The sequence below is a fragment of the Streptomyces sp. NPDC006197 genome (assembly GCF_040613865.1).
Taxonomy (GTDB): Bacteria; Actinomycetota; Actinomycetes; order Streptomycetales; family Streptomycetaceae; genus Streptomyces.
The window spans coordinates 1-42,788 of record NZ_JBEXSZ010000067.1; the positions used below are offsets into that span (position 1 = coordinate 1).

General features: G+C 72.1%; 48 protein-coding genes and 2 pseudogenes. 26 read left to right on the forward strand and 24 right to left on the reverse strand.

All coding sequences use genetic code 11. The features are described from left to right. Both ABZ318_RS21330 and ABZ318_RS21335 read left to right on the forward strand, forming a co-directional pair. The coding region (locus tag ABZ318_RS21330; protein ID WP_356904052.1) for a carboxyl transferase domain-containing protein at positions 1-249 on the forward strand (249 nt) is incomplete at its 5' end. A 55-nt stretch (positions 250-304) separates the two neighbouring features. Next, the gene (locus tag ABZ318_RS21335; RefSeq protein WP_356904101.1) at positions 305-556 is read left to right on the forward strand and encodes a TetR family transcriptional regulator; all 252 of its coding nucleotides are present in this window, start codon (positions 305-307) and stop codon (positions 554-556) included. A 96-nt stretch (positions 557-652) separates the two neighbouring features. Here ABZ318_RS21335 and ABZ318_RS21340 read toward each other — a convergent pair. Continuing rightward, a pseudogene (locus ABZ318_RS21340) lies at positions 653-1,012 on the reverse strand (ABC transporter permease); the annotation flags it as partial. Between the two features lie 318 nt (positions 1,013-1,330). After that, positions 1,331-1,891 (reverse strand): DUF6463 family protein, encoded by a 561-nt coding sequence (locus ABZ318_RS21345; RefSeq protein ID WP_356904053.1) that lies wholly within the window; start codon positions 1,889-1,891, stop codon positions 1,331-1,333. On the opposite strand from ABZ318_RS21345, the gene ABZ318_RS21350 reads away from it, so the two are divergent. Together ABZ318_RS21350 and ABZ318_RS21355 are read left to right on the forward strand one after the other, a co-directional pair. After that, on the forward strand, positions 1,779-2,363 hold the full coding sequence (locus tag ABZ318_RS21350) for a TetR/AcrR family transcriptional regulator (protein ID WP_356904054.1): 585 nt from the start codon (positions 1,779-1,781) through the stop codon (positions 2,361-2,363). The two genes, ABZ318_RS21345 and ABZ318_RS21350, sit on opposite strands and share 113 nt — an antisense overlap. A gap of 203 nt (positions 2,364-2,566) precedes the next feature. Next, positions 2,567-2,695, forward strand: a complete 129-nt coding sequence (locus ABZ318_RS21355; RefSeq protein WP_356904055.1) for a hypothetical protein — start codon at positions 2,567-2,569, stop codon at positions 2,693-2,695. 83 nt (positions 2,696-2,778) lie between these two features. On the opposite strand, the gene ABZ318_RS21360 is transcribed toward ABZ318_RS21355, so the two are convergent. Next, on the reverse strand, positions 2,779-4,053 hold the full coding sequence (locus tag ABZ318_RS21360; protein ID WP_356904056.1) for a M23 family metallopeptidase: 1,275 nt from the start codon (positions 4,051-4,053) through the stop codon (positions 2,779-2,781). 552 nt (positions 4,054-4,605) lie between these two features. Between ABZ318_RS21360 and ABZ318_RS21365 the strand changes: the two genes are divergently transcribed. From ABZ318_RS21365 to ABZ318_RS21375, 3 genes are all read left to right on the forward strand, one after another. Next, complete coding sequence (locus ABZ318_RS21365; RefSeq protein WP_356904057.1) at positions 4,606-4,953, forward strand: transcriptional regulator; 348 nt, start codon at positions 4,606-4,608, stop codon at positions 4,951-4,953. Beyond that, complete coding sequence (locus ABZ318_RS21370; protein WP_356904058.1) at positions 4,950-5,621, forward strand: nucleotidyl transferase AbiEii/AbiGii toxin family protein; 672 nt, start codon at positions 4,950-4,952, stop codon at positions 5,619-5,621. The genes ABZ318_RS21365 and ABZ318_RS21370 overlap by 4 nt, the downstream gene beginning before the upstream one ends. 412 nt (positions 5,622-6,033) lie before the next feature. Further along, on the forward strand, positions 6,034-8,010 hold the full coding sequence (locus ABZ318_RS21375; protein WP_356904059.1) for a hypothetical protein: 1,977 nt from the start codon (positions 6,034-6,036) through the stop codon (positions 8,008-8,010). 153 nt (positions 8,011-8,163) lie between these two features. Here the strand turns inward: ABZ318_RS21375 and ABZ318_RS21380 are convergent, their stop codons facing one another. Continuing rightward, on the reverse strand, positions 8,164-8,514 hold the full coding sequence (locus ABZ318_RS21380) for a hypothetical protein (RefSeq protein ID WP_356904060.1): 351 nt from the start codon (positions 8,512-8,514) through the stop codon (positions 8,164-8,166). A 474-nt stretch (positions 8,515-8,988) separates the two neighbouring features. Then, positions 8,989-9,516, reverse strand: a complete 528-nt coding sequence (locus ABZ318_RS21385; protein ID WP_356904061.1) for a MarR family winged helix-turn-helix transcriptional regulator — start codon at positions 9,514-9,516, stop codon at positions 8,989-8,991. A 237-nt stretch (positions 9,517-9,753) separates the two neighbouring features. Here ABZ318_RS21385 and ABZ318_RS21390 point away from each other — a divergent pair, with 237 nt between their 5' ends. Continuing rightward, positions 9,754-10,614, forward strand: coding sequence for a haloalkane dehalogenase (locus tag ABZ318_RS21390; protein WP_356904062.1), 861 nt, complete (start codon positions 9,754-9,756; stop codon positions 10,612-10,614). 181 nt (positions 10,615-10,795) lie between these two features. On the opposite strand, the gene ABZ318_RS21395 is transcribed toward ABZ318_RS21390, so the two are convergent. The 3 genes from ABZ318_RS21395 to ABZ318_RS21405 all read right to left on the reverse strand — a co-directional run bounded on the left by ABZ318_RS21395 (position 10,796) and on the right by ABZ318_RS21405 (position 12,893). Continuing rightward, positions 10,796-11,008 (reverse strand): DUF4287 domain-containing protein, encoded by a 213-nt coding sequence (locus ABZ318_RS21395; protein ID WP_356904063.1) that lies wholly within the window; start codon positions 11,006-11,008, stop codon positions 10,796-10,798. A gap of 68 nt (positions 11,009-11,076) precedes the next feature. After that, the gene (locus ABZ318_RS21400; RefSeq protein ID WP_356904064.1) at positions 11,077-11,745 is read right to left on the reverse strand and encodes a DUF998 domain-containing protein; all 669 of its coding nucleotides are present in this window, start codon (positions 11,743-11,745) and stop codon (positions 11,077-11,079) included. Positions 11,746-11,936: 191 nt separating this feature from the next. Continuing rightward, positions 11,937-12,893, reverse strand: coding sequence for a DUF4331 family protein (locus tag ABZ318_RS21405; RefSeq protein WP_356904065.1), 957 nt, complete (start codon positions 12,891-12,893; stop codon positions 11,937-11,939). A gap of 307 nt (positions 12,894-13,200) precedes the next feature. On the opposite strand from ABZ318_RS21405, the gene ABZ318_RS21410 reads away from it, so the two are divergent. Genes ABZ318_RS21410 through ABZ318_RS21420 form a run of 3 tightly spaced genes read left to right on the forward strand, consistent with a single transcriptional unit; the run spans position 13,201 to position 17,268 of the window. Beyond that, complete coding sequence (locus tag ABZ318_RS21410; protein ID WP_356904066.1) at positions 13,201-15,435, forward strand: MMPL family transporter; 2,235 nt, start codon at positions 13,201-13,203, stop codon at positions 15,433-15,435. 5 nt (positions 15,436-15,440) lie between these two features. Beyond that, positions 15,441-16,622, forward strand: a complete 1,182-nt coding sequence (locus ABZ318_RS21415; RefSeq protein ID WP_356904067.1) for a sensor histidine kinase — start codon at positions 15,441-15,443, stop codon at positions 16,620-16,622. 1 nt (position 16,623) lies between these two features. Continuing rightward, positions 16,624-17,268 (forward strand): response regulator transcription factor, encoded by a 645-nt coding sequence (locus tag ABZ318_RS21420; protein WP_356904068.1) that lies wholly within the window; start codon positions 16,624-16,626, stop codon positions 17,266-17,268. A gap of 163 nt (positions 17,269-17,431) precedes the next feature. Here ABZ318_RS21420 and ABZ318_RS21425 read toward each other — a convergent pair whose 3' ends face one another. Beyond that, positions 17,432-17,647: a DUF6243 family protein gene (locus tag ABZ318_RS21425; protein WP_356904069.1), complete on the reverse strand. Its 216-nt coding sequence runs from the start codon at positions 17,645-17,647 to the stop codon at positions 17,432-17,434. Positions 17,648-18,182: 535 nt separating this feature from the next. Here ABZ318_RS21425 and ABZ318_RS21430 point away from each other — a divergent pair. From ABZ318_RS21430 to ABZ318_RS21450, 5 genes are all read left to right on the forward strand, one after another. Beyond that, on the forward strand, positions 18,183-18,386 hold the full coding sequence (locus tag ABZ318_RS21430; protein ID WP_033202321.1) for a cold-shock protein: 204 nt from the start codon (positions 18,183-18,185) through the stop codon (positions 18,384-18,386). Between the two features lie 254 nt (positions 18,387-18,640). Beyond that, positions 18,641-20,152, forward strand: a complete 1,512-nt coding sequence (locus ABZ318_RS21435; protein WP_356904071.1) for a DEAD/DEAH box helicase — start codon at positions 18,641-18,643, stop codon at positions 20,150-20,152. A gap of 114 nt (positions 20,153-20,266) precedes the next feature. Then, complete coding sequence (locus tag ABZ318_RS21440) at positions 20,267-20,545, forward strand: CBS domain-containing protein (RefSeq protein ID WP_356904072.1); 279 nt, start codon at positions 20,267-20,269, stop codon at positions 20,543-20,545. Between the two features lie 109 nt (positions 20,546-20,654). Continuing rightward, a complete protein-coding gene (locus tag ABZ318_RS21445) occupies positions 20,655-20,972 on the forward strand; it encodes an SCO5918 family protein (RefSeq protein ID WP_356904074.1) in 318 nt (105 codons plus the stop codon). A gap of 729 nt (positions 20,973-21,701) precedes the next feature. After that, positions 21,702-22,043 (forward strand): MerR family transcriptional regulator, encoded by a 342-nt coding sequence (locus ABZ318_RS21450; protein ID WP_356904075.1) that lies wholly within the window; start codon positions 21,702-21,704, stop codon positions 22,041-22,043. A 188-nt stretch (positions 22,044-22,231) separates the two neighbouring features. Here ABZ318_RS21450 and ABZ318_RS21455 read toward each other — a convergent pair whose 3' ends face one another. Continuing rightward, entirely contained in the window at positions 22,232-22,648 is a 417-nt protein-coding gene (locus ABZ318_RS21455; protein ID WP_356904076.1) for an aldo/keto reductase, read from the reverse strand. Between the two features lie 233 nt (positions 22,649-22,881). On the opposite strand from ABZ318_RS21455, the gene ABZ318_RS21460 reads away from it, so the two are divergent. After that, complete coding sequence (locus ABZ318_RS21460) at positions 22,882-23,067, forward strand: hypothetical protein (RefSeq protein WP_356904077.1); 186 nt, start codon at positions 22,882-22,884, stop codon at positions 23,065-23,067. A gap of 67 nt (positions 23,068-23,134) precedes the next feature. Further along, complete coding sequence (locus tag ABZ318_RS21465; protein ID WP_356904079.1) at positions 23,135-23,656, forward strand: hypothetical protein; 522 nt, start codon at positions 23,135-23,137, stop codon at positions 23,654-23,656. Positions 23,657-23,805: 149 nt separating this feature from the next. Here ABZ318_RS21465 and ABZ318_RS21470 read toward each other — a convergent pair whose 3' ends face one another. Both ABZ318_RS21470 and ABZ318_RS21475 read right to left on the reverse strand, forming a co-directional pair. Then, positions 23,806-24,579: a GNAT family N-acetyltransferase gene (locus ABZ318_RS21470; RefSeq protein ID WP_356904080.1), complete on the reverse strand. Its 774-nt coding sequence runs from the start codon at positions 24,577-24,579 to the stop codon at positions 23,806-23,808. Positions 24,580-24,814: 235 nt separating this feature from the next. Beyond that, on the reverse strand, positions 24,815-26,191 hold the full coding sequence (locus tag ABZ318_RS21475; RefSeq protein ID WP_356904081.1) for an NAD(P)-binding domain-containing protein: 1,377 nt from the start codon (positions 26,189-26,191) through the stop codon (positions 24,815-24,817). A 149-nt stretch (positions 26,192-26,340) separates the two neighbouring features. On the opposite strand from ABZ318_RS21475, the gene ABZ318_RS21480 reads away from it, so the two are divergent. After that, positions 26,341-26,703 (forward strand): metalloregulator ArsR/SmtB family transcription factor, encoded by a 363-nt coding sequence (locus ABZ318_RS21480; RefSeq protein WP_356904082.1) that lies wholly within the window; start codon positions 26,341-26,343, stop codon positions 26,701-26,703. Continuing rightward, the gene (locus ABZ318_RS21485) at positions 26,700-27,200 is read left to right on the forward strand and encodes an N-acetyltransferase family protein (protein ID WP_356904083.1); all 501 of its coding nucleotides are present in this window, start codon (positions 26,700-26,702) and stop codon (positions 27,198-27,200) included. The genes ABZ318_RS21480 and ABZ318_RS21485 overlap by 4 nt, the downstream gene beginning before the upstream one ends. A 135-nt stretch (positions 27,201-27,335) precedes the next feature. On the opposite strand, the gene ABZ318_RS21490 is transcribed toward ABZ318_RS21485, so the two are convergent. After that, a complete protein-coding gene (locus ABZ318_RS21490) occupies positions 27,336-28,097 on the reverse strand; it encodes an MIP/aquaporin family protein (protein ID WP_356904084.1) in 762 nt (253 codons plus the stop codon). 28 nt (positions 28,098-28,125) lie between these two features. Then, positions 28,126-28,440, reverse strand: a complete 315-nt coding sequence (locus ABZ318_RS21495; protein ID WP_356904085.1) for a metalloregulator ArsR/SmtB family transcription factor — start codon at positions 28,438-28,440, stop codon at positions 28,126-28,128. 74 nt (positions 28,441-28,514) lie between these two features. Here ABZ318_RS21495 and ABZ318_RS21500 point away from each other — a divergent pair, with 74 nt between their 5' ends. Further along, on the forward strand, positions 28,515-28,931 hold the full coding sequence (locus ABZ318_RS21500) for an arsenate reductase ArsC (RefSeq protein WP_356904086.1): 417 nt from the start codon (positions 28,515-28,517) through the stop codon (positions 28,929-28,931). A 183-nt stretch (positions 28,932-29,114) separates the two neighbouring features. Here the strand turns inward: ABZ318_RS21500 and ABZ318_RS21505 are convergent, their stop codons facing one another. Beyond that, entirely contained in the window at positions 29,115-29,918 is an 804-nt protein-coding gene (locus ABZ318_RS21505; RefSeq protein WP_356904087.1) for a PLAT/LH2 domain-containing protein, read from the reverse strand. 277 nt (positions 29,919-30,195) lie between these two features. Beyond that, positions 30,196-31,101, reverse strand: coding sequence for a LysR family transcriptional regulator (locus tag ABZ318_RS21510; RefSeq protein ID WP_356904089.1), 906 nt, complete (start codon positions 31,099-31,101; stop codon positions 30,196-30,198). Positions 31,102-31,264: 163 nt separating this feature from the next. On the opposite strand from ABZ318_RS21510, the gene ABZ318_RS21515 reads away from it, so the two are divergent. Then, entirely contained in the window at positions 31,265-32,359 is a 1,095-nt protein-coding gene (locus ABZ318_RS21515; RefSeq protein WP_356904090.1) for an alkene reductase, read from the forward strand. Positions 32,360-32,425: 66 nt separating this feature from the next. On the opposite strand, the gene ABZ318_RS21520 is transcribed toward ABZ318_RS21515, so the two are convergent. The 4 genes and pseudogenes from ABZ318_RS21520 to ABZ318_RS21535 all read right to left on the reverse strand — a co-directional run bounded on the left by ABZ318_RS21520 (position 32,426) and on the right by ABZ318_RS21535 (position 35,116). Next, positions 32,426-32,872, reverse strand: coding sequence for a DUF1801 domain-containing protein (locus ABZ318_RS21520; protein ID WP_356904091.1), 447 nt, complete (start codon positions 32,870-32,872; stop codon positions 32,426-32,428). A gap of 100 nt (positions 32,873-32,972) precedes the next feature. Continuing rightward, positions 32,973-33,203, reverse strand: a pseudogene (locus ABZ318_RS21525) (AraC family transcriptional regulator); the annotation flags it as partial. Between the two features lie 27 nt (positions 33,204-33,230). After that, positions 33,231-33,641 carry a VOC family protein gene (locus ABZ318_RS21530; protein WP_356904092.1) on the reverse strand — a complete coding sequence of 137 codons (411 nt, stop codon included), beginning with the start codon at positions 33,639-33,641 and terminating at the stop codon, positions 33,231-33,233. An 80-nt stretch (positions 33,642-33,721) separates the two neighbouring features. Further along, on the reverse strand, positions 33,722-35,116 hold the full coding sequence (locus tag ABZ318_RS21535; protein ID WP_356904093.1) for a glutamate decarboxylase: 1,395 nt from the start codon (positions 35,114-35,116) through the stop codon (positions 33,722-33,724). Between the two features lie 183 nt (positions 35,117-35,299). Between ABZ318_RS21535 and ABZ318_RS21540 the strand changes: the two genes are divergently transcribed. Beyond that, positions 35,300-36,112 carry a class I SAM-dependent methyltransferase gene (locus ABZ318_RS21540; protein ID WP_356904094.1) on the forward strand — a complete coding sequence of 271 codons (813 nt, stop codon included), beginning with the start codon at positions 35,300-35,302 and terminating at the stop codon, positions 36,110-36,112. Between the two features lie 9 nt (positions 36,113-36,121). Here ABZ318_RS21540 and ABZ318_RS21545 read toward each other — a convergent pair whose 3' ends face one another. Both ABZ318_RS21545 and ABZ318_RS21550 read right to left on the reverse strand, forming a co-directional pair. Then, positions 36,122-36,493 carry a hypothetical protein gene (locus ABZ318_RS21545; protein ID WP_356904095.1) on the reverse strand — a complete coding sequence of 124 codons (372 nt, stop codon included), beginning with the start codon at positions 36,491-36,493 and terminating at the stop codon, positions 36,122-36,124. Positions 36,494-36,615: 122 nt separating this feature from the next. Then, complete coding sequence (locus tag ABZ318_RS21550) at positions 36,616-37,230, reverse strand: MBL fold metallo-hydrolase (protein WP_356904096.1); 615 nt, start codon at positions 37,228-37,230, stop codon at positions 36,616-36,618. Positions 37,231-37,369: 139 nt separating this feature from the next. On the opposite strand from ABZ318_RS21550, the gene ABZ318_RS21555 reads away from it, so the two are divergent. Both ABZ318_RS21555 and ABZ318_RS21560 read left to right on the forward strand, forming a co-directional pair. Continuing rightward, positions 37,370-38,278 (forward strand): helix-turn-helix domain-containing protein, encoded by a 909-nt coding sequence (locus tag ABZ318_RS21555; protein WP_356904102.1) that lies wholly within the window; start codon positions 37,370-37,372, stop codon positions 38,276-38,278. Positions 38,279-38,348: 70 nt separating this feature from the next. After that, positions 38,349-39,308, forward strand: a complete 960-nt coding sequence (locus ABZ318_RS21560) for a D-2-hydroxyacid dehydrogenase family protein (RefSeq protein WP_356904097.1) — start codon at positions 38,349-38,351, stop codon at positions 39,306-39,308. Here the strand turns inward: ABZ318_RS21560 and ABZ318_RS21565 are convergent. Together ABZ318_RS21565 and ABZ318_RS21570 are read right to left on the reverse strand one after the other, a co-directional pair. Beyond that, positions 39,305-39,661 carry a GntR family transcriptional regulator gene (locus ABZ318_RS21565; protein WP_356904098.1) on the reverse strand — a complete coding sequence of 119 codons (357 nt, stop codon included), beginning with the start codon at positions 39,659-39,661 and terminating at the stop codon, positions 39,305-39,307. The genes ABZ318_RS21560 and ABZ318_RS21565 overlap by 4 nt on opposite strands. Before the next feature lie 2 nt (positions 39,662-39,663). Beyond that, positions 39,664-40,632 (reverse strand): DUF1648 domain-containing protein, encoded by a 969-nt coding sequence (locus ABZ318_RS21570; RefSeq protein ID WP_356904099.1) that lies wholly within the window; start codon positions 40,630-40,632, stop codon positions 39,664-39,666. Between the two features lie 307 nt (positions 40,633-40,939). Between ABZ318_RS21570 and abc-f the strand changes: the two genes are divergently transcribed. Beyond that, positions 40,940-42,667 carry a ribosomal protection-like ABC-F family protein gene (gene abc-f, locus ABZ318_RS21575; RefSeq protein WP_356904100.1) on the forward strand — a complete coding sequence of 576 codons (1,728 nt, stop codon included), beginning with the start codon at positions 40,940-40,942 and terminating at the stop codon, positions 42,665-42,667. Positions 42,668-42,788: the final 121 nt, after the last annotated feature.

Below are 42,788 nucleotides of genomic sequence, written 5' to 3' on the forward strand. Positions count from 1 at the left end.
GAGGGCGCCGCCAACGTCATCTTCCGCAAGCAGATCGCCGAGGCCGAGGACCCCGACGCCATGCGGGCCCGCATGGTCAAGGAGTACAAGGCCGAACTGATGCACCCCTACTACGCGGCCGAACGCGGTCTGGTCGACGACGTCATCGACCCCGCCGACACCCGCCAGGTACTCATCAGGTCCCTCGCGATGCTCCGCACCAAGCACGCCGACCTGCCGTCCCGCAAGCACGGCAATCCCCCGCAGTGACGGAGCACCCTCGACGGCCGGGCGGCAACGCGCGATACGCACCCGGGAAGCCCTGATCCGATCCGCGGCCGAGAGCTTCGCCCGCGAGGGCTTCGCGGTCGTGTCGCTCACCGGGATCAGTACACGGTCAGGGGTGAGCAACGACGCGCTGCACTTCCACTTCGCCGGCAAGACAGCCTTGGCGGAGGCCGCCGAGGAGGCCGCGCCGGCCCGGCTGCAGGCGATGGCGGGCGAGAAGTCACCGGGCGCCCCGAGCCGGCTGCAGCACCTCGTGGAACGTGTCCTGCGTGGGCCGGTTCTCCGCTGAGACGTGCCCGCATTCTTCGATTCCCGTCATCCGCTCGTGAACGAAGCCCCAGGTCAGAGACCTGGGGCTTCGTCGCCGTCGAGGGCCCTGCGGGCCTTATTCGGTGCGCAGGGCCGTGGTCGTGCGGGTCCTGGCGGCCCAGCCGGCGGGCAGGAGCGCGCCCAGGGCGGCGATGAGCAGGCCGCCGAGTGCGAGCGGGAGCAGTTCGGCCCCGTGGTAGACGGCGATGACGGAGTCGGGAAGGCGGAGCCCCACGCTGTCGCCCATCGCGGGGATGATCCGGCCGTGCAGGGCCACGCCGAGCGGCACGCCCAGCGCGCCCGCGACGAGTCCGGTCACGGCCACTGAGGTCAGGACCATCGCGATGGTCTGCCGAGGGGTCATGCCCAGCGCCTTGTGGACGCCGATCTCCCGGACGCGCTCGCGCGTGTCGAGCAGGACGCCGTTCAGCACGCCGCATCCTCCGGGCCCCCCGCCCGTCAGGCGTGGCGGGCGAACGCGACGAGCATCGCGAGCGCGGAGACCGGCAACGGCAGGCTCCCCGCCGGTTTGGTGTCGGAGCCGTACAAGCAGCACGATCGTGGGGGTCAACAGCTCGCCGCCGGCAACGCCCATGATCGCGGCGACCACGACGGTGCCGAACCCGGCCACCACCTGGACCGGGGCGGGCAGGGCGGTGATCACGACGACCAGGCTCATCGCCTTGTTGAGGATGACGGCCGACAGGGCCGCGCGGGGAGGGCCCGAAGATCGTCCCCGCCTGTCGGCGTGCTGTCAGGGCGTGCGCCGCGCGAGGACGAGCAGCACGGCCGGTACGAGGCCGAGCACGAAGCCGGAGGGTCCCAGGATCCAAGCGCTCACGAGGACCCACACACCCAGGGTCCAGCCCGCGTAGCGCGGGATCTCCTGGCCGGTGCGCGCCATCCGCACGGTGAGGAGTCCCAGCAGGAGCAGCGGCACGGCGAGACTGCCCGGGAGGGCCCAGAAGTCGGCCCGTGAGGCGACGACGGCGGGGTCCGTCATGTCGGCACCGCGCAGCTCGCCGCTGAGCCAGTCCCCCCATCTCGACCGCGTGGTGACGGCGAACAGGACGATGTGCGCGGTACCGATGGCGCTCATGCTGCGCCCAGCCCAGGTGTTCAGGGTGCGGGCGCGGGTCCCGCCCGCCGACATGGTTACGATACCGCTAGTTCCGATACTCATAGTTCCGTATGATGCTCGCATGAAGCCCTCGAAGCAACCCACCGGCCGGCCACGGGAGTCCCGCGTGGACGACGCGATCCGAGACGCGGTACGCGAGCTGGTCCGGGAGGGGGGATACGCGGCGCTGACCATGGACGCCGTGGCCGCCAAGGCACGCGTGGGCAAGGCGGCCATCTACCGCCGCCACGCCTCGCGCAGCGAGCTGGTCTTCTCCGCGCTCGTCCACGGGCGCGAAACCGAACCACTGCCGGACACCGGATCGCTCCACGGGGACCTCACCGCGCTCGCGGACCTGATCCTGCGACTCTTCCGCGACCCGGCGGTCACCCCCGCCCTCCCCGGCCTGCTCGCGGAAATCAAACAACAGCCGGACATCGCCGCACGCTTCCGGGACACTTTCATCGCCGGCGAGCGGGCCGAGGTGACAAGGCTGCTCGACCGCGCCCTCGCGCGCGGCGAACTGACCTCGCCCGCCGACCCCGCACTCGTCCACGCCGCCGTACTCGGCTCCTGTTTCGCCTGGGTGTTCCTCCTGGACGAGCCCCCTACGCCCTCCCTCGCCCCCCGCGTCGCCGCGCTGGCGGCCGCCGCCGCCGACGCTTAGGCGCCGATCTCCTTTGGCGTTGGCGACGGCCGTGACGACTTCGGCGGGGTAGCCGGCGCGGTTGTGGGGGGTGCCGCCGTATTCGTCGGTGCGCCGGTCGGGGACAGGCACGGCCATCTGCCGGACGGAGGGGCCGACGAGGCCGTCCATGGAGATGACAGAGGGGCAAGGACGCGCCGGCCGGGGTGGGTGGCGCGCCCGACGTGCACGAGCTGGACGACGACGTGATCCGGCAGCACGACGGGGCAACCGCCGCATCAACACCCTGCGACCCTGCGCCGGAAGAGCTCGACCAGCGATTCCCCGGCCTGCTCGACATGGTCCTCTCTTGAACGAAGGCCCTGGTCGCTGACCAGGGCCTTCGTCGTCGTCCGGACCCCTCCGGGCGGTACGCGCCGGGGTGGGCCGGGAGCGGTCAGAACTCCAGCACCTCGCGGTCGAGCGGATACCGCGCACGGTGGGGTCCGTCGTACGGCGAGGGCGTGATCGGGAGGACGCCGGTCGGCTGGGTGCCCAGGTTGTCGTCCCAGAGGCGGGGTTCGACCTGTCCGACGACGCGGAACTTCCGGAAGGTGAACGGGGGGCTGTCGGTCGGGAAGAACTCGGGCGTGGTCATCACCTGGAAGTGCAGGTGCGGCGTGGTCGAGTTGCCGCTGTTGCCGATCAGCCCGAGGACCCGGCCGGGTTCGACGTGGTCGCCTTCCCGGACCCTGAGCGAGCCGGGCGCCAGGTGGGCGTAGAGCAGGTAGCGGCCGGGCGCGACCTCCACGGTGACGTGGTTGCCGACGGTCTCCTCGATGGGCGGGACCGGCGGCGTGACGGGCGGCGTGTTGTCCGGGATCCCGTCCTGGACCTCCACCACCCTGCCACCGGCCGCCGCCACAACCGGCTGCCGGTAGCTCAGGTAGCTGGTGAGCCGCGCGGGGTCGCCTTCCCAGGTCTGTCCCCGGTCGCCGACCTTGTACCAGTCGATCGCGAAGCGCTGCGGTACGTAGAAGCGGCCGTTGATCGGGCCGAGGCCGCGGCGGTGGTGGGTGTTGCCGCAGCACGACTCGCTGGAGTACCAGGTGCCGGGGCGGACCGGCGCGTCCAGGTTCAGCGGTGCGGTGCGGACGGTCCGGGTGATCTGGACCGTCTCCTCGAACGGGGAGGAGCCGGAGGCGGTGAGGACGGCTCCCGAGAGGTGGTGTTCGAGGGCCTTGGGCACCCACTGACCGCGGTCGAGGACCAGGTCGAGCCAGATAACCCACTGCTGGGAGCCCGGGATGACGGTCGGCGTCGGTCCGGGGGGCGCCGGCGTGTACCCGTCCGCACCCGGCAGGGGGTCGCCCACCGGGTTGGCGGCATCGGCCAGCGCCTGCCCGCTCAGCGAGCCCACCACCCGGTGCGTGCGGGCGTCCCGGACCTCGACGCGGTCCAGCCGCACCCGGGCGCTGCGGGGCAGTGCGTTCGTGGTGAGCAGTTCGTACGAGAGGTGCGTCTTGCCGTCCGTGGCGTCGAACGGCGCCGGTTTGGTCATCACGGCCGCCGTCAACGGCGTGAACTGGGGGGCCGGCGCCGGCGTGGCCGGGCCGGTCCCGTACCCGGGGGCCGTCGAAGCCGTCAGCATGCCGACCGCGAGCACGGCGGCGGCGAGCCCGCGACGTAGCGGGCCGCGGCCGGTGCGGTTGCGAGGGTGGCGCTCTGCCATGGTGCTCTTCCAGTCGTCGGTTCCGGGACCGCGAAGGGCACCGGTACGCCCCGCGCCGAGGCGCAGGCCCATGTAATCCGGCCGAGGGACGCTCCCGGCGGACGGCGCAGGAGTCGGGCTCCGAACTACACCCGTCCAGCCGCACCGGGCCGCCGAGCGGGGGCCGGCACGTACCCCATCCGCGCCCTCCAGGGCGGTGAACAGCGGTCACCACGGGCGTAAGCAGAACCTCCCGGAAGGACCCGCGAAGAGGAATGTCCGCAGGTCATAGGCCATATGGACGACCAAAGCGGCGGTGATTCCCCGGCTTGTGGCGCGGGCTCGGTTCCCGTCATCCGCCCTTGAACGAAGCCCCAGGTCAGCGACCTGGGGCTTCCGGTTTGCCCAGACCCCTGCCGACGTGGCGCACCACGTTCGCCCCACCTGGGCCCAGCCCATCGTGATCTTCCACCGTGCGGTCTCCAGGAGCCCTGTGGATCACGCGGTCGAATCGGATGCGTCGCTGCACAGGTTCCCCCCGGCCGGTCCGGCCGGGTACGGAATAATCAAGGCATGGCAGCCACGCCCAGCGTCTCCGAGGTCCGCCGCGCCAGATTCGCCCGACGGCTTCCCGTCGATCTCTCAGAGCTCGGCGGCCCCGCTCACGGTCACGTCGGCCTTCCGCTGCACCTCGCGTGGTCCGGCCTGTCCCGGTTCGACCTGGACCAACCTCGGTTGCGGATGAGCTGTTATCGGATCGTCCTGGCCGAGGGGCAGCACGATGACCTGGTCCGCTACTTGAACCGAGAGTTGCTCGTCTCCATGTGGCCCGTCCTTCGCACACTGATCAGCCGGGACATTCGCGACGTCTGGGAGAGCGCCTTCGACGAACTGGGGTCCAGCGACCGGGCGGCTGCGTGAATCTCACGGACCTGCACCGCCGTCTCCTCGCGGACGTCCTCGCGGCCGGCGATGTCTACCCGCTCGTACTCACCGGCGGCTACGCCGTCCAAGCGCACGGACTGGTCAACCGAGTCAGCCAGGACCTCGACGTCGCCACCGAGAACTCGGAGCCGATGGAGAGCATTGCCACCACCGTACGCACTGAGCTCGAACATCGCGGTTGGGCAGTCCGGGCGCTAGAGACCGATCCGCTGTCCGCACGGTTGATCGTCACCGACCCCACCTCCGGCGAGGAGTGCGAGGTCGATCTCCTCAAGGAAGTTCTCTGGCGTCCGCCGGTCACGACCGAGCACGGCCTGGTGCTGTCCCTGGAAGACGTGGTCGGGACCAAGGTCCGTGCACTGGCCGACCGTGGCCTGGCCCGCGACCTGATCGACGTCCGAGCCGCGTCCGGCCGTTGGAGTCACACAGAGCTTGAGGAGCTCGGCCGCCGCCACGCCCGCGGCACCTTCGACCTCACTGATCTCCAGTCCAGGCTTGCGGGAGCCGACTGGATCGACGACACCGAGTTCGCCGCGTACGGACTCGACGAGCAAAGCATCGGCGAACTGCGTCAGTGGGCACAGGCATGGGCTGACGACATCGCCGAGCGCCTTCTTGAACTGGAAGAACCACCCGAAGACTGACCCGCTTGGTTCTGGAACCCGACCCAGCGGCACCCGGCAGACGTCCACGGACCGCGGGAACTCCCCATTGACGAGCCCAGGAACGCGTGCCACAACGTGCCAGTAAGGGCGGTGAACAGCGGTCATCAGAGGTTCGCCCGAGGCGGCCGGGGCAGACCCGTCAACAGACGTTCTCGCAGGTCAGGTGCCGTACTCCCGCCCAAGTGCCGGACGATTCCCCAGCTTGTGGCGCGAGTTCGATTCCCGTCATCCGCTCATGAGAGAAGGCCCAGGTCAGCGACCTGGGCCTTCGTCGTTGTCTCGACCTCCTCAGCTCCTCCGCGCCCCGCTCGCCGGACTGCCTCCGCTCCCCCGGTGCAGGCTGGGGGACGGGCCGAGCAGCGTGGTCGGCTGGGCCGGTAGGGTCGCGCGCATGTGGGCGGGAGTAGACGCGGTCGACTGGTCTGAGCTGAAGCACAACTACGGTTCTGCCGAGGAGATACCGGTACTGCTCCGCCGGTGCGCCGGCCCGGATTCGGACGATGCCGAAGACGCCTCGTCCGAGTTGCTCAACCTGCTGTTTCATCAGGGCGGTTGGATCTGTTCCGCCGCATCGGCCGCACTACCCTTCATGCTGCGCCTGGCAGCGACACCACAAGTACCGAGCCGCTGCGCGATGCTGGAACTGGTGGCGATGCTGGCAGCGGAAGCCGGGCGAGTCGAAGCCCGGTTCCTCGATCCGGGTTGGGCATCGGCGTGGGAGCGGGCTCTGCCCGAGCTGCTGCGGCTGTTGGAGGTTCCCGAGCCGGGTATCCGGCGAGCCGCAATCGACGTGCTCGGGGCCTGCGACAGCCGTGGTGAACTGATTCTTCCCGGGCTGCTCCGGTCCTGGGAGGCAGAGGACGATCCGGCGACTCGCCTTGAGCTGGTTCTCGCCTTGGGTCACGCTGCGATGCGTGCGCCGGCCGGCGCACGCAGCGCCGAGGTCTTCGACCTGCTCCATGAACTGCTCGACGCTCCTCAGCCTCAGATGCGCCTGGCGGCGGTGCACGCGCTGGCCCCGACCGATCCCGACCTTCCTGCCCGGCGGCTGGACGTCTTGCTCGAAGCGGTCCGGGACCCGAGCGTCGAGTTGTGGCGCCACACCAGCTCGGTGCAGGCCGGAGTACTGGGTGTCCACCACTGGACCTCGGGACTGTTCACCGGACCAGCCCCCGACTTCACGCTGGGAGTGCTGGCGGACCATCACGACGACGAACAGCGGATCGCCGCCCTGGCCCAGGCGGGTGGCCTGCTGTCCCAGTGGCGCTCACCGGCCGCTCCCCTGCTGCCGCGCCTGGTCGGACGGCTGGACGATCCCGTCGCCGAGGTCCGTTTCCGGTCCGTCGAGCTGCTGGCCTGCCTCGGCCCGACGGCCGCCGCCCACGCGGACGAGGCCGCCTGCCTGCTCGCCGACAGCGCGGTCCGCACCACACGGAGAGGGGAGAGCGTGGGTGAGGGCGCCTTGTGGGCGCTGGCCCGGATGAACGATCCGCGATGCCTGCCTGGCCTGATCGAGCTCATCGCCGGCGCGCGATCCGGCTTCGCGTCGAACTCCGCCCACTATCCCGCGTCCGAATGGCATCACGTCGGCCTCCCCTCACTCCCTGAGGTGCTGCGCTACCTCCCGGACCACGCCGAGCTGCTCCTTCCGGCGATCTGCGACCGGATAGGCACCGTCGCGGACGACCGCCTGCTCCACCGGATCTGCGAGACGCTCGCCGAGTGGGGATCGGTGGCGGAGAAGGCCGTTCCACGATTGCTCGGCCTCCTGGAGGACGACCGGACCTGGACCGCGGCTGCAACGGCCCTGGCAGGGATCGGAAGGGGCGGGTCCGAAGCGGGAAGCCTGCTGCTGTCCCGGGTGGGTGTCGACGGGCCACACGGAGAGCTGGCGGCCTGGGCGTACTGGAGGGTCTGCGGCGAACCCGGACCGGCCTTGGAGCTCCTCGGTCGCAGCCTTGTCGAGCAGCGGATCCGGCATCCTGAACTGCGAAAGCTCGCTGGGCTGGGAGCACATGCCGCACCCCATGCGGACCGGCTCAGGATGATGACCACGGGCACCGACCCCTGGACCCGCGTCGAGGCCGCGCATGCGCTGTGGGCCGCTACCGGCGACACCGAGACCACCGTTCCCATCCTGACGGCGGTCGTACGTGACCTGGCCGAGGAGACCTACCTGCCGGTCATGCTTCCCGCAGTCCGGCACCTGGCCCGGATCGGCCACGCGGCCCGACCCGCCGCGGAGCTCCTGTGCGGCGTACCGGCCGGCAACCGGCGGCTGCGGTCCAACGGCGGCTGGCGAGGCTTCAACCAGGACGAAGAGATCCGTTCCGCCGTGCGGGAGCTGCTCAGTACGTCATCCTCTTGAAACGAACGCCTCGGCCGGCCTCACCCCTGGTGAGGAGTTGCACATGCGTGGCACGCCCATACCCCGACCGTGCCTTTCCGAGCCTCCGCATCCCCACCCACGCACAGGCCGACGAGCGCACCGTGGCCTCACCACCCACGCATGGTCGCCGTACTAGTCATCCTCGCCGAAGCCTTCCTGGATGTTCTCCTGCTTGCAGGACGGGCAGACGATGGAGGCGTGTGAATTGCTGCCGCCTTCGTGAGGGAAGTAGCTCGTTCCGCCCGAGAGCGACGACTGGCACCACTGGCAGGTGCGGCCGCCACCGTTCTTGCCACGGTTCGACGGGGCGACGAGCGTGCCGTCTTCATCGAAGTAGACCCGCCACCCGAAGCAACTGTCGTTGTGGCATTCGTACCGGCCCGAAAGCTCTCCCGAGTCGGCCCACAAGTCTTCCCCACAGTCGGGACAGGCCCGCCTCGAGCCACCACCGATGCTGCGCGACAGCTTGTCGAAGAAGCCCATCCTCGCCCTCCCCTTGGACGCCGCTCGTGTGGCGGCCGTCGCTCTTGCACAGCATCCTGCCAGCTGGGGACTTCGATGACCGTGGACTTCGTCAGGGGACCAGGCACGTGCCCCATCCGTGCCCTTCACGACGGTGAGCAGCGGTCACCACAGGTGCGGGCGGTTGCCGGCCGGGCTGTGGGAGGAGTGGCTTCCCCTCCGGCGGGCAGGGGACCGACGGCATGCTCCGCCGTGGCTCCGCAGGCGGGTTCCGGGAGCGTCCGGTGCTCAGTCGCGAGAACGCCTGGTGCCGTGGACGGCCCTGCTCGCCCTGGGGTCCGTCAGCCCTGGGGAGAACGGCTGCCTGCTCGCGACCGTCCGGTGTTCTCCGTATCCGGCGACAACCGTTCCCCGTTCCGGCCTGCGGAGCCAAAGCCGTCGGCGTCGAAGTCGTGGACCACGTCACGGACTCGGTCCGCGCCGGTGAACGCCGCCTCAGCGGTCCTTGCCCGATGCGGCACCAGCAGTCCCTTGCCCGGGTTGTGGCGGGCGCTGGGCGTGGTGGTCCAGCAGGCGGGTGAGCAGCTGGGCGAACTGGTCGCGTTCGGCGGGCGCCAGGGGTGCGAGGAGTTCCTCGTGGAGGTCGTCGAGGGCCCGGTCGAGGAGAACGAGCCGGCTGCTGCCCCGGTCAGTGATCGTGACGACGTTTCGTCGGCGGTCGTGGGGATCCGGTGTTCGCTCGACGAGGCCGCGTTCGGCCAGCTCGTTGAGGACGCCGACCATGTCACTGCGGTAGATGCCGGTGCGCCGGCTCAGTGCCGCCTGACTGCCCGGGCCGCGCTCCTGCAACGCGGCGAGCACCGCGTAGTGCCACTTGCCGGCGTCGAGGCGGGCCAAGCCCGCGGTGATCAACTGATCCGATTGCGCGGACACCTGCGCCAGCAGGCGGCTGACCCGTTTGCGCAACCTGTCCGGCGTCTGCCCGGGGTCGGGAACGTCCATGGCCTCGGCCTTGCTGGTCATGGCAGCGATTCTACCCCGTTGCGTTAGTGGGACTAACGATATACATTCGCACTCACGCCAAACTCGTTAGGCAGATAAACGTTAGAGCGACAAACGAATGGGGGGCATGCCGTGACCGGCAGCCGGCCGTTCGGCACCGCCCTCGTCGGCCAGACCTAGAAGGCCCTCGACGCGATCCTGACCGTCACCTGCCCCTGCCCCCTCACCCGGCTCGGAACTCGGAACAAGGAGCACCTCATGCCCGCGATCGACGTTCTCGACTCGACCATCCACTACGAAGACCACGGCAGCGGAGCCGCCATCGTCTTCCTGCACGGCAACCCCTCCTCCTCCCACACGTGGCGGAACGTCATTCCCCTGGTCGGTGAGGGCCGGCTGATCGCACCCGACCTGATCGGCATGGGCCGCTCGGGCAAGCCCGTCAGCGACTACCGGTTCGCCGACCACGCCCGCTACCTGGACGCGTTCTTCGACGCGCTCGGCCTGGACCAAGTCGTGCTCGTCGGCCACGACTGGGGTGGCTCGCTCGCCTTCGACTGGGCGGCCCGGCACCCCGACCGGGTGCGCGGCCTCGCGTTCTTCGAGACGATCGTCCGCCCGATCACTTCGGCCGAGCTGTCCGAGCAGGCCCGCGCCCGCGCCGTGAAGCTGCGCACCCCCGAGGGCGAAGACCTCGTCCTCGACGGGCACTTCATGGTGAACGCGGCCTACACCGGGGGGGTCCTCAACCCGCTCGACGACGAGCAGATCGACGTCTACCGGGCCCCGTACCCCACCCGCGAGAGCCGCCGCCCGCTCCTGAACTGGACGCGCTCCCTGCCGATCGACGGCGACCCCGCCGACGTCACCGCCCGGATCGAGGGGTACGGCCCCTGGCTGGCCGACAGCCACGGCGTCCCCAAGCTCCTGCTCACCTTCGACTCCGCGCCGACCCTCCTCATCACCCCCGAGGTCGCCGCCTGGTGCCGGGACAACATCGCGGCCCTCCAGGTCGAACACCTCGGCCCCGCCGGCCATCACGCCACCGAGGACCAGCCCGAGTCGATCGCCAAGGCGCTGTCCGCCTGGCTGGACCAGCACGACATCCGCGTGCGCTGACCCCGCGGGGGCCACGGGGCCATGTGCGCCGGTATTGCGTCCCGCTGTCGCGAACGCCGGAGCCCCTCGCGGACACGACCGCGCCCTCCGGCGTTCGCCGACGCCACTTCGTCCCTGCCGCCGTACGCGACGTGGGTGCGGGGTCGCCGACATCGAGTCGTGGCTGACCGGGCCGGTCCGATCACTTGCCGCTGTTCTCGGCGAGGGTGTGGGCGACGAGGGCGTTGGCGTGGCCGTGGCCGAGGCCGTGCTCGGACTTGAGCCAGCCGACCAGCTCCATGTGCTTGGTGAGCGGGGAGGAGCGGATGAGGTCCTTCCACTCGGCGATCGGGCGGCCGTACTTCTTCTCGATGGACGGGAAGTAGCTGGCAGGACCCTTCACGGCGTCGGTCATGGGGTGCCCCCGTTTCGTATCATGATGATCTTGGTCGTATCGATGATGCCGGAGGGAACGGCGGTCGACTAGCGGTCGGCCGGGGCGCCCGCCAGGCGGGCCGTCACCGCGCTCAGCCACAGCAGGCCGAGACCGACGCCCACGGTGAACGCCAGGACCGAGGCGGCCGAGGCCATGAAACCGGCGAGGACGACCACGGGTACGACGCGGGACGCGACGGCCCAGCCGCGAAGGCCCCGGGCGGCGAGCGGACGGGCCAGCACCACGAAGGCGGCGCACAGGGCGAGATAGCCGATCATCCCGCCGAACATGTGGACGGCGCCGTGCCCGCTCATCACGGTCGCCTCGGGCGCCCCGACGGGAAAGCCCGCCCCGGCATCGGCCGGGAAGGCCGCCGCGGCCCAGAAGGAGGCGCCGAAGACGCCGACCAGGGCCGGCCCCCACGTCCCGCCGGGGCCACCGCGCAGCGCCCGCCGCAGGCCGGTCGCGCCGGCGATCAGCAGCGCGCCGGTGAGCACGAAACTCGCCGTCTGGATCCAGCCCGCCCCGCCGAGGGCGAGCTGGCTGATCGCGTTCCGCGTGAAGTCGAAGCCGTCACGCGTGCGTCCCTGGGCGAGTCCGGCCGCCAGGAACAGCGGACCCGCCACCACACCGCCGGCCAGGGCCCACCGCGCCGTGGATCGCGCGGCGGACGCGGCGGAGAGGACGTGGCGGGGTGCGGTGAGCATCTCGGTCATGGTGGACCTTCCTCGCTTCGATGTCGTTCGCACCTATGACCGACGGCGAGGAGCGGAGTCATCGCCCCCTCCGACGTGAAGTGGATCACACGCGGGTCGAGCGGCCTCCCGTCCGTGCCCGTCGCCGGAGGAACGTGCCTCGTGACGACGGCCCTCATGCGGTGACCCGTGTCAGGACACGGGTCGGTCGCTCAGGTCGTGTGGGGTGCGCCGAGATAGGGGAAGTCGGGGAGCAGGTCGGTGTGGGGTCCGATGTGGTCGGTGGGGACCTTGCCCGCGGTCAGCATCGCGAGGCGGGCGGACGTGACGTCGTCGGTGAGGGTGCGGCCGTTGGGGTAGGCGGCGGGGGCGCCGCGGTCGTAGCGGAGGACGTCCGGCAGGACGGTGCGCAGGGCTTCCTCGGCCGCCGGGCGGTCGTACCCGCCGAAGTGTTCGAGGACCTCGGCCCACGGTTCGTGGTAGGTGGCCCAGTCGTCGGCGGGCTCGCCCGCGTTGTAGGCGTCCTTGACGTCCTCGGCGTTGAAGTACGCGGTCAGGGACGGGTGCGCGCCCCGGTCCACCGACTTCAGCTGTCCGTCCTGCCAGAGGCTCACCCGCCCCCAGACGCCGATGACGGGGTGCGTGCCGAGTTCGGCGTCCGGCATCTCCAGCACGAGGGCGAAGACGTTCTTGTCCGCGCCCCAGTCCACTCCGGTCCACTGGAACTTGGCGACGATACCGTCCAGGTCGGCGAAGAACGGGTCGCTGCGGAACCCGGCGAAGAACTTGTACGGTCCGCTCTCCGCCGTCGTGGGCTCGGAGCCGAAGGCGACCGGCACGTCCGTGAAGATCTGCTGACCGGCGGCTTCGTGGGAGCGGGCCTGGTCGCCGGTGGCCCGGTGGACGGTGACGGTCTGCCGGCCGTCCGCGGGCGGGGAGAAGACGAAGCTGAACGCCACGTCCGCCTGGTGGTCGCCGTCGGTGTCGACGTTGATGCGGTACACCGCGTCCGGATGGAAGGCCGTACCGCCGGTCGGAGCGACCGGGTTGACGTTCAGGATCAGTACGGTCCGGTCACCGGGCACGGTGAAGGCGAACAGGTCCGTCATGTCGAGCCGGGCATCGCCCAGGGGGGACCGAAGATGGGGGCCGCTGAGGTGGTGAGACATGCCACCAGCATCAGCGGTTCCGTTTCTCCGCGCCCGCCGGCGAAGGCATCGTCGACGCGAATTCACACCAATGCCGTGCCACTGGCGCAGTGCGCTCGCGCCACCCGCCGGCAGTACCGCCGCCCCGCTCTCTACGTGCCCATCTCGCAGGAAGTGCCGCTCAGAGGGGAGTGACGCACCACCGCCACCGCCCAGGCGGGGGCGCCGGTGCCGGTAGCCCTTCCCCCGGCGTCCACCGACCGGTGGACGCGAGGTTCAACCGGCCGGGCGTGTCGGGCTCCGCCCTCCGCCGACCAGGATCCCGGGTATGAGTCAACTCCCTGTACGGATAGCCCGATGGAGCGCCCGGCACGCGTGGCGTGCGATCGCCGGCTGGTTCGCGTTCGTCATTCTGTGCCTCGGCGTCGGCATCGCGGTCGGTACCGACGAAGCCGGTGTCGAGGACTTCCGGGTCGGTGAGGCGGGGCGCGCCGAGGCCATGGCGGCCGAAGGGGGCCTGCAGCGCAGACCCACCGAGCAGATCATGTTCTCCGCCAGGTCCGGACCGCTGGACGCGGACGCGGTCGACTCCGCGGCCCGGGACCTCACCGAGCGGATGCGGAAGCTGCCCGAGGTGGACAGCGTGGCGGCCCCGGTCCGTTCCGAGGACGGCACGGTTGTCAGGGTCTCGGTGGTCCTGAAGGGCCCCGAGCTGGACGGCAAGAAGAACGTCGCCCCGCTCCTCGAACAGACGGCGAAGGTGCGCGACGGCCACCCGGACCTCGTCGTGGAGGAGACCGGCTCCCCCTCCATCAGCAAGGGTGTCAACGATCAGCGCGGGAAGGACCTCGCGCTCTCCGAGCGCATCACGCTGCCTGTCACGCTCGTCACCCTGCTGATCGTCTTCGGATCGGTGGTCATGGCCGGCGTGCCGCTGCTGCTTGCGCTCTCCTCGATCGCCGCCGCCCTGGGACTGTCCATGATCGCGTCCCATGTCCTGCCCGACCCCGGTGTCGGGACCAACATGATCCTGCTCATCGGCCTGGCGGTGGGAGTCGACTACACGCTCTTCTACCTCAAGCGCGAACGCGAGGAACGGGCCCGTGCCGGTGGCCGACTCGCCCCGGAAGCCCTGGTGGAGCTGGCGGCGGCGACCGCGGGCCGGGCCATCGTGGTCTCCGGCCTCGCCGTGATCGTCTCCACCTCCACCCTGTACCTGGCCACGGACGTCATCTTCTCCTCGCTGGCGACGGGCACGATCCTGGTCGTGGCGGTCGCCATGGCCAGCTCCCTGACCGTGCTTCCCGCGCTCCTCGTGACGATCGGCCACCGGACCGAGCGCCGTGCGGCCCGCCGGGCGAGCCGCGGCAAGCCGGTCCGCACGAAGCGGGCGGAGGCCGAGACGGGCCGGGTGTTCGGCGCCCTCATGCGGCCCGCGCAGAAGCGTCCCGCCCTCACGCTGTGCGTATCGGTGCTGGTCATGCTCGCCCTGGCGGCGCCCGCGCTCGGCCTGAGACTCATCGACCCGGGCAAGGACACCTTCTCCCGCGACATCCCGGCCATGCAGGTCTACGACCGGCTGAACGCGGCCTTCCCGGAGCTTCTGGTCAAGCACGAGGTCGTCGCCCGCTCCACCCCGGACCGGGCCGCGGAGGTGAGGCGTGCTCTGGCGGACCTCGGGCGACGGGCGCAGGCCGATGCCCTGTTCGCCGGGAACGCCGAGCCGAAGGTGCGTACGTCGGCCGACGGCCGGATCAGCGTGCTGGAGCTGGCCGTCCCGTTCCCCGCGCCCTCCGCCGAAGCGATCGAGTCGCTCGGCCATCTCCGAGAGGACTACCTGCCCGCCACGGTCGGCAAGCTGTCCGGCGTGGAGACGGGGGTGAGCGGTGACGTGGCGCGGGGCCGCGACTACGTGGATCACGAGAACGGCAAGCTGCCGCTGGTCATCGGGTTCCTGCTGCTGGTGACGTTCGTGATGACCGTGTGGGCGTTCCGCTCCGTGGTCGTCGGCCTGATCGGCGTCGTACTCAATCTGCTGTCCGCCGGGGCCTCGCTCGGCCTGCTGGTCGTGTTCTTCCAGGGCACGTGGGCAGAGGACCTGCTGGCCTTCGACTCGCTCGGCGCGATCGCGTCCCGGGTACCGCTGTTCCTCTTCGTGATCCTCTTCGGCCTGTCGATGGACTACCAGGTGTTCGTGGTCAGCCGGATCCAAGAGGCGATGCAGAACGGGATGTCGGCCCGCGAGGCGGTGCTGGACGGCATCAGCCGGTCGGCCAAGGTGGTGACCAGCGCGGCGATCGTGATGGTGACGGTGTTCGGCGCCTTCGTCGCCCTGCACCTCACCGAGATGAAGCAGATGGGCTTCTGTCTGGCGGTGGCCGTGCTGCTGGACGCCGTGGTCATCCGGCTCATGGTCCTGCCGTCGCTCCTGCTGCTGCTCGGCGAGCGGGCGTGGTGGCCGCTTCGGGCGGCGCGGCCGTCCCTTCCGGCGCAGCCGTCCCTTCCGGCGCCGACCGCCGCCCCCGCCGCCCCCGCTGCCCTTCCGTTCGAGAACGTAGGGTGACGATCATGCTTCAACGGCCACAGCGCGGCGACCCGTTCTGGATATGGATGCTCCACTGGTGGGACGTCATGTCCTGGACGATCATCGGACTGCTGGCCGTGATCACCGTCGCGGGAGACGCCCCCGGCACGGCCAAGTACGGGTCACTGGCGCTGCTGGCACTTCTCGGCATCTGTTACGGGGTCGTGCGCAGACGCCCTGGCAATCCGGTGCTCGGCGCGTACGCCTATCTGGCCCTGCTCATCCTCGTCCTGGGCGGACTCGCCTACCTCCGCGACGGCTTCGGGGTGCTGTACACGCTGGCGCTTCCACAGTTCGTGATCTTCGTGAACAGCTTGCGGTCCGCGATCGTCTACAGCGGCCTCGGCGCCGTGGCCATCACGGTCGGCGGCAGTCTGCGGGAAGGCTGGAACACCGATGTCCTCACCACCAACACCATCTCTTCGCTCGCCGTCTACGCGGTGAGCATCCTGATCGCCGTACTGACGCCCCGGGCCCTCGAACTGCGCGACGAACGCGCCCAGCTGCGCGCCGAATTGAAGAGCGCCCAGCTGAGCCTGGCCGAGGCGCACCGGCTCCAGGGCGCCGCAGAGGAGCGCGAGCGCCTCGCGCGGGAGATCCACGACACCCTCGCCCAGGGCTTCGCCTCCATCATCGCGCTGGCGGAGGCAGCCCGCTCCGGCCTCGAAACCGATGTCGAGAAGAGCGCCCAGCAGCTGCAGTCCATCGAGCAGACCGCCCGCGAGAACCTCGCCGAGGCGCGCGTCCTCGTCGGCTCGGCCCCCCAGAGCGGCGTGGCCCCCGGCTCGGCCGCCAGAACCCTGCGCCGGACCCTGGACCGGTTCGCCGAGGACACCGGATTCGCCGTCACCGCAGACCTGCCGGACATCGAGTGCGACCAGCGGACCCGGATCGCGCTGCTCCGCTGCACCCAGGAGTCCCTCGCCAACATCCGCAAGCACGCGGCGGCCTCCGCCGTCGACGTCGTCCTGGTGCAGCAGCCGTTCGGCATCGAGCTGGAAATCATCGACGACGGACGGGGCTTCGTGGTCGAGGAGTCCCAGGGCTTCGGACTCAACGGCATGCGCAAGCGCCTCGCCGAACTCGGCGGCGAACTCACCGTCACCAGCTCGGTCGGAGACGGCACCCGCGTCCTCGCCATGATTCCCACGAACGGTCAGGTGTGACATGACGACATCGGCAGACACGCTCCGCATCGTCCTCGCCGACGACCATACGGTGATGCGCGCCGGCCTGGTCGCGCTGCTGGCCTCCGAGCCCACCATCGACATCGTCGGCGAAGCCGGCGACGGCCGGGCCGCGGTCGAGCTGGTCAACCGCCTGGAGCCCGACCTGGCGCTGCTGGATCTGCGGATGCCGGTGCTCGACGGGGTGGGTGCCACCGCCGAGATCGTCGCGGGCCATCCGGGCACTCGCGTGCTGATCCTGACCACCTACGACACCGACACCGAGATCGAGCATGCCGTGGAGGCGGGCGCGACCGGCTATCTCCTCAAGGACGCCACCCGCGAACAGCTCGTCGAAGCCATTCATTCGGCTTCCCGGGGCGAAACCGTCCTGGCCCCGCGCGTCGCGCAGCGTCTGGTGGCCAAGATGCGGCAGCCCGCGCCGGTGACGCTCACCGCGCGCGAGGTGGACGTGCTGGATGCCGTCGCCGACGGCCTGTCCAATCCGGAGATCGGCAAGCGCCTCGTCATCTCCGAGGCCACGGTGAAAACCCATCTGCTCCGGATCTTCGCCAAGTTGGACGTCAGCGACCGCACGCGCGCGGTCGTGGTGGCCCTGGAAGGGGGCCTGCTGGACCGGCGTTAGCCCACCGGCGGGGGTGGACGGACTCGGTGGACGGAATCGGTGGACGGACTACCCGCCGCGTCAGCGAATGCGGGCCCGCGCCACTCGCGTACCACCGCGTGGCAACCAGGTCTCGGGCATTCCGGACCTGCCGCGTGCGGTGCGGCCCCGCGGCGGGGGTGCGTCAGCTCTGTGCGGTGTCGTCGCCCGTCTGCCCGGCGCCCTCGGCCGTGCCCGTCTTCTCGCGCATCTTGCGCACCAGCTCCGCCTTCCGGTCGGCGGCGTCCTGACGGTCGAGGTTGCGGTGCGGACCGTTGTTCTGCCGTTCGGCGCGGGAAAGCCGCTTGCGCTGGCCGCCGCCCTGGCCCACGGGGTTGTTGATGTTCTTGCTGTCGGTCACGGGTTCTCCCGGTGATGAGGTGAAGTGCTCTACGGATCCATCGGTGGGTCACGGGCAGGGCGACGTCCAAGGGCGTCGGCAGGGGCCCGTCACGCCCTCACTCGTGAATCGGCTTCTGGAAGAACATGACAAGGACGTTACCCGGTCCCGCCGGCCCCGCGCGCCAGGCTTTTCGCCGGGGCGGCCTCCCTCGCCGCGACCCGCCGTCCCTCCCCGACACCGTCCGGCCGCCGGAACGCTGCACCCGGAGCGGGTGAATACCTGTGGTCGCGGTCCCAGGATTTGGCGAGCCCCGCGGGGAGAGTTTTTGTCGGCAACACGCGGAGAAATTCCGGAAACGCACAGGACGCGACGGCATGCTACTGTCGAACTCAGTTGCAGTTTTGGTACCCAAGAACTTCAGGCACTTCTCGTCCGGCCCCACGCCGCACGGAAGCGCTTTGTATTTCCGGTCATTTTCCGGGCAGGGCATCATCGCGGCGACACGGCGTCCGTACGGTACGGACGCCGGTGTACTGCCCAAAGGAGATATGACATGGCTGCTGGCACCGTCAAGTGGTTCAACGCGGAAAAGGGCTTCGGCTTCATCGAGCAGGACGGTGGCGGTCCGGACGTGTTCGCCCACTACTCGAACATCGCCTCCCAGGGCTTCCGCGAGCTGCAGGAAGGCCAGAAGGTCACCTTCGACATCGCGCAGGGCCAGAAGGGCCCGACGGCCGAGAACATCGTCTCCGCCTGACGCCTGCGCAACATTCGTGGCTGGGGCCCGCATCCCTCGGGGTGCGGGCCCCAGCCGCATACATTCCACAGGGCTTTCGACCGCATCTGCGCCTCCCGCATTTCTTTCGGTCCCCGCTCCTGCGCGTCGACAATTCTCTGTCGCGAGCCAAGCCGATCGCTTTCGCATTCCATTCGGCCCGTGCCCGTGATTCCCAGCGCTGCCCATTCGCTGTCGGAGATCCTCGATACGCGCCGTATCAAGGAAGGTTCTCCATGAACCCCGCACGCACGAACAGCCGATCGTCCCGCGCCCGCCGCCACGGCGGCGGCCACGCGTACGGCACCGCCGCCGGTTCGGGCCGGAGCAGTCGCGTCGGTTCGTCCGCGCCGAGCCGTTCGGGAGCGCCGAGCCGCTCCGGCGGCCACGGCCGGCGGTCCGCCCCTCAGGGGGAGTTCGCCCTGCCGAAGACGGTCACCCCGGCGCTGCCCGCCGTCGAGACGTTCGCCGGCCTCGACCTGCCGAAGGCCCTGCTGGCCGCGCTCACCGCGCAGGGCGTGTCCGTGCCGTTCCCCATCCAGGGTGCGACGCTGCCGAACTCCCTGGCAGGCCGTGACGTCCTGGGCCGCGGCCGGACCGGCTCGGGCAAGACCCTCGCCTTCGGCCTGGCCCTGCTGGCCCGCACGGCCGGACGGCTCGCAGAGCCGCGTCAGCCACTGGCGCTGATCCTGGTCCCCACCCGGGAACTCGCCCAGCAGGTCACCGACGCCCTCACCCCCTACGCCCGCGCCGTGAGGCTGCGGATGGCCACCGTCGTCGGCGGGATGCCGATCGGCCGGCAGGCGAACGCGCTGCGCGGGGGCGCCGAAGTCGTCGTGGCCACCCCCGGCCGGCTCAAGGACCTCATCGACCGTGGTGACTGCCGGCTGGACCAGGTCGCGATCACCGTGCTGGACGAGGCCGACCAGATGGCCGACATGGGCTTCATGCCCCAGGTCACCGCGCTCCTGGACCAGGTCCGCCCCGAGGGCCAGCGCATGCTGTTCTCCGCGACCCTGGACCGCAACGTCGACCTCCTGGTCCGCCGCTACCTCGCCGACCCGGTCGTCCACTCCGTGGACCCCTCCCAGGGTGCGGTCACCACGATGGAGCACCACGTCCTGCACGTGCAGGGCGCCGACAAGCACCGGCTGACAACGGAGATCGCGGCCCGTGACGGCCGGGTGATCATGTTTCTGGACACCAAGCACGCGGTGGACCGCCTCACCGAGGACCTCCTCGGCTGCGGTGTCCGGGCCGCCGCCCTGCACGGCGGGAAGTCGCAGCCCCAGCGCACCCGCACCCTGGCCTGGTTCAAGACCGGCCACGTCACCGTCCTGGTCGCGACGAACGTCGCGGCGCGCGGCATCCACGTCGACAACCTCGACCTCGTCGTCAACGTGGACCCGCCGACCGACCACAAGGACTACCTCCACCGCGGCGGCCGTACCGCGCGGGCCGGCGAGTCCGGGAGCGTCGTCACCCTGGTCACACCCCAGCAGCGCCGCGGCATGACCCGCCTCATGACGGACGCCGGCATCGTGCCCCGTACCACCCAGGCCCGTTCCGGCGATGAGGAGTTCCGCCGGATCACGGGCGCCCAGGCCCCGTCCGGCATCCCCGTGACGGTCACCGCGCCGCCCGCCGAGCGGCGCAAGCGCGGCGCGACCACCCGCGGTCGGCGCAGCCCCGCCGCGGCCGTCCGGCGCGTCAGCGGGCGGCGGCCCGCCTTCGACGCGGCGCCCTGAGCACCCCGTGACCCGGAATCCGACCCCCTCTGCAGGAGGCACGTGGTGACACCGTTCCAGACGCAGTTCCCCCCGCCCCCCACCGCCCCCGCGCCCAGGACGGAGACCGACGCCATGGATACGGGAGGACTCCGGGTCTGCGACGACATGACCGTCGAGGTGGCCCTGGCCGTCATGGCCGGCGCCCGCGCCGGGCGCCTGCTCGTCTGCGACGACGACGACCTGTGCACCGGGCTGGTCACCCGGGTCCAGCTCGCCGCCGTCCGCGACAGCTCCGTCTACACGGACCGTCTCCGGCTGCGCGACGTCCCCGGCGGCGGGCCGCTCACCCCTCCGCCCCGGCGGCCGAGCACGCCGCGCGCCACCACCGGCTGCCTGTCCGGCGCGTCATGAACGAACGGGACGGCACCCCGGGCGCTCCCGGGCCCGCTCTCGTCCCCGTCCTCGCCCGAACCGCCCCACCACGGCGGAAACCCACCTCTCCCTCCCCTTGTGAGGCATCGTGCGCTGTGTCATCGCCCGCTTCCCCTTCGACCTCACCAAGAGCGGCGTCCTGGACTCCATGAAGGGCGTCAAGCCCGAGGAGATCAGCGGCGAGTCCGTGATCATCGGCCGCCGCGCCTACCCCGTCAAGCAGGTCGGCCAGGTCATCACCGGTCAGGACCGCCGCGACTTCAGCGCGGGTGAGGTCCTCCGGGCCATGACCAAGCTCGGTTTCACCTGTCGCGGCCTCCCCCAGACGCCCGCACCGCCCCGCGCCTCCGACTCGCTCCAGCGTGCCTCGGAACTGCTCGGCACCTCGGAGGCGGCCTGCGCGTGAGCGTGGGCTGACACCTCGAACAACCGGGAGGGCCCGGTCGGCACATGCCGACCGGGCCCTCCCGCGTATCGGTGGCCTTCCCGCCGTGACGCATGCCGGTCGCCCGGCCGCGCCTCACTGGTCGAGGCCGATTACCTCACGGCCGGACATCCAAAAATCTATGTCGGCCAGAGTAGACATTGGGCTCTGGCACGCCTAAGGTTTCTCTTGTAGCCCAGAAAGACAATGGGGCCTGGCAGAGACGAACTGCCGGCCGGTAGTGCACGCAGTACAGCAGGACGGTACGGCGGTGGAGCTTCGAAGCCAGGTTTTTCGCAGGACGGCGACGGGGCTGACGGCCGGACCGGGTGGCCCGCAGTGATCAGGGGCCGCCGACACGGGACCGCGGTCATGGCAGAGGCGGTACTCGTGAAGCAGTTCGCAACACCAGCAGTACGCAGTACGCAGTACCCCGTGTAAGCAGTTGATCACTGAGGAAGAACGGAGGAACCCGCGCCATCTGGATCGCCCGGGCAGAACTCTTGGGCCCGGGTACCGCAGGACATCGATAGTGAGGTGGTCTCCGGTCAAGCAACCGCGATCCCCGCACCCCCGACAGCAGGCAGGTCGGGACGGCGGACACAGAAGGCCGGCGCAGTATCAGGGCCGGCAGGTGGTGTAGTAGTTCCTTCGGGGCCCTGGTGCCGTACGGCACCAGGGCCCCTCGACGCGTTCCGCAGAGAGGTGCAAATGACAGCAGACGACTCGTACGACCGTCTCGACGACGACGACTACCCCGCCTACACGATGGGCCGGGCCGCCGAAATGATCGGCACCACCCAGAGCTTCCTCCGCGCCATCGGTGAAGCCCGCCTGATCACTCCGCTGCGCTCCGAGGGCGGCCACCGCCGCTACTCCCGCTACCAGCTGCGCATCGCGGCCCGCGCCCGGGAACTCGTCGACCAGGGAACCCCCATCGAGGCCGCCTGCCGCATCATCGTCCTGGAAGACCAGCTCGAAGAGGCCCAGCGCATCAACGCCGAGTACCGCCGCGCAGCGACTCGACAGTCCGACCACCCCGTAGCCGACTGAAGCGGCTCCAGGCGATCGGTGGGCACCGCCCCGTACGCGAGACGCCGTGTGATCACCACCGGGCAGCGACCGGACGATCCCTCCGTCTCTCCCCGCACGTCAGTGGAACCCGCCGGCTCGGAGGAGTACGGGTCGGCGGTATCCCGCCACCCGTCCGCGCCGCCGGGCTCCGTCGTCGTGCCGACGTGTCAGCTCGGTGCCGGCAGCGCGTCCGGTTCGGACAGGGACTCCGCGTCGAGGCGGAGGGCCGCCGCCGCGATGTCGTCCTCCACATGGGCCACCGACGAGGCGCCGGGGATCGGCAGGACCACCGGAGACCGGGTCATCGTCCAGGCGAGTTCGACCCGGGCCGGAGTGGCTCCGTGCCGGGCGGCGATCCGGGCGAGCGGCTCGGCCGGCTCGGGACGGCCCAGGGTCTCCGGGGAGAAGAAGGGCACGAACGCGATGCCCTGCCGGGTGCAGGCATCGAGGACGTCCGGGTTCCGGCGGTGGAAGAGGCCGTACATGTTCTGCACCGCCGCCACCGGCGCGATCCGGGTGGGGTCGCGGCTGCCCAGTGGGCCCCGCGGCGGGTTGTGGCAGCGGGCCTGCGGGATGAGTGCCACCGGTCATGACCTGCGCCACGATCGGGCGCGGGTCGGCCGCACACCCGTCCGGAGCGCTCCCGCCGCCCCCCCCTACGACCGGGGCATCTGATCCTCACGCCGTTCGGTTCGATACAGGTCCAGGGACTCCGGATCGTGGATCGTCGACATCGACTGCTATCTCGAAGCCCGAGGTCGATCCGAAGGTGGCGACGTTTCCCGACAGCTGAATCCGATCAAACGGATTGGATTCCATGAAGAACGCGGAGTACCCGGCTCGGTTCAAGGCCGGGAGCGAGTTCGCCGTTGTTCCCCCGGAGAAGACGACGCCCGAGCGGCGCCAGGAACCGGCGGCACGGTACAACGGTGGACCGTACGGGCAGGCCTGCGGACGGGGCTTCGCCAAGGGCCCCGACGACGCGAAGGGGGCTCTCCAGTGATGTCCGATCGGCCCGACGTCGCCGGGACGGCCGGTGACGACGGCTGTCTGCGAGGGTGAGGGCAGACGTGCGCACCAACCAGTGGATGAGGAAGCTCCTCGCGGGCGCGGACCTGGTCGGTCTGTCCTCGTCGGACATCCCCCCGGTGTTCCAGGAGGTCGTCGAGCGAGGCTGGTCGGTGACGGGGAGCGGCGCGCGGGTGCTGACCGGTCTCCGCCCCGGCACGGCGGGGTCCTCCTTCGACCGGCTGGCGGAGGAGACCACGATCAACGGCCGTGGGATGACGGACTACGACCTCTCCACCGAGCCCGCCGCCACGGACGAACGCGCGAACGTGCTGCTGCGCCGATGCCTCGCGTACGCCGCCGGCTGCCTGCGGGCAGCGCAGGATCACTTCGGCGACGACGGGGTGCGGGCGTACGTCTCGCTGTCCCCGGGCGGGCTCGACGACGACCTCCTGACCGCCCAGGTCACGTTCTGCACACCACTGCCGGACACCGCCCCCTACATCGCCGGCCTCGAACAGGTCCAGGATGCCGCCGTGGCGGAGCTCTCCGTACGTGACTGCCCGGGCGGGAAAACGGCATGACGGGCGGCCGTGCCGCAGCGGGCCGGTAGGCGGCGGTGAGCAGGGGGCAACAGCGGGTTCGATTCCCGTCGTCCGCCCTTCTGCGAAGCCCCGGGGCGGAGACCCGGGGCTTCGTCGTCGTCCGGAAGGACGCCGTGACCTCGGCGGTGTCACGGGAGCGGAGGCCCCCACCAGGTCGAGGGCGCCGCGACGGTGTAACCCAGCGACTCGTACAGCGGCCTGCCCAGCTTCGAGGCGGTGAGGGTGACCGGCAGGTCCGCCAGGTGGGCGAGGGAGCCGAGCATGACGGCCCGGCCCACGCCACGCGACCGGAACGCCGACGACGTGCCGACCCAGTAATGGCTGCCGACTCCGTCGTCCACGACGCTGACGGAGGCTCCCGCGGGCACGCCGTCGTGCAGGGCGACGAACACGTCCACGCCCGGCTGCTCGATCAGCGCCGTCGGGAACAGCTCGCCGGGGCGGTAGGGGGTGAATCCGTCCAGCTCGAAGCCCTCGATCACGATCTGCTCGGCCGCCTGGAGGTCCTCGGGCCGCCGTACCCGGATCACGTCGAGCGCCGGTTCGCCGACGGGCCCGGGCGGGCGCAGCATGACCGGCATCTGCCAGCTGCGCAGGCCCAGGTGGTCCAGGTCGGTCGAGCTGAACGGGTCCTCGGCGAGCACCGGACCCGCGGCCCGGCGGGTCAGCTCGCTCACCTCGGCCAGCTCGGCCGGGTCGAGGTCGGGCTCCTGGATCAGGATGCGCAGGCCGGCGCGCTCGTCGCCGTCGACCGCGACGAATCCTCGGCGCCGGATGACCTCATGCCCCCGGCATCGGCCGGTGGCGATCCAAAGAGCGGCGGAGTTACGGGCCTGAAGCACCGGCGCCTCGGCCAAGGCCACGGGCCCGGGCCGGTCGGCCGAAGTGGATCTTGTCGTCATTGTGCCTACGGTACTGCCCAACTGCCCCTTCACACAGGCCGATTACCCGCGGGCCGACCGGTCCGCCTCCGGACAGGCCGCCCGGCGAGCACAGGCGGCGCCATGTTCCGTACCGGCGGAGGAGGCGTCGCCCCGGCCGGTGGTCCGTGCCGGGCAGAGCGCGGGCGGCGCGGCACGGGGCCGCGACCGGCCCCCGCTCCGGTCGTGGCCCCGCCCGTGCGGGTGGTCGGGTCGGTCACGCTCCGCAGGACGGCGCCCCGCTGCCGGTACCGAGCTGGATGAGGGCCGGTGCCGGGGCGCAGCAGCCGCCGCTCTCCGCCGGCTGCTCCGTGTCCGGCTGGTCGAAGAGGCCGGCACCGCCGCAGACTCCGGTCTCCGGGAGGACGAGTTCGACGCGCTCCGCGGACTCGTGGTCGCCGGCGATCGCGGCGACGACGGAGCGGACCTGCTCGTAGCCGGTGAGGGCGAGGAAGGTGGGGGCGCGGCCGTAGGACTTCATGCCGACCAGGTACACGCCCTGCTCCGGGTGCGACAGCTCCTTCACGCCGTGCGGGTACACGGTGCCGCAGGAGTGCTGGTTGGGGTCGATGAGCGGGGCGAGTTCCACGGGGGCCTGGAGGCGCTCGTCGAGGCCGAGGCGCAGCTCGTCCAGGAACGACAGGTCGGGGCGGAAGCCGGTGAGGACGATGACCTCGTCGACCGGGTCGAGGCGCCGGCCGTCCTCGGCCACGAGGATCAGGCGACCGTCGCCGTCGCGCTCGATCGCCTCCGTGCGGAAGCCGGTGACGGCGTCGGCGTGGCCCTCGTCGACGGCGGCCTTGGCCGCGAGACCGAGGGCGCCGCGGGCCGGGAGCCGGTCGGCGGCGCCGCCGCCGAAGGTCGAGCCGGAAAGGCCGCGCCGCAGGATCCAGGTGGTGTGCGTGCCGGTGCCGTCCGGCGACTTCGCGAGGTCGGCGAGGGCGGCGAGGGCGGTGAAGGCGGAGGCGCCGGAGCCGATCACGGCGGTACGCCTGCCCGCGTGACGGGCGCGGGTGGCGGGGTCGTCGAGGTCGGGGACGCGGTAGGAGACGCGGTCGGCGGCGGCGCGCTCGCCGAGGGCGGGCAGGCCGTCGCCGCCGGCCGGGCCCGGGACGGCCCAGGTGCCGGAGGCGTCGATGACGGCGTCGGCGAGGATCTTCTCCTCGCGGCCGTCGGCGTACCGCACGTGGACGGTGAACGGCTGGGTCTCGCGGTCGGCGTCGACGATCCGGTCCCGGCCGGTGCGGGAGACGCCGGTGACCCGCGCGCCGAGGCGGACGCGGTTGCCGAGGACGTCGGCGAGCGGCCGCAGGTACCGCTCGGCCCAGTCGCCGCCCGTCGGGTAGGTCTTCGCGTCCGGCTTGACCCAGCCGGTCGGGGCGAGGAGCTTCTCGGCGGCCGGGTCCGTGACCTCGCCCCAGGTGGAGAACAGCCGGACGTGCGCCCACTCGCGCACCGCCGCGCCGGCGGCCGGTCCGGCCTCCAGGACCAGCGGTTCGAGGCCGCGGTCGACGAGGTGGGCGGCGGCGGCCAGGCCCGCGGGCCCGGCGCCGATCACGAGGACGGGCAGTTGGTCGGTGGCGGTGGCGTTCACGACGGTTCCCCTCTTTGTTTCGACGTCTGTCGATGTCTTACGAGCTCAGAATGACACCTGCATCGACAGCCGTCAACATAGACATTCATCGAAATTGCGAGCTGATCGGCCCTCTAGGAGACTGGTTCGACATGTGTCAACATAGATGCATGTCGAATGCCGCCGCGTTGCCGCTGCTCCAGCCGGACGCCGCTCCCTGCTGCCCGCCGTTGGCCGAGCGCCCGTTGACCGCCGAGGAAGCCGAGCGGACGGCGAAGATGTTCAAGGCGCTCGGCGACCCCGTCCGCCTGCGACTGTTCTCCGCCGTCGCCTCGCACGAGGGCGGCGAGGCGTGCGTGTGCGACATCTCCGACGTCGGCGTCTCGCAGCCCACGGTGTCCCATCACCTGAAGAAGCTGAAGGAGGCCGGGCTGCTTTCCTCCGAGCGGCGCGGCACCTGGGTGTACTACCGGGTCGAGCCCGCCGTACTGGCCGCCATGGGGCAGCTGCTGACCAAGGCGGCCGCCGCGTGACCACCTCCGCCCGGGTGGTGCCACTCACGGCGGCGCACGCCGGGGAAGTGATCGCCATCTACCAGGCCGGCATCGACGAGGGCGACGCCACGTTCGAGACCACCGCCCCCACGTGGGCGGAGTTCGACGCGGCCAAGCTGCCCGAGCACCGTTTCGCCGCCGTGGACGCGGCCGGCCGCGTCCTCGGCTGGGTCGCCGCCACCAAGGTCTCCGACCGGTGCGCGTACGCCGGCGTCGTCGAGCACTCCGTCTACGTCCATCCCGACGCCCGGGGCCGGGGCGTCGCCTCCGCGCTGCTGAAGGCGCTGGTCGACTCGACCGAGGCGGCGGGGATCTGGACCGTCCAGTCCGGCATCTTCCCCGAGAACGCCGCCAGCCTCGCCGTCCATGAGCGGGCCGGCTTCCGGGTGGTCGGCACCCGCGAGCGCATCGGTCACCGGAACGGCGCCTGGCGCGACGTCGTGCTGGTCGAGCGGCGCAGCCCCGCCGTCCCCTAGGGCCTGTCGTCACCTTCCCGTCGTCTCCTAGGGCCTGTCGTCACCTTCCCGTCGTCGCCCGAAGGGCGGGCCCCGCGGCGGCGCGGACGGGCGGGACGGCGACGGTGCCGCCGATCACCACCGCGCCCGTACGGCTCATGCCGAGGGGGTCTCGCCGTCGGCCTTGCCGCGCATGAAGATCACGGCGACGAGCGCCAGACCCACCACCGCGCCGATCAGCTGCATGCCGACGAAGCCGGGGACCGAGGCGGGGGCGATGCCGGCGAAGGTGTCCGTGAAGGCACGGCCGATCGTCACCGCCGGGTTCGCGAACGAGGTGGAGGAGGTGAACCAGTAGGCGGCGCCGATGTACGAGGCGACGGCGACGGGCGCGAAGCGGAGCCGGTCCGTACGGGCCAGGCCGAAGATCAGCAGGATGAGGCCGGCGGTCGCGACGACCTCGCCCAGCAGCAGGTTTCCGGCCGAGCGGTCGTGCGTGGACCACTTCACCAGCGGCTCGCCGAACATCGCGTCGGCCAGGACCGCGCCCGCGATCCCGCCCACGATCTGGGCCGGTATGTAAGCGGCGAGCTCACGTGCGTCCACTCCGTCGCCGCCCCGACGCGCCGACCACCACTCCGCCAGGCTGACCGCCGGGTTGAAGTGGGCGCCCGAGACCGGGCCGAGGAGGGCGATGAGGACGCCGAGGCCGAAGACCGTGGCGAGTGAGTTCGCGAGGAGCTGGAGGCCCACGTCCTTCGTCAGCTCGGTGGCCTGGATGCCGGAGCCGACGACGATCGCGACCAGTGCGGCGGTGCCGACGAGCTCGGCGGCGACGCGGGGCGCGAGGGGCGGGCGGGCCGGGGAGGCCGGGGTGGTGATGGCCGTCGGCAGCGCCGGCTCCGGAGTGGTGGTCACGAGGGTCCTCTGTGGTGTGGGTGGTTCGTCAGGGGCAGGAGCGCTTGATGTTCGCCTCGGCCGTGAGGCGCGCCAGCTGGGCGAGACCGGCGAACTGGTCCGCCAGCGACCCGATGACCTCGGGCCTCAGCCGGTAGTACGTGAAGCGGCCGCACGGTTCGGTCTCGACGACGCCCGCCTCGCGCAGGACCTTCAGGTGGTTGGACAGGTTGGTCTGCTTCGCTCCGGTCTCCTCGACCAGGTGCGAGGTGCACAGGGTCTCGCGGGCGAGCAGGGTCACGATCCGGAGCCTGAGCGGGTCGGCCAGGACCCGCATCAACTCAGTGTCGACTGACGTCAGCATGGACTGATACTGTCACATCAGCGAGGGCTGATACGAGTCCGGGTCGCGCCCTGCCCGTCACGAAGGAAGTATCGATGCCCGACACCCCGCTCGCCTCCGTGCTCTTCGTCTGCGTCCACAACGCCGGACGCTCCCAGATGGCCGCCGGATTCCTGCGCCACCTGGCCGGAGACCGCGTCGAGGTCCGCTCCGCGGGCTCCCTCCCGGGCGACCGGGTCAACCCGTCCGCCGTGGCCGCCATGGCCGAGCTGGGCGTCGACATCTCCGACCAGCAGCCGAAGGTCCTCACCGTCGAGGCCGCCAAGGCGTCGGACTACGTCATCACCATGGGCTGCGGCGACGCCTGCCCGTACTTCCCCGGCAAGACCTACCTCGACTGGCAGTTGGAGGACCCCGCCGGCCAGGGCGTCGAGGCCGTCCGCCCCATCCGCGACGAGATCAGGACCCTCGTCGAGGGCCTGGTCGCCGACATCGACGCCAGGAGGGCGTGACCGGCGCCGCCCTCATCGGATCCGGCCCCGCCGACACCGACCGGTCGATCACGCAGACCACCGTCTCCCGGGCGAGGCCCCGGGGCAGCGGCCCGAGGCCTCGTCGTCGTCCGGCCCCACGCCCCGCACGAGACAGCCGGGGACGGACGGCGCCGCCCGGGCGAGAGGGACGCGGGCGATCGCTCAGCCGTCGGCAGCGGTCACCGCCCACTCGGGGCTGTACGGCCCGTACGAGACGCTCTCCTGCTCCTCGTCCTCGACCCGCGTCCCGGTGTCGTCGGTGAGCCAGTAGCGCTCCGTCTCCGCCTCGCCGCCCCAGAGGCCCTCGAAGCCGTCCGGGCCGGTGATGCGGGTGCGGGCGTACGGCGCCCAGTCGTCGCCCTTCGCCTTCCACAACTGGAACTTCACCGGCCGGCCGAAGTCCGCCGGCACGGCGATGGTGCACGTGTCCGTGCCGCCCGCCTCGAAGTCGTCGTGGTCAGGGGTGTCGAGGACCGTCCACGGCGACGTGCGGCCCTCCGCGTCCGTCAGGCGGCCCTGCACATCGCAGTCCGTACCGGCGCCGTCCGCGTCGGAGGTCCGGATGGTGACGTGGTAGCCGCCGCCTCGCGCGCCGCCTCCGCCCGTGGCCGGTGCCCCGCTCGGAGCGGCCTTCACGCCCTCCCCGTCCGCCGCCGCTTCCGGAACAGCTCCCTCCCGGCCGGAGACGAGTCCGCCGACCGACAGACCGACGCCCGCACACGCCAGCAGCACGGCACCGGCGACCGCCGCCCGGGCGGGAGCCCGACGGCGCCGGGCGGGGCCGGAGACGGGCGGGTGCGGGTCGTCGATCCGGGGCAGGGGCCTGGTCGACGTCACCTCGTCGGGCAGAGCGGCGGACCCCCCGGCCGCCGCCGGGTGCGGGAAGCGCGGGATGACCTCGGTGGCCTCCGGGTCGCCCTCCCCCGGCCACCGGTCCTGGCCCGTGCCGTACCGAAACTCCCTCATCCGAACCCCCGCAGCACTGGATCGCGTCAAAACGCCGGGGAGCGTAACCGACGGTCACACCATCATGATCCACGTGCCCATCCTTCGGACCCGGCGCGCCCCTCCCGGGGTGACGGTCGGCTCGGCAAGCCCCCTGGACCGGTGGGGCGAATCCGAGGAGGCAACAGCACGATCCCGATCAGGCCGCGGACCTGCGACGCGAACGGCGTCGACCTGTCCAGCCCGGGCCTTCGCCGTCGTGCGGGTCCGTCAGGGCACGCCCGGGAGCCCGCCGCGCTCACGGCCTCCCGCCGACCCCCCGTCCCAGCGCCCGGAAGGCGTCCACGAAGGCGCGGACCCGGGCGCACTCCCCGGTCGTCGGCCAGACGAAGCCGTACTCGATGGGCGGTGCGTCGTCGAAGGGGACCCAGACCACGTCGGGACGGGCGTGGTAGCGCTCGGCGTCCACGCAGGCCGGTGAGACGCCCCGGCCGAGACCGACGAGGTTCAGGACCTCCGTCCAGTACGTGGGGGCCGGGCCGTGCGCGACGGCCGCGCCGCTCGGCGTCCGCCGCGGGTAGTGGTGGTCGAGCCAGTACCGCGGTACGGCCTCCCCTGCCACGGCGATGAGCGTCGCCTCCGCCAGGTCCTCGAGCGACACGGACGCGCGGCGGGCGAAGGGGTGCCCGGCCGGGACCATCAGGGCCCGGGGCGAGGACAGGACGAGGGGGCCGACGGTGAGATCGGGTTCGTCCACCGGGAACTCGGTGACCTGGACGTCGAGCTGACCGGACCTGATCGGCCCGAAGGGGTCGTAGAGCTGCACCTCCCGGATCTCGACCTCGCAGTCCGGGTGGCGCCGGCGGAACACGTCGGTGACCTCCAGCAGTGCCTCGGCGATCATCGAGCCCGAATAGCCGACGCGGAGCAGACCCGTCATGCCCCGGCCCATCGCCATCGCGCGGTCGACGGCGCGCAGCAGCTGCTCCTGGGCCGGGAGCAGGTCGTCGCGCAGCTGCTGCCCCACCGGGGTCAGGGCGACGTGCCGGCTGGTGCGCTCGAACAGCGGCACCCCGAAGCGGCGTTCGAGCTTCTTGACGGTCTGGCTGACCCTTCCCTGGGCCAGGCCGAGTCGCTCCGAGGTGCGCCTGAAGTGCAACTCCTCGGCCAGCGCCAGGAAGACCTCGATCTCGTGTCGCTCCACCGCGGCGATCCCCCATGCCTTCGTCGGTGCGTCCGGTTCACCGACACCGGTGAGTCCCGCTCACCGATCGTAGACGAGATCGATCTTGTTCGGCCGGAGCGTCCGTCCGAGAGTGGTGACACCCCCCGAGCCCCAACCATCCGACCTGTATGGGACGTTCACCATGACCACCGTCTTCGACCCCGTCCGTCTCGGCGACCTCCAGCTGCCCAACCGTCTGGTGATGGCGCCGATGACCCGCAACCGCGCCAACGCGGACGGCGTTCCGACCCCGCTCATGGCCGCGTACTACGCGCAGCGCGCCTCCGCCGGCCTGATCGTCGCCGAGGCCTCGACGCCGAACGCGGTCGGGCAGACGTACCCGAACATCACCGCCATCCACACCGACGCGCACGTCGACGGCTGGCGGCGCGTCACCGACGCCGTGCGCGCCGCGGGCGGCCGGATGTTCCTCCAGCTCCAGCACGGCGGGCGGATCGGGCACCCCGACAACAGCGGCGGTCTCCACCCCCTCGCACCCTCGCCGGTACCCCTCCCGGACACGATCTTCACGCCGCGCGGGCACCAGCCCGCCGTCGTGCCCGTCGAGATGAGCCACGACGACATCCGCACCACCGTCGCCGACTTCGCCGCCGCCGCGCGCCGGGCCGTCGACGCCGGATTCGCCGGGGTGGAGGTGCACGGCGGGAACGGCTACCTCCTCCACCAGTTCCTGGCCTCCGGCACCAACCACCGCACCGACGCCTACGGCGGCTCGGCGGACCACCGCATCCGGTTCGTGGTGGAGGTCGTGCGGGCCGTCGCGGAGGCCGTCGGACCCGAGCGGGTCGGCCTGCGGATCGCGCCCGGCGTCACCGCCAACGGCATGCACGAGGACGACGTCGAGAGCGTCTACCCGGCACTCGTCGACGCCCTCTCCGACACCGGCCTCGCCTATCTGCACGTCGTCTTCGCCGACCCGGACCAGCCCCTCTTCCAGCACATCCGCAAGCACTGGACGGGCACCCTGATCGCCAACCCCATGCTGCCCTGGCCCGGCCCCCTCCCCGCCGACGGCGGCCGGCAGGAGGGCGAGCGGCTCCTCGCGGCGGGGGCGGACCTCGTCTCCCTCGGCCGCGCCTTCCTCGCCAACCCCGACCTGGTCGAACGGCTCCGGCGCGGCGCACCGCTCAACCCGCTGCGGGACAAGGGCCTGATGTACGTGGGCGGGGCGGAGGGGTACACCGACTACCCCGCGCTCGCCGACGCCGGCGAGTAGAACCGGCCCCGGCGGACAGGACGGCCTCGGCGGACAGGGCGGCACCGGCGGACAGGGCGCGCCCCGTCAGCCCGCCGCCTGCGCGAGGAGCGCCGCGACGCGCTTCTCCGTGGCCGGGGTCATGGCCGTGAGGGCGTACGCGGTGGGCCACAGGGTGTCCTCGTCGAGGGCGGCCTGGTCGCTGAAACCGAGCGTGGCGTAACGGGACTTGAACTTCTGGGCGCTCTGGAAGAAGCAGACGACCTTGCCGTCCCGGGCGTACGCGGGCATCCCGTACCAGAGCTTCGCGGTGAGCCCCGGGGCGTTCTCCTTGACGAGGGCGTGCACGCGCTCGGCGAGGACGCGGTCCGCCTCCTCCATCTCGGCGATCTTCGCGAGCACCTCGGGCTCGGTGTCCGCCTTCGCACCGCGCGAGCCGCGGCGGGTGGACGCCTTCAGCTCCTTGGCGCGCTCCTTCATGGCGTCCCGCTCGTCCTCGGTGAAGCCGTCGTAGGACTTGTCGTTCGCGGTCATGGCGATGTGTTCCTCTCTGGGGTGGTCGGACGGGGCGGGCGGACGGGCACGGTCATGCCGACCGTTCTTCCGTCCGTACGCCGTACAGCCGCAGGGTCCGGGCGCGCTCCGCCCGGCGTTCGAGCAGGTAGCCGTACGGCGAGGCCCCGTACGCGGTCCGGAACCGGCGGCTCAGCAGGCCGGCCGCCATGTCCGCGCCACGGGCCAGCTCCAGGACGTCCAGGGGGCGCGCGTACTCGCGGTCGATCCGGTCACGGACGCGCCGCAGACGGGCGAAGTCGTCCAGGCGCTGCGCGGCGACACGCGCGCGTGCCCACGCGGGGTGGCACATGGGGAGCTCCTCTCGACCCGGCCGGCGCTAGCGGAGTTCCTGGATGCGGATCAGGTTGCCCGCGGGGTCGCGGAACGCGCAGTCGCGGATGCCGTACGGCTGCTCCGTCGGCTCCTGGACGACCTCGGCGTCGGCGGCCCGCACCTTCTCGAACACGGCGTCGAGGTCCCGGGCGGCCAGGAGGATCCAGCCGTACGTGCCCTTGGCCATCATCTCGGTGATGGTGCGGCGCTCGTCCTCGGTGATGCCGGGGTCGACGGCGGGCGGCGCCAGGAGGATGGACGTGTCCGGCTGCCCCGCGGGTCCGACCGTGATCCACCGCATCCTGCCCTGACCGACGTCGCTGCGGACCTCGAAGCCGAGGGCGTCCCGGTAGAACGCCAGGGAGGCGTCCGGGTCGTCGTGCGGAAGGGAGGTGGTGTGAATGCTGATGTCCATGCGCTCCACGCTAGTGGCGGCCCCCGGGACGGCGCTTCTCGAATCCTGATTCGTTCCCGGTCCGTCCCGGCCGGATCGTCTCAGTGGTGGAAGCCGGCGCGGTCGGCGTCCACCGGCACGCCCTTCGTCAGGCGCTCCAGCGAGCGGCGGACGTCCTGGGCCAGCAGGTCGACCTCGTCGCGGCCGATGCCGTGGCGGATCAGGACGCGCTGGACGACGGTCTCCTGCCGGTCGGCGGGCAGCGGGTAGGAGGGGACCTGCCAGCCGCGCATCCGGAGCTGGTCGGAGAGGTCGTACAGGCTGAAGCCCGCGCCCGCCGGGTCGGTGAGGGTGTACGAGACGGCGGGCAGCGCGCCCCGCCCGTCGTAGAGCAGGGTGAACGGGCCCATTCCCGCGACCTGTTCGGCGAGGTACCGGGCGGTCAGCGCGCAGGCCTCCTGGACGCGCCGGTAGCCGGCCCGCCCCAGGCGCAGGAAGTTGTAGTACTGGGCGACGATCTCGCCGCCGGGCCGGGAGAAGTTCAGGGCGAACGTCGGCATGTCGCCGCCCAGGTAGTTCACCCGGAAGACGAGGTCCTCCGGCAGGAGGTCGGCGGTGCGCCAGACCGCCCAGCCCACGCCGAGGGGCGCGAGGCCGAACTTGTGGCCGGAGGCGTTGATGGAGGAGACCCTCGGCAGCCGGAAGTCCCAGACGAGGTCCCGGTGGAGGAAGGGGGCGACGAAGCCGCCGCTCGCCGCGTCGACGTGGATCGGGACGTCGAGGCCCGTCTCCTGCTGGATCCGGTCGAGCTCGGCGGCGATCTCGGCGACCGGCTCGTAGTCGCAGGTGAAGGTGACGCCGAGGATCGCGACGACCCCGATGGTGTTCTCGTCGACGTACTCCCTCAGCTGGTGCGGACGCAGCCCCGTCGCGCCCGGCTCCAGCGGGACCTGGCGCAGCTCCACGTCGAAGTAGCGGGCGAACTTGTCCCAGCAGATCTGCACGGGCCCGGCGACGATGTTCGGCCGGTCGGCCGGCTTGCCCTCGGCCCGGCGCCGCTCCCGCCACCGCCACTTCAGGGCGAGGCCGCCGAGCATGGCGGCCTCGCTGGAGCCGGTGGTGGAGCAGCCGAGCGCCGTGCCCTCGCCGGTGGCGCTCCCCGGGGCGTTCCACAGATCGGCCAGGATGTTCACGCACCGCGACTCGATCTCGGCGGTCTGCGGGTACTCGTCCTTGTCGATCATGTTCTTGTCGAGGCACTCGTTCATCAGCCGGCGGACCTCGTCGTCCGTCCACGTCGTGCAGAACGTCGCCAGGTTCTGCGCCGCGTTGCCGTCGAGCAGCAGCTCGTCGTGGAGCATCGCGTAGACGACCGCGGGGAGCGACGGCTCCTCCGGCATCCGGTGCTTCGGCAGGACGCGCTCGCTGAGGGGGGAGGCGAACACGTCGGTCACCGCGTCGGCGCTCTTCGGGGCCTTCATCTCGTGGAGCGCCACAGTTTCCCCTTCGATCAGCGGACTCGTCGACAGTCCTCTCATCAACCCACGGGGCCGGGCGGGGCGCCCGGCAGCGGCCGGGACCGTTGACCCACCCGGGTGAGCGCGGTGCCCAGGCCCTGTCCCGCGGCTCCCCCGACCAGTACGTTCCGGACGAAGTGGATCATCATCGGAAGGCCCCACATGCCCCCTCGCACGACCTCGCACCCGATCAGCGCCACGAACCGGCTCGACGCCGGAGCCCTCGACTCCGCGGACCGGCTCGACGCCGGTGACCCGGACCGGCTCGACGCCGAAGCCTTCGACGCCTACGACGACCTTCCCGAGCGCCTCATCGGCTACCCGGCCGTCTTCCACGCCCTCGGCATCGGCTCCTGCGCCGTCCGCACGGTCCTGGACTACGGCTGCGGGCCCGGCAAGGTCGCCACCCGCGTCGTCGAGGCCTCCGACGCGCGCGTGGTGGCCGTCGACGTCTCGCCCCCCATGCTGGAGATCGCCCGCGAGCGGCGCCCGCACCCGCGGATCGACTACCGGCTCACCGACGACGGCGGGCTCGGCTTCCTCGCCGACGGCTCCGTCGACGCCGCCATGGCCTGCTTCGTCTTCGTCACCACCGGAGACATCGCCGACCTGCACGACATCGCCGCCGAGACGCACCGGGTGCTGCGCCCCGGCGGCCGGTTCGCCGTACTGGACGCCAACCCCCGCACCACGGGCATCCGGTTCTCCACCTTCCGCCGCGGCGAGCCCGGCCGCGTCTACACCAAGGGCGAGCGGCGCCGGTCGCGCCTGGAGCGCCCGGACGGCGGGGCCCCGCTGGAGCCGGTCGACCACCACTGGCCGTGCCAGACGTACCTCGACGTGCTCGGCAAGGCCGGGTTCACCGACCTGGACGTCCACGAGCCCGTCCTCACCCACCGGTCGGCGCTCCTCGGCCACGATCCGGCGGAGGCCGGGCACCCGCCGTTCCTCGTGGTGTCGGGGGTCAGGCAGTAGCCGGGGCCGTCAGGTGTCGGAGTAGCTGAAGTCCCCCACCGTCCAGGCGCTGACGTCCGCGATGGCGACGCGGTACATCCCACCGGTCTCGGGCATGCCCACGGTCCCCTGGAGGATGCGGGCGAGGTGGAAGTGGAGGTGGGTGGGGGGCTCCGCGTCCTTCGTCTCCTTCCCCTCGCCGGGGGCGAAGACGCCGGAGAACTCGGACAGCCGGGTCGAGTCCGTCAGGACCTCCGACACGCGCTGTCTCCACAGGGCCTCGGGCGCCAGCCGCCCGGTGATGACCACTCCTCCCGCGACCACGGTCAGGGACATCTGGTTGCTCCGCCCGGCTTCCACGGTGGCGGCGACGTCGACGAGCAGTTCGTCAGGGATCGACATGGAAGCCGATTCTAGAGGGGCGGGCCCGTGGGGCGGAGGCCCCCGGTGCGATGCGGTGCCTGTGTGGCGCGGAACCGCCCCGGCGCGGCGCCGGCGTGACGCGGTGTCGGTGCGGCTCGGGGTCAGTGCGGGGCGGTGTCGTCCGCGGGGAAGGCGGGGCCGTGGCCGGGGACGATGACGTCGGCGGCGGCCAGGACGCGGAGGCGCGAGGAGCGCAGCACCGCCTGGTCGGGGGAGACCGGGTCCTCGACGGGGCCGTTCGGCCGCCACCAGAGGTCGCCCACGAAGGCGACGACGCCCTCGCCGGTGCCCGCGAGGAGGGTGATGTCCTCGGGGCTGTGGCCGGGGGTGCGGATCAGCCTCAGCGACGGGGCGAGTTCATGGCCCTCGGCGTCGCGGTCGGTCCACTGGTCGGCCTCGTAGATCGCCTTGTGGTCGTGGACGCGGGCCCGGCCGAAGAGGCCGACGTTCATGGTGTTGTCGGGGTGGTGGTGGCTCAGCACGACGTCGGTGATGTCGTCGGGGCCGAGCCCCAGCGCGGCGAGCGGTCCCAGGATGCGGTCGCGGCTCGCCACCATCCCGGGGTCGACGATCACGTGCCGGTCGCCGTCGCGGACGTACGAGACGGTGGCGGCGACCCCGGGCCCGGTGGAGAGGGTGTAGCCGGTGGTCAGGATCGTGTAGGCGGCGGTGCGGGCGAGGAGGGCGTCGCCGGCGGTGTGCTTCGTCGTCGTCATGCCCCCAAGTCTTCTGCGGGGCGCGGACCTTCACGAGTGGCCGTGCTGCCACTGATCGCGGGAATCGTGCCACGCGTGCCACACTCCCTCCGTGCCGCCCTTCCCGACCGTCGCCGCCTACGCCCCGCACGGCGTCGGCATGCTCGGCGCCGGAATCGTCTCCGAGGTGTTCGACGCGCGCGGACAGGGCCTGCCCGCCTTCGACTTCGCGCTCTGCACCGACCGGCCCGGCCGGGTCCGCACCGACGTCGGACTGCCGCTGGTGGTCGACCACGGCCTGGACCGGCTGGCCGGCGCCGACCTGGTGATCACCCTGCCGTGGGCCGACTTCCGTACGCCTCCGGCGCCCGCCGTGCTCGACGCGCTGACCGCGGCGCACGCGCGCGGGGCGCTGGTCGCGGCCCACTGCGTCGGGGCCTTCGCGCTCGCCGCGGCCGGGCTGCTCGACGGGCGGCGGGCCACCACCCACTGGCGGTTCGCCGGGCTCCTGGCCGAACGGCACCCGGAGGTCACCGTCGAACCCGACGCCCTCTACGTCGACCAGGGCACGGTCGTCACCGGCGCGGGCGCCGCCGCCGGCTTCGACCTGTGCCTGCACCTGCTGCGGCGGGAGTACGGCGCGGCCACGGCCAACGCCATCGCCCGGGACCTGGTGCTGCCGTCCCACCGCGACGGCGGCCAGGCCCAGTACCTGGCGACGCCCGTGCCCGAGGACAGCCGGGACGAACGGCTCACCGACGTCCTCGCCTGGGCCCGGGAGAACCTCCACCGGCCGCTGCCCGTCGCCGAACTGGCCCGCCGGGCCCTGATGAGCCGCCGTTCCTTCGCCCGCCGGTTCGCCGCCTCGACCGGCACCACCCCGCACGCCTGGCTGCTCGGGCTGCGCCTCAGCCGCGCCGAGGAGCTCCTGGAGACGACGGAGCTCCCGGTCGAGGAGATCGCCCGCGCGGTCGGCTTCGGCAGCGCGGCGGTGCTCCGCGCCCAGTTCGTCCGCCGCCGGGGCGTGCCCCCGCGCGCGTACCGCCGCTCCTTCAGCCGCACGCCCTGAGGCCGTACGGCCTGGCCCCGGGCGTGGCGTTCGGGCCCGGCGCGCGGGTTCGATCCGCGATCATGCGGTCATGAAGCTGCGCTGCGCCGTACTCGACGACTACCAGGGCGTCGCCCTCTCCTCCGCCGACTGGAGTCCGCTCGCGGGCCGCGTGGACGTCCGCGTGCTGCGCGAGCACCTCACCGACCGGGACGCGCTCGTCGCCGCCGTCGAGGACTGCGAGATCCTCGTGGTCATGCGCGAGCGGACCCCGGTCGACGCCGGACTCCTCGCCCGCCTCCCCCGGCTGCGGCTCCTGATCACCTCCGGGATGCGCAACGCCTCGATCGACCTCGCGGCCTGCCGGGCGCGGGGCGTCACCGTCTGCGGCACCGCCAGCAGTTCCGAGCCGCCCACCGAACTGACCTGGGCCCTCCTCCTGGGCCTCGCCCGGCACGTGCCGGCGGAGGCACGGGCCCTGCGCGAGGGCGGGCCGTGGCAGTCGACCGTCGGCGCCGACCTCGCCGGCCGGACGCTCGGCCTCGTCGGCCTCGGCAAGATCGGCGCCCGGGTGGCCCGGATCGGTCTCGCCTTCGGCATGGACGTGACCGCCTGGAGCCCGAACCTGACGGAGGAGCGGGCCGCCGAGCACGGCGTGCGGCTCGCGAAGGACAAGCGGGACCTGTTCGCAGGCAGCGACTTCGTCTCGCTGCACATGGTGCTGTCCGACCGCACCCGGGGCATGGTCGGGGAGCCGGAGTTGCGGGCGATGCGCCCGTCCGCGTACCTCGTCAACACCTCCCGCGCGGGTCTCGTCGACGGCGGGGCGCTGCTGCGGGCGCTGCGCGGGGGGTGGATCGCGGGGGCGGGCCTCGATGTGTACGAGACGGAGCCGCTGCCCGCCGACGACCCGTTGCGGACGCTGCCGAACGTCCTGGCCCTCCCCCATCTGGGCTATGTGACGGAGGGGAACTACGGGCGCTACTTCGGCCAGGCGGTCGAGGACGTCGAGGCCTTCCTGGCGGGGGCCCCGGTCCGCGAGCTGTCCTAGCCGAGGCTGGCCCTCGCAAGGTCCACGAACTCCTCGTCCGTGAGGCCCAGTTCGCGGGCCTCGGCCGCCGCCTCGCGGAGCCGGGAAACGAGGCGGGCTCGGTCGGGGGCGGTGGCGCCGGGGACGATCAGGGCGCCCCGGCCCCGGCGGAGTTCGATCAGGCCCTCCTCGCGGAGCCGCTGGTAGCCGCGGAGGACGGTGTGGACGTTGACGCCGAGGGAGTCGGCGAGCTCCCGGGCGGCCGGGAGGCGCTCGCCGGGGGCCGCGGAGCCGTCGGCGAGGGCGCCCCGGACGCAGGCGGCGATCTGGTCGCCGAGGGGCACGGCGGAGGCCGGGTCGACACGGAAGAGCACGGTCAGACCTTCCCATGCCGCTCGGCGAGCGTGTTGAGAAGGGCGGCGGCGGTCCGCGCGTCGGGCACGGTGACGGCGAACTCGCGGCCGCCGGACCGCCGTACGACGAGGGCCTCGCCGCTCCGGACGATCACGCCCGTGCGGTGGGCCCGGACCCGGTAGCCCCAGCCGCCGAACTCGGCGAGGACGGCCGCCGTGTCGAGGTCCCGGACGCTCGCGCCCGCGACCTCGTCGAGCGGGATCCGGGCGCGGGGCCGGGAGGCCAGCGCGGAGCGCACGGTGACGCCGCGCCGGTCGACGGTGACCCTGACCCGGGCGAGGGCGAGCCCCGGGAGGCCGATGGCGGGGCCGAGGAGGCCGAGCAGGGCGGCCGGCCAGGGCGCGAGGAGCAGGACGGCCGGGGTGGCGGCGAGGGCGAGCGCCGCGAGGGCGGTGAGCGGCCGGGAGGCGGTGGCGCGGGTCCAGCCGGCGACCTCGCTCGCGCCGAGCGGGAGCCGGGGGGCGTCGGGCAGGCCGGGGGCCGCGGCCGGTCCGTCGCGTTCGTCACGGGGGACGAGCCGGGTCAGTCCCCACCCCGCGAGGGCGAGGAGGGCGGCGGTCGCCGCCGCGAGCAGGAGGTTGGTGAGGGGGGACTCGACCCGCGCCGGGTCGGTGGCGTCCAGGTTGTCCCGTACGAGGAGGACGAGCAGGGCGCCGGTGAAGCCGGCGGTCGCCCAGGCGCCCCAGAGGGAGCCGCGGCGGACCAGGGCGGTCCAGCCGGCGCCGAGCGCGAGGAGCAGGCCGGTGCTGACGGCGGTGAAGGCGGTGCGGCCGGTGAAGCCGTCGGCGTGGCCGCCGTCGGGGCCGAAGTGGGTGGCGAGGGTGTCGGGCAGCCGGTCGTACCGGAGGGCGAGGAGCACCAGGTGGACGGCGAGGGCGAGGGCGAAGGGGAGCGCGGCGAGGGCGCGGAGACGGGGTGCGGCGCGGTTCATGGGACCTCCTTGTTCGCATCACCATAGAACAACTTGTTCGCACTTCGCTAGAACAATGCGATCGATACGCCGTTGACCCGCAGCTTTTACCGCCCGCCCCGCGGCGACGACGATCCGGGTCGGCGCGGTGCGCAGGGCGGCGAAGTCGGGGTGGACGGACACCGAAGGGCCCCCGCTCGACCTCCGCCCGATCTCCTCTCCATCGATACGAGACGTATCGTCTTGTCAAACCTTCCGACGTGCCGTACCGTCACCCAGACGAGACGCCGCGTCTCGCTCCCGTGTTCCCGACGACAGGAGATCGCCCTTGTTCCGTGCCCAATTCATCGACGTCACCCGCCGGTACGACGACCGGCACGTCCACCGCCGGACCGTCCTCGACCGCGTCTCGTTCACCGTCCGTCCCGGCGAACGCCTCGGCGTCGTCGGCGACAACGGCTCGGGGAAGTCCACCCTCCTCCGGCTCCTCGCCGGCCTGGAGCCCCCGGACAACGGCACGGTGACCGTCGAAGCCCCCGGCGGACTCGGCCACCTCGCCCAGACCCTCGACCTCCCCGCGGACGCGACCGTCGGCGACGCCGTCGACCACGCGCTCGCGGAGGTACGGGAGCTGGAGCGAGCGATCCGTACGACGGAGGCGGAACTGTCCGCCACGGACACCGGCACCGGTCCGGACGCCGTTCTCGCCGCGTACGCGGAACTGCTCGCCGCCTACGAGGCGCGGGGCGGCGCCGGGGCCGACCGGCGCGTCGAGACCGTCCTGCGGCGGCTCGGCGAGCCCGGCCCGCTCGACCGCGACCGGCCGCTCGGAACGCTCTCCGGCGGGCAGCGGTCCCGGCTCGCCCTCGCCGGCGTCCTCGCCGCCGACCCCGAACTGCTGCTGCTCGACGAGCCGACGAACGACCTCGACGACGAGGCCGTGTCCTGGCTGGAGGAGCGGCTGCGCACCCACCGGGGCACGATCGTCGCCGTCTCGCACGACCGCGCCTTCCTCGACCGCGTCACCACCGCCGTCCTGGAGGTCGACGAGGACCGCCACACCGTGCGGCGGTACGGCGACGGCTACCGCGGCTTCCTCGCCGGGCGCGCCGCCGAACGGGCCCGCCGGCAGCGGGAGTACGAGGAGTGGAAGGAGGAGCTCGCCCGGTACCGGGCCCTGGCCGACACGCACATCGACCGGTTCTCGGCGATCCCCCGCAAGGCCCCGGCGGCGTTCAGCGGGGCGGGCGCCTTCCGGGCCCGGTCACGGGCGCACGGCGCGATGAGCAGGATCCGGGCCGCCCGCGAGCGGCTCGCCCGGCTCACCGAGCACCCCGTGCCGCCGCCGCCCGAGCCGCTCCGCTTCCGCGCGGACCTGGCGGGCGAGGGCGCGGCGGTCGACCTGACCGGCGTACGGGTCGACGGACGGCTCCGCCTGGACGCCCTGCACCTGGAGCCGGGCGAACGGCTCCTCGTGACCGGCCCCAACGGCGCCGGGAAGTCCACCCTCCTGAAGGTGCTCGCGGGCGAACTCGCCCCCGACGCCGGCACGGTGAAGGCGCCCGCCCGGGTGGGCCTGCTCCGGCAGGACACGGCCCCGCCCACCGACCCCCGTACGGTGAGCGAGGCCTTCGGCGAGGAGCGCGCGGAGGAACTGCTCTCCCTCGGGCTCTTCGCCGCCCGGGACCTGACGGTCCCGGTGTGCCGCCTGTCGGCCGGCCAGCGCCGCAGGCTCGAACTGGCGCGGCTCGTGACCGCGCCGGCCGACCTGCTGCTCCTGGACGAGCCGACCAACCACCTGGCGCCGGGGCTGGTGGAGGAACTGGAGGCGGCGTTGGCTTCGTACCGGGGCACGCTGGTGATCGTCAGCCACGACCGCCGCCTGCGCTCCGGCTTCCGGGGCCACCACCTCGAACTGCCGCCGCCCGTTGTGCGCACCCGTCCCACCGGGACGGTGCCCACCCGCCCCCGTTGTGGGCAATCGTTCCGCAGGGCGGAACGGGTGGGCACAACGGAACGGCGCCCCTTGCCGGCGCCAGAGGCTTCCGCGCCCTGACCCGCACCGGGTTGCGCGCCGCCGCTGCATGCTCCTGCTGCTCGTCCGTGACGACCTCGGCATCGGCGGAGTGGGCCGCGAGGTGGGCCTCTACCAGTACTGGTACGGGCAGTTCGCCGCC

What these genes read in the sequence shown, in the direction of transcription:
- ABZ318_RS21365 (WP_356904057.1), top strand. Translation starts at nt 4,606, where the DNA reads ATGGCAGCCACGCCCAGCGTCTCCGAGGTCCGCCGCGCCAGATTCGCC.
- ABZ318_RS21560 (WP_356904097.1), top strand. Translation starts at nt 38,349, where the DNA reads ATGAAGCTGCGCTGCGCCGTACTCGACGACTACCAGGGCGTCGCCCTC.
- ABZ318_RS21570 (WP_356904099.1), bottom strand. Translation starts at nt 40,632, where the DNA reads ATGAACCGCGCCGCACCCCGTCTCCGCGCCCTCGCCGCGCTCCCCTTC.
- ABZ318_RS21415 (WP_356904067.1), top strand. Translation starts at nt 15,441, where the DNA reads ATGCTTCAACGGCCACAGCGCGGCGACCCGTTCTGGATATGGATGCTC.
- ABZ318_RS21435 (WP_356904071.1), top strand. Translation starts at nt 18,641, where the DNA reads ATGAACCCCGCACGCACGAACAGCCGATCGTCCCGCGCCCGCCGCCAC.
- ABZ318_RS21380 (WP_356904060.1), bottom strand. Translation starts at nt 8,514, where the DNA reads ATGGGCTTCTTCGACAAGCTGTCGCGCAGCATCGGTGGTGGCTCGAGG.
- ABZ318_RS21450 (WP_356904075.1), top strand. Translation starts at nt 21,702, where the DNA reads ATGACAGCAGACGACTCGTACGACCGTCTCGACGACGACGACTACCCC.
- ABZ318_RS21350 (WP_356904054.1), top strand. Translation starts at nt 1,779, where the DNA reads ATGAAGCCCTCGAAGCAACCCACCGGCCGGCCACGGGAGTCCCGCGTG.
- ABZ318_RS21500 (WP_356904086.1), top strand. Translation starts at nt 28,515, where the DNA reads ATGCCCGACACCCCGCTCGCCTCCGTGCTCTTCGTCTGCGTCCACAAC.
- ABZ318_RS21440 (WP_356904072.1), top strand. Translation starts at nt 20,267, where the DNA reads ATGGATACGGGAGGACTCCGGGTCTGCGACGACATGACCGTCGAGGTG.
- ABZ318_RS21515 (WP_356904090.1), top strand. Translation starts at nt 31,265, where the DNA reads ATGACCACCGTCTTCGACCCCGTCCGTCTCGGCGACCTCCAGCTGCCC.
- ABZ318_RS21470 (WP_356904080.1), bottom strand. Translation starts at nt 24,579, where the DNA reads ATGACGACAAGATCCACTTCGGCCGACCGGCCCGGGCCCGTGGCCTTG.
- ABZ318_RS21505 (WP_356904087.1), bottom strand. Translation starts at nt 29,918, where the DNA reads ATGAGGGAGTTTCGGTACGGCACGGGCCAGGACCGGTGGCCGGGGGAG.
- ABZ318_RS21410 (WP_356904066.1), top strand. Translation starts at nt 13,201, where the DNA reads ATGAGTCAACTCCCTGTACGGATAGCCCGATGGAGCGCCCGGCACGCG.
- ABZ318_RS21385 (WP_356904061.1), bottom strand. Translation starts at nt 9,516, where the DNA reads ATGACCAGCAAGGCCGAGGCCATGGACGTTCCCGACCCCGGGCAGACG.
- ABZ318_RS21495 (WP_356904085.1), bottom strand. Translation starts at nt 28,440, where the DNA reads ATGCTGACGTCAGTCGACACTGAGTTGATGCGGGTCCTGGCCGACCCG.
- ABZ318_RS21390 (WP_356904062.1), top strand. Translation starts at nt 9,754, where the DNA reads ATGCCCGCGATCGACGTTCTCGACTCGACCATCCACTACGAAGACCAC.
- ABZ318_RS21430 (WP_033202321.1), top strand. Translation starts at nt 18,183, where the DNA reads ATGGCTGCTGGCACCGTCAAGTGGTTCAACGCGGAAAAGGGCTTCGGC.
- ABZ318_RS21345 (WP_356904053.1), bottom strand. Translation starts at nt 1,891, where the DNA reads ATGGTCAGCGCCGCGTATCCCCCCTCCCGGACCAGCTCGCGTACCGCG.
- ABZ318_RS21395 (WP_356904063.1), bottom strand. Translation starts at nt 11,008, where the DNA reads ATGACCGACGCCGTGAAGGGTCCTGCCAGCTACTTCCCGTCCATCGAG.
- ABZ318_RS21520 (WP_356904091.1), bottom strand. Translation starts at nt 32,872, where the DNA reads ATGACCGCGAACGACAAGTCCTACGACGGCTTCACCGAGGACGAGCGG.
- ABZ318_RS21460 (WP_356904077.1), top strand. Translation starts at nt 22,882, where the DNA reads ATGAAGAACGCGGAGTACCCGGCTCGGTTCAAGGCCGGGAGCGAGTTC.
- ABZ318_RS21375 (WP_356904059.1), top strand. Translation starts at nt 6,034, where the DNA reads ATGTGGGCGGGAGTAGACGCGGTCGACTGGTCTGAGCTGAAGCACAAC.
- ABZ318_RS21400 (WP_356904064.1), bottom strand. Translation starts at nt 11,745, where the DNA reads ATGACCGAGATGCTCACCGCACCCCGCCACGTCCTCTCCGCCGCGTCC.
- ABZ318_RS21550 (WP_356904096.1), bottom strand. Translation starts at nt 37,230, where the DNA reads ATGACGACGACGAAGCACACCGCCGGCGACGCCCTCCTCGCCCGCACC.
- ABZ318_RS21540 (WP_356904094.1), top strand. Translation starts at nt 35,300, where the DNA reads ATGCCCCCTCGCACGACCTCGCACCCGATCAGCGCCACGAACCGGCTC.
- ABZ318_RS21555 (WP_356904102.1), top strand. Translation starts at nt 37,370, where the DNA reads ATGCTCGGCGCCGGAATCGTCTCCGAGGTGTTCGACGCGCGCGGACAG.
- ABZ318_RS21420 (WP_356904068.1), top strand. Translation starts at nt 16,624, where the DNA reads ATGACGACATCGGCAGACACGCTCCGCATCGTCCTCGCCGACGACCAT.
- ABZ318_RS21530 (WP_356904092.1), bottom strand. Translation starts at nt 33,641, where the DNA reads ATGGACATCAGCATTCACACCACCTCCCTTCCGCACGACGACCCGGAC.
- ABZ318_RS21360 (WP_356904056.1), bottom strand. Translation starts at nt 4,053, where the DNA reads ATGGCAGAGCGCCACCCTCGCAACCGCACCGGCCGCGGCCCGCTACGT.
- ABZ318_RS21405 (WP_356904065.1), bottom strand. Translation starts at nt 12,893, where the DNA reads ATGTCTCACCACCTCAGCGGCCCCCATCTTCGGTCCCCCCTGGGCGAT.
- ABZ318_RS21480 (WP_356904082.1), top strand. Translation starts at nt 26,341, where the DNA reads ATGTCGAATGCCGCCGCGTTGCCGCTGCTCCAGCCGGACGCCGCTCCC.
- ABZ318_RS21545 (WP_356904095.1), bottom strand. Translation starts at nt 36,493, where the DNA reads ATGTCGATCCCTGACGAACTGCTCGTCGACGTCGCCGCCACCGTGGAA.